56 protein-coding genes, 4 tRNA genes and 1 riboswitch (1 of these 61 cut by a window edge) are annotated in these 56,306 nt (G+C 70.5%); of the genes, 28 read left to right on the top strand and 32 right to left on the bottom strand.

What is annotated here, in order from left to right:
- The 3 genes from ASG73_RS16005 to ASG73_RS15995 form a co-directional block, all read right to left on the bottom strand.
- Positions 1-1,809 carry the 5' portion of a CDP-glycerol glycerophosphotransferase family protein gene (locus ASG73_RS16005; protein WP_055997500.1) on the bottom strand. Its footprint begins 1,593 nt before the window's first position, so the window shows 1,809 of its 3,402 coding nt (coding positions 1-1,809); its start codon is at positions 1,807-1,809; its stop codon lies off the left edge, out of view.
- Positions 1,810-1,814: 5 nt separating this feature from the next.
- The gene (locus ASG73_RS16000; RefSeq protein WP_055997496.1) at positions 1,815-3,404 is read right to left on the bottom strand and encodes a stealth conserved region 3 domain-containing protein; all 1,590 of its coding nucleotides are present in this window, start codon (positions 3,402-3,404) and stop codon (positions 1,815-1,817) included.
- Positions 3,405-3,556: 152 nt separating this feature from the next.
- Positions 3,557-4,468, bottom strand: a complete 912-nt coding sequence (locus tag ASG73_RS15995; protein ID WP_055997493.1) for a glycosyltransferase family 2 protein — start codon at positions 4,466-4,468, stop codon at positions 3,557-3,559.
- Positions 4,469-4,569: 101 nt separating this feature from the next.
- On the opposite strand from ASG73_RS15995, the gene ASG73_RS15990 reads away from it, so the two are divergent.
- Positions 4,570-5,031, top strand: coding sequence for an adenylyltransferase/cytidyltransferase family protein (locus ASG73_RS15990; protein WP_055997490.1), 462 nt, complete (start codon positions 4,570-4,572; stop codon positions 5,029-5,031).
- Between the two features lie 111 nt (positions 5,032-5,142).
- Here ASG73_RS15990 and ASG73_RS15985 read toward each other — a convergent pair.
- From ASG73_RS15985 to ASG73_RS15950, 8 genes are all read right to left on the bottom strand, one after another.
- Positions 5,143-5,216 (bottom strand) — tRNA-Phe (locus ASG73_RS15985).
- Positions 5,217-5,242: 26 nt separating this feature from the next.
- Positions 5,243-5,316: transfer RNA gene (locus ASG73_RS15980), tRNA-Asp, on the bottom strand.
- Between the two features lie 39 nt (positions 5,317-5,355).
- Positions 5,356-5,428 (bottom strand) — tRNA-Glu (locus ASG73_RS15975).
- Between the two features lie 97 nt (positions 5,429-5,525).
- Complete coding sequence (locus ASG73_RS15970; RefSeq protein WP_055997487.1) at positions 5,526-6,329, bottom strand: glycosyltransferase; 804 nt, start codon at positions 6,327-6,329, stop codon at positions 5,526-5,528.
- Positions 6,326-8,236, bottom strand: coding sequence for a polysaccharide pyruvyl transferase family protein (locus tag ASG73_RS15965; protein WP_055997484.1), 1,911 nt, complete (start codon positions 8,234-8,236; stop codon positions 6,326-6,328). The genes ASG73_RS15970 and ASG73_RS15965 overlap by 4 nt, the downstream gene beginning before the upstream one ends.
- Positions 8,226-10,091, bottom strand: a complete 1,866-nt coding sequence (locus ASG73_RS15960; RefSeq protein WP_055997481.1) for a polysaccharide pyruvyl transferase family protein — start codon at positions 10,089-10,091, stop codon at positions 8,226-8,228. Before ASG73_RS15960 ends, ASG73_RS15965 begins: the two co-directional genes overlap by 11 nt.
- A gap of 212 nt (positions 10,092-10,303) precedes the next feature.
- Positions 10,304-11,350, bottom strand: coding sequence for a PHP domain-containing protein (locus ASG73_RS15955; protein WP_055997479.1), 1,047 nt, complete (start codon positions 11,348-11,350; stop codon positions 10,304-10,306).
- Between the two features lie 4 nt (positions 11,351-11,354).
- Positions 11,355-12,791: a GuaB1 family IMP dehydrogenase-related protein gene (locus ASG73_RS15950; RefSeq protein WP_055997476.1), complete on the bottom strand. Its 1,437-nt coding sequence runs from the start codon at positions 12,789-12,791 to the stop codon at positions 11,355-11,357.
- Between the two features lie 41 nt (positions 12,792-12,832).
- Between ASG73_RS15950 and ASG73_RS15945 the strand changes: the two genes are divergently transcribed.
- Positions 12,833-14,089 carry a DUF445 domain-containing protein gene (locus tag ASG73_RS15945; protein WP_055997473.1) on the top strand — a complete coding sequence of 419 codons (1,257 nt, stop codon included), beginning with the start codon at positions 12,833-12,835 and terminating at the stop codon, positions 14,087-14,089.
- Positions 14,090-14,231: 142 nt separating this feature from the next.
- On the opposite strand, the gene ASG73_RS15940 is transcribed toward ASG73_RS15945, so the two are convergent.
- The 8 genes from ASG73_RS15940 to ASG73_RS15905 form a co-directional block, all read right to left on the bottom strand.
- The gene (locus ASG73_RS15940) at positions 14,232-15,344 is read right to left on the bottom strand and encodes an acyltransferase family protein (protein ID WP_055997470.1); all 1,113 of its coding nucleotides are present in this window, start codon (positions 15,342-15,344) and stop codon (positions 14,232-14,234) included.
- A gap of 57 nt (positions 15,345-15,401) precedes the next feature.
- Positions 15,402-16,658 carry an NAD(P)/FAD-dependent oxidoreductase gene (locus tag ASG73_RS15935; protein WP_055997467.1) on the bottom strand — a complete coding sequence of 419 codons (1,257 nt, stop codon included), beginning with the start codon at positions 16,656-16,658 and terminating at the stop codon, positions 15,402-15,404.
- 66 nt (positions 16,659-16,724) lie between these two features.
- Entirely contained in the window at positions 16,725-17,474 is a 750-nt protein-coding gene (locus ASG73_RS15930) for an urease accessory protein UreD (protein WP_055997464.1), read from the bottom strand.
- The gene (gene ureG / locus ASG73_RS15925) at positions 17,471-18,196 is read right to left on the bottom strand and encodes an urease accessory protein UreG (RefSeq protein ID WP_055997461.1); all 726 of its coding nucleotides are present in this window, start codon (positions 18,194-18,196) and stop codon (positions 17,471-17,473) included. The genes ASG73_RS15930 and ureG overlap by 4 nt, the downstream gene beginning before the upstream one ends.
- A complete protein-coding gene (locus ASG73_RS15920) occupies positions 18,189-18,863 on the bottom strand; it encodes an urease accessory protein UreF (RefSeq protein ID WP_200946888.1) in 675 nt (224 codons plus the stop codon). Before ASG73_RS15920 ends, ureG begins: the two co-directional genes overlap by 8 nt.
- A 7-nt stretch (positions 18,864-18,870) precedes the next feature.
- Entirely contained in the window at positions 18,871-20,571 is a 1,701-nt protein-coding gene (locus ASG73_RS15915) for an urease subunit alpha (protein WP_327077501.1), read from the bottom strand.
- A 5-nt stretch (positions 20,572-20,576) separates the two neighbouring features.
- Positions 20,577-21,032 (bottom strand): urease subunit beta, encoded by a 456-nt coding sequence (gene ureB, locus ASG73_RS15910; RefSeq protein ID WP_055997452.1) that lies wholly within the window; start codon positions 21,030-21,032, stop codon positions 20,577-20,579.
- Positions 21,029-21,331 (bottom strand): urease subunit gamma, encoded by a 303-nt coding sequence (locus ASG73_RS15905; protein WP_055997449.1) that lies wholly within the window; start codon positions 21,329-21,331, stop codon positions 21,029-21,031. The genes ureB and ASG73_RS15905 overlap by 4 nt, the downstream gene beginning before the upstream one ends.
- Before the next feature lie 114 nt (positions 21,332-21,445).
- On the opposite strand from ASG73_RS15905, the gene ASG73_RS15900 reads away from it, so the two are divergent.
- The 3 genes from ASG73_RS15900 (at position 21,446) to ASG73_RS15890 (ending at position 23,660) form a co-directional block, all read left to right on the top strand.
- Positions 21,446-21,517: transfer RNA gene (locus tag ASG73_RS15900), tRNA-Lys, on the top strand.
- Between the two features lie 91 nt (positions 21,518-21,608).
- Positions 21,609-22,328: an NADPH-dependent F420 reductase gene (locus tag ASG73_RS15895; RefSeq protein WP_268766370.1), complete on the top strand. Its 720-nt coding sequence runs from the start codon at positions 21,609-21,611 to the stop codon at positions 22,326-22,328.
- 126 nt (positions 22,329-22,454) lie between these two features.
- Positions 22,455-23,660, top strand: a complete 1,206-nt coding sequence (locus tag ASG73_RS15890) for a MarP family serine protease (RefSeq protein WP_055997443.1) — start codon at positions 22,455-22,457, stop codon at positions 23,658-23,660.
- On the opposite strand, the gene ASG73_RS15885 is transcribed toward ASG73_RS15890, so the two are convergent.
- Positions 23,657-25,342: a S8 family peptidase gene (locus tag ASG73_RS15885; RefSeq protein WP_082567312.1), complete on the bottom strand. Its 1,686-nt coding sequence runs from the start codon at positions 25,340-25,342 to the stop codon at positions 23,657-23,659. The two genes, ASG73_RS15890 and ASG73_RS15885, sit on opposite strands and share 4 nt — an antisense overlap.
- 76 nt (positions 25,343-25,418) lie before the next feature.
- Positions 25,419-25,599, top strand: a riboswitch (cobalamin riboswitch).
- Between the two features lie 40 nt (positions 25,600-25,639).
- Here ASG73_RS15885 and ASG73_RS15880 point away from each other — a divergent pair.
- From ASG73_RS15880 to ASG73_RS15850, 7 genes are all read left to right on the top strand, one after another.
- Entirely contained in the window at positions 25,640-26,698 is a 1,059-nt protein-coding gene (locus ASG73_RS15880; protein WP_235499482.1) for a FecCD family ABC transporter permease, read from the top strand.
- Positions 26,695-27,495 carry an ABC transporter ATP-binding protein gene (locus tag ASG73_RS15875; RefSeq protein ID WP_055997440.1) on the top strand — a complete coding sequence of 267 codons (801 nt, stop codon included), beginning with the start codon at positions 26,695-26,697 and terminating at the stop codon, positions 27,493-27,495. Before ASG73_RS15880 ends, ASG73_RS15875 begins: the two co-directional genes overlap by 4 nt.
- Positions 27,492-28,535, top strand: a complete 1,044-nt coding sequence (locus ASG73_RS15870; protein WP_055997437.1) for an ABC transporter substrate-binding protein — start codon at positions 27,492-27,494, stop codon at positions 28,533-28,535. Before ASG73_RS15875 ends, ASG73_RS15870 begins: the two co-directional genes overlap by 4 nt.
- Before the next feature lie 65 nt (positions 28,536-28,600).
- Positions 28,601-29,323 (top strand): enoyl-CoA hydratase/isomerase family protein, encoded by a 723-nt coding sequence (locus ASG73_RS15865; protein WP_055997434.1) that lies wholly within the window; start codon positions 28,601-28,603, stop codon positions 29,321-29,323.
- Positions 29,324-29,326: 3 nt separating this feature from the next.
- A complete protein-coding gene (locus tag ASG73_RS15860) occupies positions 29,327-29,929 on the top strand; it encodes a hypothetical protein (RefSeq protein WP_055997431.1) in 603 nt (200 codons plus the stop codon).
- Positions 29,930-30,185: 256 nt separating this feature from the next.
- Complete coding sequence (locus tag ASG73_RS15855) at positions 30,186-30,812, top strand: DUF47 domain-containing protein (protein ID WP_200946885.1); 627 nt, start codon at positions 30,186-30,188, stop codon at positions 30,810-30,812.
- Between the two features lie 5 nt (positions 30,813-30,817).
- On the top strand, positions 30,818-31,819 hold the full coding sequence (locus ASG73_RS15850) for an inorganic phosphate transporter (protein WP_055997425.1): 1,002 nt from the start codon (positions 30,818-30,820) through the stop codon (positions 31,817-31,819).
- 93 nt (positions 31,820-31,912) lie between these two features.
- Here the strand turns inward: ASG73_RS15850 and pstB are convergent, their stop codons facing one another.
- The 8 genes from pstB to ASG73_RS15810 form a co-directional block, all read right to left on the bottom strand.
- Positions 31,913-32,692: a phosphate ABC transporter ATP-binding protein PstB gene (gene pstB / locus ASG73_RS15845; protein WP_055997422.1), complete on the bottom strand. Its 780-nt coding sequence runs from the start codon at positions 32,690-32,692 to the stop codon at positions 31,913-31,915.
- Positions 32,693-32,716: 24 nt separating this feature from the next.
- Positions 32,717-33,778: a phosphate ABC transporter permease PstA gene (pstA, locus tag ASG73_RS15840; RefSeq protein WP_055997419.1), complete on the bottom strand. Its 1,062-nt coding sequence runs from the start codon at positions 33,776-33,778 to the stop codon at positions 32,717-32,719.
- Positions 33,778-34,716, bottom strand: coding sequence for a phosphate ABC transporter permease subunit PstC (gene pstC / locus ASG73_RS15835; RefSeq protein ID WP_082567310.1), 939 nt, complete (start codon positions 34,714-34,716; stop codon positions 33,778-33,780). The genes pstA and pstC overlap by 1 nt, the downstream gene beginning before the upstream one ends.
- Before the next feature lie 133 nt (positions 34,717-34,849).
- Positions 34,850-35,968 carry a phosphate ABC transporter substrate-binding protein PstS gene (gene pstS / locus ASG73_RS15830; RefSeq protein ID WP_055997413.1) on the bottom strand — a complete coding sequence of 373 codons (1,119 nt, stop codon included), beginning with the start codon at positions 35,966-35,968 and terminating at the stop codon, positions 34,850-34,852.
- Between the two features lie 195 nt (positions 35,969-36,163).
- A complete protein-coding gene (locus ASG73_RS15825) occupies positions 36,164-37,126 on the bottom strand; it encodes an NUDIX hydrolase (protein WP_055997410.1) in 963 nt (320 codons plus the stop codon).
- Entirely contained in the window at positions 37,123-39,393 is a 2,271-nt protein-coding gene (locus tag ASG73_RS15820) for an RNA degradosome polyphosphate kinase (protein ID WP_055997687.1), read from the bottom strand. Before ASG73_RS15820 ends, ASG73_RS15825 begins: the two co-directional genes overlap by 4 nt.
- A gap of 5 nt (positions 39,394-39,398) precedes the next feature.
- A complete protein-coding gene (gene mshD, locus ASG73_RS15815) occupies positions 39,399-40,301 on the bottom strand; it encodes a mycothiol synthase (RefSeq protein WP_055997407.1) in 903 nt (300 codons plus the stop codon).
- A complete protein-coding gene (locus ASG73_RS15810; RefSeq protein WP_055997404.1) occupies positions 40,301-41,020 on the bottom strand; it encodes a winged helix-turn-helix transcriptional regulator in 720 nt (239 codons plus the stop codon). Before ASG73_RS15810 ends, mshD begins: the two co-directional genes overlap by 1 nt.
- Before the next feature lie 42 nt (positions 41,021-41,062).
- Between ASG73_RS15810 and ASG73_RS15805 the strand changes: the two genes are divergently transcribed.
- Together ASG73_RS15805 and ASG73_RS15800 are read left to right on the top strand one after the other, a co-directional pair.
- A complete protein-coding gene (locus tag ASG73_RS15805) occupies positions 41,063-41,902 on the top strand; it encodes a hypothetical protein (RefSeq protein WP_055997401.1) in 840 nt (279 codons plus the stop codon).
- Between the two features lie 50 nt (positions 41,903-41,952).
- The gene (locus tag ASG73_RS15800) at positions 41,953-42,447 is read left to right on the top strand and encodes an FABP family protein (RefSeq protein WP_055997398.1); all 495 of its coding nucleotides are present in this window, start codon (positions 41,953-41,955) and stop codon (positions 42,445-42,447) included.
- Positions 42,448-42,472: 25 nt separating this feature from the next.
- Here the strand turns inward: ASG73_RS15800 and ASG73_RS15795 are convergent, their stop codons facing one another.
- Positions 42,473-43,480, bottom strand: a complete 1,008-nt coding sequence (locus ASG73_RS15795) for an LCP family protein (protein ID WP_055997395.1) — start codon at positions 43,478-43,480, stop codon at positions 42,473-42,475.
- 56 nt (positions 43,481-43,536) lie between these two features.
- Here ASG73_RS15795 and ygfZ point away from each other — a divergent pair, with 56 nt between their 5' ends.
- From ygfZ to ASG73_RS15760, 7 genes are all read left to right on the top strand, one after another.
- On the top strand, positions 43,537-44,556 hold the full coding sequence (ygfZ, locus tag ASG73_RS15790; protein ID WP_055997392.1) for a CAF17-like 4Fe-4S cluster assembly/insertion protein YgfZ: 1,020 nt from the start codon (positions 43,537-43,539) through the stop codon (positions 44,554-44,556).
- Between the two features lie 188 nt (positions 44,557-44,744).
- Positions 44,745-45,302 carry a helix-turn-helix domain-containing protein gene (locus ASG73_RS15785; RefSeq protein WP_055997389.1) on the top strand — a complete coding sequence of 186 codons (558 nt, stop codon included), beginning with the start codon at positions 44,745-44,747 and terminating at the stop codon, positions 45,300-45,302.
- On the top strand, positions 45,299-45,925 hold the full coding sequence (locus ASG73_RS15780) for a hypothetical protein (RefSeq protein ID WP_055997385.1): 627 nt from the start codon (positions 45,299-45,301) through the stop codon (positions 45,923-45,925). Before ASG73_RS15785 ends, ASG73_RS15780 begins: the two co-directional genes overlap by 4 nt.
- A 67-nt stretch (positions 45,926-45,992) precedes the next feature.
- Positions 45,993-46,982 carry an asparaginase gene (locus ASG73_RS15775; RefSeq protein ID WP_055997382.1) on the top strand — a complete coding sequence of 330 codons (990 nt, stop codon included), beginning with the start codon at positions 45,993-45,995 and terminating at the stop codon, positions 46,980-46,982.
- Complete coding sequence (gene dtd, locus ASG73_RS15770; RefSeq protein ID WP_055997379.1) at positions 46,979-47,407, top strand: D-aminoacyl-tRNA deacylase; 429 nt, start codon at positions 46,979-46,981, stop codon at positions 47,405-47,407. The genes ASG73_RS15775 and dtd overlap by 4 nt, the downstream gene beginning before the upstream one ends.
- Before the next feature lie 9 nt (positions 47,408-47,416).
- Complete coding sequence (locus ASG73_RS15765) at positions 47,417-47,710, top strand: DUF2516 family protein (RefSeq protein WP_055997376.1); 294 nt, start codon at positions 47,417-47,419, stop codon at positions 47,708-47,710.
- 48 nt (positions 47,711-47,758) lie between these two features.
- Positions 47,759-48,124: a phosphomannose isomerase type II C-terminal cupin domain gene (locus ASG73_RS15760; protein WP_055997373.1), complete on the top strand. Its 366-nt coding sequence runs from the start codon at positions 47,759-47,761 to the stop codon at positions 48,122-48,124.
- Between the two features lie 9 nt (positions 48,125-48,133).
- On the opposite strand, the gene ASG73_RS15755 is transcribed toward ASG73_RS15760, so the two are convergent.
- Entirely contained in the window at positions 48,134-48,955 is an 822-nt protein-coding gene (locus tag ASG73_RS15755) for a hypothetical protein (protein ID WP_055997370.1), read from the bottom strand.
- A gap of 40 nt (positions 48,956-48,995) precedes the next feature.
- Here ASG73_RS15755 and ASG73_RS15750 point away from each other — a divergent pair, with 40 nt between their 5' ends.
- Genes ASG73_RS15750 through ASG73_RS15735 form a run of 4 tightly spaced genes read left to right on the top strand, consistent with a single transcriptional unit; the run spans position 48,996 to position 52,333 of the window.
- Positions 48,996-49,769, top strand: coding sequence for a hypothetical protein (locus tag ASG73_RS15750; RefSeq protein ID WP_156466336.1), 774 nt, complete (start codon positions 48,996-48,998; stop codon positions 49,767-49,769).
- Positions 49,766-51,058, top strand: a complete 1,293-nt coding sequence (gene mshA, locus ASG73_RS15745; RefSeq protein WP_235499481.1) for a D-inositol-3-phosphate glycosyltransferase — start codon at positions 49,766-49,768, stop codon at positions 51,056-51,058. The genes ASG73_RS15750 and mshA overlap by 4 nt, the downstream gene beginning before the upstream one ends.
- Entirely contained in the window at positions 51,055-51,579 is a 525-nt protein-coding gene (locus ASG73_RS15740) for a YbjN domain-containing protein (RefSeq protein WP_055997366.1), read from the top strand. Before mshA ends, ASG73_RS15740 begins: the two co-directional genes overlap by 4 nt.
- Positions 51,580-51,601: 22 nt before the next feature.
- Positions 51,602-52,333 carry a phosphoglyceromutase gene (locus tag ASG73_RS15735; RefSeq protein ID WP_055997365.1) on the top strand — a complete coding sequence of 244 codons (732 nt, stop codon included), beginning with the start codon at positions 51,602-51,604 and terminating at the stop codon, positions 52,331-52,333.
- A 7-nt stretch (positions 52,334-52,340) separates the two neighbouring features.
- Here the strand turns inward: ASG73_RS15735 and phoU are convergent, their stop codons facing one another.
- Positions 52,341-53,015 (bottom strand): phosphate signaling complex protein PhoU, encoded by a 675-nt coding sequence (phoU, locus tag ASG73_RS15730; protein ID WP_055997362.1) that lies wholly within the window; start codon positions 53,013-53,015, stop codon positions 52,341-52,343.
- 155 nt (positions 53,016-53,170) lie between these two features.
- Here phoU and ASG73_RS15725 point away from each other — a divergent pair, with 155 nt between their 5' ends.
- Both ASG73_RS15725 and ASG73_RS15720 read left to right on the top strand, forming a co-directional pair.
- The gene (locus ASG73_RS15725; RefSeq protein WP_082567309.1) at positions 53,171-54,358 is read left to right on the top strand and encodes a sensor histidine kinase; all 1,188 of its coding nucleotides are present in this window, start codon (positions 53,171-53,173) and stop codon (positions 54,356-54,358) included.
- A complete protein-coding gene (locus ASG73_RS15720) occupies positions 54,355-55,035 on the top strand; it encodes a response regulator transcription factor (protein WP_055997356.1) in 681 nt (226 codons plus the stop codon). Before ASG73_RS15725 ends, ASG73_RS15720 begins: the two co-directional genes overlap by 4 nt.
- 79 nt (positions 55,036-55,114) lie before the next feature.
- Here ASG73_RS15720 and ASG73_RS15715 read toward each other — a convergent pair whose 3' ends face one another.
- On the bottom strand, positions 55,115-55,630 hold the full coding sequence (locus tag ASG73_RS15715) for a hypothetical protein (RefSeq protein WP_055997353.1): 516 nt from the start codon (positions 55,628-55,630) through the stop codon (positions 55,115-55,117).
- 155 nt (positions 55,631-55,785) lie between these two features.
- Here ASG73_RS15715 and ASG73_RS15710 point away from each other — a divergent pair, with 155 nt between their 5' ends.
- On the top strand, positions 55,786-56,268 hold the full coding sequence (locus ASG73_RS15710; protein ID WP_055997350.1) for a CarD family transcriptional regulator: 483 nt from the start codon (positions 55,786-55,788) through the stop codon (positions 56,266-56,268).
- Positions 56,269-56,306: the final 38 nt, after the last annotated feature.

Raw genomic sequence — 56,306 nt, 5'->3', positions numbered from 1 at the left:
GCCCGGCGCCCGGAAGTGGTTGCTGAACTGCTGCATGTTGGGGTGCAGGCAGAAGACGACACGGGCGTCGTGCTGGGCGAGCAGGGCCGTCAGCCTCGGGTCCGTGAGGAGCCCGTGCCACTCCTGGAAGTACTGCGTCTCGGTGAAGGTCGCCGGGTCATGCATCCAGTCCCGCCACGTCGGGAGCACGAGGATCTGCCCCTTGACCGGCGCGGGCGACCCGTCGAAGAGGGCGTCGAAGCGCGCCAGACCGGTGACCGCGACCTCGTCCGGCCGGTAGCCGAAGTCCTGGACGATGTACTCCTTCTCGCGCTCGGAGGAGACGAGGAAGAGGTCGGTCTCGAAGGAGGTGACCCGCTTGCCGTAGTTGAGGGCCATCCACTTGGTCCCCATGACGCCGTGCTGGAGGAAGACCTTGGGAGCCTTCATCTTGCGGGCGAAGCGCGGGGTGCGCGCCGGGTAGAGGAAGTTGGGGTGGTGGGTGCCCACGAGCCGGTCAGCCTGCAGGCACATCTCGATGTGCTCGAGGGACTTGAAGTCCAGGACGTGGTCGAGCCCCTCGAGGTTGGCCCGCTCCGGGGAGTCCTCCTCGATGACGTAGTACGCGTCGATCTCGGGGTGGTGGGCGCGCAGATGACGGAAGAGGTGCAGTCCGTTGTCCTGAGCCTTGTACGGGCGTTCGCCCACCAGCCAGACGGGCTTGGCGCCGGGACGTAGACGGCGCAGCGACCCGGTCCCCGGGCGCATGAGTGCGCGTAGCCGCTGGTGGGCGTCTGCCGGGAAGAGCTCCAGGTGCAGGGAGGGGAACTTTGCCTTGAACGTGTAGTACGGCGTGACGGCCAAGGTGGTGTCGCCCGATGTCGCCCAGCCGTCGTTGGTGCCCTTGCGCACGAGGTAGGGGGTGCGCCCCACCCGACCGCGGACGACCTCACCCTCCTGGGTGGTCGCCTCGATCCACAGGTCCGCGATCGTGTCCTTGCCCAGGCCCTCCTCGAGGTCGCGGAGGAAGTCGTGCTCGGAGGAGAACTCGTAGAAGTGGGCGCCGAACCCTCGAAAGGACCGTGTGGTGTCGGCGGTGATCCGTGCGGCGCTGCTGGACCGGTAGGTCCCGTCGCGACCGACGAGCTGGAGCTCGGCGCCGGTCAGGACGGTGTGCCGGGATCCGAGCGCTCCGGCGATCACGAGCCGCCCGTCGTCGATCCGCAGGTGGGAGACCTCGACGCGCAGGTTGGGGCGGATCTCCTGGTCCATGACCAGAGCGAGGTGGCCGTTGCGGTTGACGTAGGGGAGGACGGGCGCTCCGGCCGAGTTCGTGACCGAGGTGAAGGAGGGCTCCGTGGTCTGCTGGAAGCGTCCGAGCGGAACCCGGTAGCGCAGGACCTCGTCCTCCTGGACGACCTCGGCCGCGTACCGCGGGGGCCGCTCGCGGTCCTCGGTCACCGAGGTCCAGACGGAGGTCTTCGCGCCGCCCTGCATCTCTTCCTCGGTGGCGTCGTCGAGATCGAGCGGGATCTCTGGGGCGACGATGTCGAGGTCGAAGGCCGTGCGGTGCCGGATGGCCGCCTCGCCCCGGACGGTGGTGTCCTCGGACTGCCACGAGCCGACCCGGACCCATTCGTCTGCCAGGAGCACGAACACGTCGTCCAGGTGCAGCGAGGGGCCGGTGAGGGCCTCGATGGTCATCAGGCCACCCGACTGCTGCATGTCCAGGTGGATGCGCGAGTACGGCCCGACGGTCGGTGGGCGCGAGCGTCGCCGTTGGCGGCGCGCTCGGACGGCCTTCTGGGCGATGAGGGCGGGGACTGGCATGTGACTCAACGTTCGTAGGGGGAGGTGAAGGGCAACAGGGTCGTGACGATCCGATCGACACGTCGGTGCGCGAGGTCCGGGTGGTCGGTGTGCGTCTCGTTCAGGCAGTAGCAGTCGAGGTCGGAGCGCACCAGCATCCGGTCGATGCGCCGCTCGCTGTCCGGGTCGCCGATGTCGATGAACTCGTACCGGGTGTCGGCCGCGACCGCCCGTCCGGTGGCGGCGGCCCAGAAGGCCTGCAGCTGAGCGGCCAGGGAGACATCACTCGGTCGTCGAAAGCGTGCGGCGCTCGTGCGGCGCACGACCTCTGGACAGGCCTCGTCGATCTCCGCGAGCACGTCCCTGCGCTGCGGGTGCGGCGTGTGCCTCGGCCGCGTCATCGGCCGACGGCCGAACCTGTCCTCGATGATCCGAGCGCCGTTCTTGAAGGCAGCGACCACGGGGAGGTCCGCGGTATCAGGCTCGCCGTCCTCGACGGGGATCATGGACGGAAAATACCTCAGCAGCCCACCGGCGGTGAAAAAGTGCTCCGGGCGAAGGGGGCGGGCCAGGAAGACGTCGTCGTTGAGGTAGAGGTAGTGCTCGGCAAGACCCGGGATCCGGTGGAGGTTGGCCTCGATCGCGTGCGAGTTGAAGGTGGGCAGGTGCGACGCGTCAGGGAAGATCTCGTCGTGGCGCACCAGACGGATCTGGGGGTGATCGGTGTCCAGCCACGACGGGACCTGGCCGTTGGTGACGATGTGGATCGTGCGCACCCAGCTGGCGAAGGCGGCGACGGACCGCAGGGAGTGGCGCAGCTCCTCGCGGCTGGTGAATCGTGCCGACGAGACGGCGCTCCTGTGCGTCGACGACGCGTCGCTGCCGCGGCGCGCGGCGTCGAAGTCTGCCTGCCACGCCGGGTCGTCCGCGTCCACCCAGGTGTAGACGACGTCGATGGGGAAGGTCACCTGCTCGAGCGCTGCAGGGGCCCGGCGAACGGGGGCGCCGGTGAGCGCCTCGGGGGTCAGGAACCGGGTGTGCGGGTTGGTCCGAGGAGCGACCAGGGTGCCGGCGGGCAGGATCGGTCCGTCCGGGGACGGCCGAGGCGTGGCGGTCTGCTCCCAGATCTCGAGGTCCACACCGAGGTCGATCGTGGGCAGCAGCCTGCCGGCGAGGGAGACCTGGGCGGCGAAGACGCGGACCACGTCGCCGGGGCCCAGGGTGAGGGGGGAGGTGATCGAGCTCGCGGGGCCGCACCCGGAGGCACGGACCCGGGCGACGTGCAGGTGGGGATCGCCCCCCAGTGCGGCCAGGACCGGACCGACCCGGTCGACGTCGACGGACGACACGACGATGCGGTGGGGTTCCGCGTCGATGCTGTGCAGCGTCTGGTGGGCCACTGCCGCGTCGGTCAGCGCTGAGCTGACGACCTCCTGAGACCGGTCCCGCAGTGCCCAGGCGTCGAAGCGGTCGACGACCTCGGCGGTCATGACCGACCGTCCCCGCCGAACACGGCGGGAGTCCCCGACGGACGCGTCGACCACGGAGACCGGGCGGGTGCCGTCCCGGACCGACCGCGCGAGGAGTCGGGCCCGGCCGCTCACACCCTCGAGCACGAACCAGACTCCGCAGCGAGGAGGGTGCCGGTGGTCATCGAGGGGTTCCTTTGACGTGGTTTGTGGGACGGATGACGGTCATGGTCACCGTAGTTCACGGACGTCGTCCCGGGGCTGCGCCGACACGCTCGCACCGCAGCCGAGGGGCGTGCTCACAGGATCGGGGGATGACCCATCCGGGTGAGCCGCAGGATGGTGCGCCACCTCATGGGCCGCCTCCCCCTGGGGTCCTTGACCAGGCCCTCGCGGAAGCCCGCGAACCAGTGTCGGAGGTCCTGCGGCTGGCGCCACGAGCGCAGGACCGTCACCCCGGTCCACGCAGCGACGTAGAGCACGGCCAGGGGAAGGGGGAGATTGCGGCGGGCCACCCAGACACGGTTGCGGGCGTTGAGCCTCCAGAAGAGGGCGTGCCGGGTCGCCTCGGTGGCCGGGTGGTGGATGAGGAACTCCGGCTCGTAGACCAGCTCCCAGCCTCTGTCGCGCAGACGCCAGGCCAGCTCGATCCCTTCGTGGCCGAAGAAGAAGATGCTGGGGAAGCCGCCGACCTCCTCGAAGGCTGCCCGCCGCAGGAGGACGACGCCCTCGCACACGGCGAACGCGGGGCCGCCGACGGTCGGGTCGCCCACGTGCGCGCGCGGCACCCAGCGCCGCAGGGTGACGCCGTCGGTGTCGGCCACCCGGGCGTGCACCAGGCCCATGCGCGGGTCTGCCCGGAAGTGCTCCAAGGCCCGCGAGAGGGCGTCTGAGTCGGGCACCCACGCGTCGTTGTCGAGGAAGAGGATGAACTCCGCGCTCCCGTGCGTCACCCCGATGTTGCGCCCTTCGACGGGCCCGAGGTTGTCGAAGAGGTGGACGGTGTGCACGTCCTCGGCGAAGCCCTCGGGGTCCCAGCCGTTACCGACGAGGATGAGCTTGACGGACACGTCGGTCTGGACCCGGACGGACTCCAGGGCACGCAGCGTTTCCTCGTACCGGTCGCCCTGGGAGAGCACGACGACGTCGATGCGGGGGGTGGGCGGGACAGGGGTCACCGTGGCGTCGGCAGCGCGCGGCGACGAACTCATCGGGGGTGCTCCTCACAGGTGGACGTGCAACGAGCCTACGTCGAGGGCCCATAGACTGAGGCCCCTCAGTCCCGAGCGCCGCTGCGAGAGGTCACCACTTCATGGGCAAGACTGTCATCACCTACGGCACGTTCGATCTCTTCCACATCGGACACCTGAACATCATCAAACGGCTCAGCGCGCTGGGTGACCGCCTCATCGTGGCGGTGTCCACCGACGAGTTCAACGCCATCAAGGGCAAGCGGCCCATCGTGCCCTTCGAGCAGCGCCTGGAGATCGTCCAGAACATCAGGGACGTCGATCTGGCCATCCCCGAGGACCGGTGGAGCCAGAAGGCCGAGGACATCGCCACCTACGACGTGGACATCCTCGGCATGGGTGCGGACTGGACGGGCAAGTTCGACGACATCTCCGACGACATCGAGGTCGTGTACCTGCCCCGCACCGACGGCATCTCCACGACGGAGATGAAGCGGGTGCTCAGTGCCTTCGACGCCCGGCACGTCGAGGAGCTGAAGCGGGCCATCGACAACATCGGTCAGATCGTCAAGGAACTCAGCTGAGGGACCCGCTCGCGCGGTGGTGACGGCCACCCGCGGGCGTGGGGAGGGGCTGTGCGCGCGCCAGGTGCACATGCCAAAAGCCGTAGGTCGGTGAGGACCTACGGCTTGGTGTGGCCAGGGGCGGGGTCGAACCGCCGACCTTCCGATTTTCAGTCGGACGCTCGTACCAACTGAGCTACCTGGCCGAGCCGGTCCGAACTGGACCAGCGAGCGACCCTGACGGGACTCGAACCCGCGACCTCCGCCGTGACAGGGCGGCGCGCTAACCAACTGCGCTACAGGGCCTTGTGTCGTACAAGGCTTCGTACTTTCGTGCTTCGTGCGTATCCCCAACGGGATTCGAACCCGTGCTACCGCCGTGAAAGGGCGGGGTCCTAGGCCGCTAGACGATGGGGACCCGTCTCCGAGAACCCCTCGCTACGCAGCAGGCAGCACCCGAATCCGTCGAGGACTCGGAAAGCATACGAAAGATCTGGCCGAACGCCAAAACGTCCTCACGGGCGCGTGGGATCGAGGGCGAACCGAGCGGCTGCACGCCATCCACCCAGCTTGTCCGCGCGCCTGATGGCGAAGGCAAGCCGGACGATCGGGGCCCGTCGGCCGAAGGCGCGGTTGAGCACCGCCGCGCGGACCCGGGCGTCACCTGCCCCCCAGCGGTGACCCGAGCTGTCGGCCGGGTGGACGCCGTAGACGTAGTCGATGGCGTCCGCTCGCCGCCCTGCCCGGAAGAGGTCGAAGATGAAGAGGTACTCGTCACCGAGGTAGAGGTCGACGCCTGCGCCGAAGCGCTCGTCGAAGCGCACGCCTGCAGCCTTGACCTGCTCGACGTCGACGAGCATCTCGTAGGTCGCTGCGCGGGCCGCGGAGAAGCTGGTGAGTCTCTCTCGGCCGCCCATGGGCCGCCGCTTGCGCACCACCCCGTCGGGGGTCGTGCCCAGGCCCAGAGCCAGGGCGGAGCCCGACCGGGAGAGGTAGTCGATCCCGGCCGCAACACCCTCGAGATCGACCTGCACGTCGTCGTCGCAGAAGAGGAGGTAGCGGCGGGTCGTGGCCTCGATGACCGCGTTGCGGCTGCGGGCCACTCCTCGACCGGGGACGTCGATCAGGCGGTCCCACTCGTGGTGGGGGGTGACCCGGTCGAGCCCACCCTGGACGGCCACGATCACCTCGACCTCGTCCGCGCCGTCGGGGACTCGGATCGCGCCGGTGCGCTCGGCCAGGCTCGACCAGCCGATGGTCAGCTGGGACAGCGCGCTGCTCGTGGAGCTGCTCATGGGGCTGGTCGTCGTCAGGCTCATCCGTCGTCCTCGTCGTCCTCGTCGTGGTTCAGGGAGAGGTCCTCGACCACCGTGTCGATGGCCTCGGTGAGTGCGTCGGCAACCTCGTCGAGCTTGTCGTCGTCGACCCGGACCTGCGTGGTCAGGGCCCGCAGGTCGATCCCTGTGAGATCGAGCGGCAGGTGTGGGATGTCGAGGGCGACCTCGACGCCGGCGCCGAGGGCGTAGTCCTCGACCTTCAGGGGCCCGTCGGCGCGTGCGGAGTCCAGGCCCTCGAGACCGACGAAGCCCACGGGGACGCCGTAGCTGTGGCAGGCCACGAGCACCGGCAGAGAGCTCGTGAGCACGGCGTCGTGGTCGACGAGCGAGGCGAGGAAGGCGCGGACCTCGTCCGGGTGGCTGAAGAGCAGGGGCAGGTCGTCGACGTCCTCGGGAGTGGTGACCTGCGCGCTCGCGTGGAGCACGTGCCGGACGAGGGCGACGCGGCCGTTGCCCTCGCCGCGCTCGAGCGGGACGAGACGGCGCAGGAGCAGGCCGGGGTCGCCCCAGCGGTCGACGGCCGGACCGCCCCGTCGCGTGAGGAGGTCTGCGGAGATGGGGCCGCGGAGCGAGACATAGGTCGCGTCGGGCGCCATCGGGTGGGCGGTGGAGCTGATGCCCGTGCCGACGACGACGGACGAAGGGGTGATGAAGCGCCCGAGGGAGCCGAGGCCGACGAGGTGGGGCTCGGTGGGAGACGACGTCGGGGAGACATAGCTGATGCTGCGCCGCGCGTGCGTGCCCACCACGAGCGGGCTCATCCACTCGCCGGCATTGCCGGGCAGGGGCTTGGGCCACCAGGCGAGGGGGAGCGGCTCGTTCCCCGGGTGGGCGGTGACGTGCGCGGCGAAGGACACCGCGGCACCCTGCGCCGCGGTGACGGCCTCGCTGCGCCGCGCGTCGGGGCTGACCCGCTCCATGATCGTCGCGATCATCTCGCGGTCGCCCCGCTGCCCGGCCGCCAGCAACCAGACGGGGGCCTTCGAGGCCGGGATCGCCTGCTGCAGCTGCTCGGTCGAGGGCCGCACGCGGGCGGCCTTGGCGAGCGTGGTGTTGGCGCGGGCGGAGGCCCGGGCGAAGCGCATCATCGAGGAGGAGAGGTTGCCGACCTGGCCGAAGGCGATGCGGCCCGCGAGCAGGAAGACGACGGCGTCGCCGACCGCCACCTCGCCCTGCACGGTGCGCTGGAGCACGCACACGAGGGTGACGACCAGGCCGAGGCTGCCGATGATGCCGCCGAGCTCGGAGGTGCGGATCCGGGTGCCGATGCGCTCGCCGACCGAGATGGTCCCCGGCTGGTTGCCCATGGCCACGTAGTCGCGCTGGAGTCCCAGGTGCCGGGAGAAGAGCCAGATGATGATCGCCAGGACGGTGGCGGACGCGATGGCGTTGACCAGGCCGGTCACCGGGTCCAGGACCGCGATGAGGGCCGCGAGGGCGATGATCTGCACGATGCCGACCATCTGGTTGGACAGCTCGAGCGCCATCGCCCAGTCCCAGCTCTCCTGGGCGCGGTTGCGGTCGGCCAGCGAGGTCTCGAAGCGGCGGCGGAAGACCGAGATCCGGGCGATCTTGACGACGTGGTGGACGACGCGGGCCAGCGCGAAGAGGACGAAGAAGAGCGCGCCACTGCGCACCACCGCGCCCGGGTCACGCTGGAGGGTCTGCGGACCGGTCGTGATGAGGTGGGTGAACATCCGGATGACGAGCATCTCCATCACGGGCACGCTCGCCATGACGAGGGCGAGGCCGGCGGCCTCCCCCTTCGCTCCCGGGGTGGGGAAGAGGCGCTGGAAGACCTCTCGCAGGTGCCGCCACGTGCTCTCTCGAGCGGGGGCCGTCGTCAGGGACGTCGGTCCGGCCGTGGCGACCACCTGGTCACTCGGCACGGCGAAGGTACTCCTCCACGCCGCCACGCATGGCCTGCTCCACCTCGTCGAGCTTGTCGTCGCTCAGGCGGACCTGCGAGACGAGGTCCTCGAGCGAGATCTTGGTCAGGTCGAAGCGGATGAGCTGCGGGTCGTAGTCCTTGTCGAGCCCGGCGCCGCGGCTGTAGTCGGCGTACTTGATGCCGGTGCCGGGGACGGCGTTCTGGAGGCCCTCGAAGTTGATCAGCCCACAGGGGATGCCATAGCTGTGGCAGGCGATCATCACGTGCATCGCGCTGGTGAGGACGTAGTCGGAGCCGACGAGCTGCTCGAGGAAGGCCTGGATCCTCGCGGGGTGGGACATCCGCACGTCGATCTCGTCGACGTGGTCCGGCAGCACGAGCGGGACGTTGGCGTGGGTGAAGTGGCGCACCAGCGTCGCCCGGCCGGTCGTCTCCCCGCGCTCGAGCGGGACGGCCCGGCGCAGCAGCACGCCCGGGTCGCCGAAGGACTCGACGTCGGGTCCACCGGAGTCGCGCAGCGCCTGGGCCGTGATCGGACCGCGCACCGAGTGGTACGACGCGCTGCCCTCGAGCAGGTGCTCGGTCGTGCTGATGCCCGTCCCCACGACGATCGAGGAGGGCTTGATGAAGCGACCCACGGATCCGATGGTGAAGAGGTGAGGGTCGTTGGTCTTGGCGGTCGTCGGGATGTAGCGCACCGGGTTGGGCGTCTCGTGCGCCAGCACGAGCGGGCTGAGCCAGTCGCCGAAGTTGCCGGGGAAGGGCTTGACCCACCAGGCGAGCGCCACCGGCGTGCCGGGGCGCTCGGGGGTGGCGTAGTGCGCGAAGGAGTTGGCGACCTCCTTGGCGGCGATCTCCGGCTTGCCGGGGACGATTCGGTCCTCGATCTTGCCGTAGAAGTTCTCGACGGCCGCCGCGTCGCCCTTCTGGCCGGACGAGATCATCCAGTTGACGAGCTTGGCCTGGGTGCTCGGGCGGGTGCTCCCGGGGCCTGCGGTGTGCGCGGTGAGGCGGTGGGTCACGCCAGTGCGGTCGGCGATGCGGCGCAGCCGGTGCGCGGCCTGCACCGGCAGGGCGCGCTCGACGCGCTTGGCGGCCTGGAGGGCCACGTGCTTGGCGGCGGTCCGTCCGGACATGGCGCCGATGAGCGCGCCACCGACGGCGCCGACGGCCTTGCCACCGATCGCGGAGTGCTGCTCGACCTTGTCCTTGAACTCGGCGACATTGCCGCTCGCGCCGAAGGAGAAGAAGGGGGTGATGCCGCTGTCGGCCTGAGCCTTGGAGAGCATCGCGGGCGACGGGATGATCTGGAAGGTCATGTTGGCGCCGTTGGCGCGCCACGACTCCTCGAAGAAGTAGTCGTCGGTCGCCTTGATGTCCATCTCGCGCTCGAAGGTCGCTGCGTCGGCCATGAACTTGCGGGCCGCGGGCGTGGTGTTGATCCCGAAGAAGCAGGGCTCCCAGAAGCGGGTCTTCGACAGGTAGCCGATCGACGAGGGGGTCCCGAAGCCGCGCTGGAAGCCGATGAGGTCGGCGGTCGTCGAGGCGATGAACTCGGGGAAGGCCAGGAGCGAGCAGTCGACGTCGATCCAGTAGACGCGCTTGTCCGGGTTGGCCAGGCACACGCCGTTGAGGAAGCCGATCTTGCGCCGGGTCAGGTCGGCCCAGTCGTCGTCGGGTCCCTTGTGGATCTCCTCGAGCTCCAGCTGAACACCCAGCCCCTCGACATTGCCGCGCAGCGTGTCGGCGTGCGCCCGGTAGTAGTCGTCGTCCGTGTAGAAGGAGCAGACGACGATGTCGTCGCGCACGCTCGCAGTGTCTGCGGCCATCAGGCGCTCAGTGTCTGTGGTCATCGGGAACTCGGGGCCTCTTTCGTGCACAGTGCTCGGTCAGGGTGTGCTCGTGCGGGGGGCAGGCGACCATCGCTCCCACACCGTGAATTGTGCCCAGTGCAGCGGTGGACCGGTGGTTGCCCCGCCGAAGGTTCCCGCATCAAAGTGACTTCGGCATGTCGCCCAGGTGGCCAACCGGTGGGACGAGGGCAGTCCGGGCGGAGCCCCGAGGCTCAGCCTGCGGCCCACGAGCGGACGCGCTCGACATCCCAGGTCGTGACGATGCGGTCCAGGGGGACTCCGAGGCGGTCGGCACGCTCGGCGCCGTACGCCTTCATCTCGAGCTGACCGGGGGCGTGCGCGTCGGAGTCGACGGCGAAGAGGCACCCGATCTCCAGGGCCAGCGCCACGAGCTCGTCCGGCGGGTCGCAACGCTCTGGGCGGGAGTTGATCTCGACGGCGACGTCGTGCTCGGCGCAGGCCTCGAAGACCGCTCGGGCGTCGAAGTCACTCTGTGGCCGGGTGCCGCGCCCGCCGGTCACCAGGCGTCCGGTGCAGTGGCCCAGCACGTTGACGCGAGGGTTCCTGACTGCAGCGACCATCCGTCGCGTCATCGGGTCCTTGGCCATCTTCAGCTTCGAGTGCACCGACGCGGTGACGAGGTCGAGTCGACCGAGCATCTCGGGGGTCTGGTCGAGCTCGCCGTCGTCGAGGATGTCGACCTCGATGCCGGCGAGGAGCGTGAAGGCGTCGCCGAGCGAGTCGTCGATCCGCGCGATCAGGTCCAGCTGACGCGAGAGCCGCTCCACCGACAGCCCGTTGGCGATCCGCAGACGTGGGGAGTGGTCGGTGAGGACCATCCACTCCTGGCCGAGCTCGACGGCGGTGAGCACCATCTCGTCGATCGGACTGCCCCCGTCGGACCAGTCGGAGTGCAGGTGGCAGTCACCGATGATCGCCGCGGTGTAGGCCTCACCGCCCTCGACGAGCGGCCCGCCGTGCTCGTCCTGCTGGGTGGCGAGGTAGTCGGGAAGCTCGCCGCGCACGGCCTGCTCGATGACGCCGGCGGTGGACTTGCCGATGCCCGGGAGGTCGGTGATCGTGCCGGCCTCGACCCGCTGCGCGACCTCCCCTTCGTCCAGGTCGCGCAGGACCTGGGCCGCACCGCGGAAGGCCTCCACGCGGCGGCTGTGCTGCCGGGAGCGCTCGAGGAGGAAGCCGACTCGGCGCAGGGCCTCGATCGGGTCGACGGGTGCCTGCAGTGGCTCGAGGGATCTCACGGCGTCACCAGGAGGTGTGCAGCGGTCGGCCCTCGGCGAACCCGGCCGTCGACTGCAGGCCGACGAGCGCGCGCTCGTGGAACTCCTCGAGCGACGTGGCGCCGGCGTAGGTGCACGAGCTGCGCACGCCGCCGATGATCTCGTCGATGACGTCCTCGACGCCGGGTCCGGCCGGGTCGACGTACATCCGCGAGTTGGAGATGCCCTCCTCGAAGAGCGCCTTGCGCGCCCGGTCGAAGGGGGAGTCCGCCGCCGTGCGGCTCTGCACCGCGCGTGCGGAGGCCATCCCGAAGGACTCCTTGTACCGCCGACCGTCGGAGTCGGTGACGAGGTCGCCGGGGGACTCCAGGGTCCCGGCGAACCACGAGCCGATCATCACGTTGCTGGCGCCGGCCGCGAGCGCGAGGGCGACATCGCGGGGGTGGCGGACGCCGCCGTCTGCCCACACGTGCCTGCCGAGCTCACGGGCGGCCGCAGCGCACTCGAGGACCGCGGACAGCTGCGGGCGTCCGACGGCGGTCATCATCCGCGTGGTGCACATCGCGCCGGGTCCGACGCCGACCTTGACGATGTCGGCCCCCGCCTCGATGAGCTCGCGGGTGCCTGCGGCCGAGACGACGTTGCCGGCGGCGATCGGTACCTGCGGGTCGAGCGCCCGCACGGCCGCGAGGGCGTCGAGCATCTTGGTCTGGTGGCCGTGTGCCGTGTCCACGACGAGCACGTCGGCGCCGGCCTCGAGCAGCGCCGCTGCCTTGCCGCCCACATCGCCGTTGATGCCGACCGCTGCGGCGATGCGCAGCCGTCCCTGTGCATCCACGGCGGGGGTGTACATGCTGGCGCGCACCGCCCCCTTCCTCGTCTGGATGCCGACGAGGCGGCCGTCGGCATCGACCACCGGAGCCACCCGACGGCGGGCTCGGTGCAGCTCCTCGTAGGCGGTCCGCGGGTCCGCGTCGGCGGAGATCGTCATCGGTTCGGGGGACATGACGTCCCGGACCTGGGTGAAGCGGTCGACGCGCTCGAGGTCGCTCTCGGTGACCACCCCGATCGGGCGACCGTCCTCGACGACGACCCCGGCGCCGTGGGCCCGCTTGTTGATCAGGGCGAGGGCCTCACCGGCCGTGGTGCTCGGCTCCAGGGTGATCGGGGTGTCGTGGACGAGGTCGCGTCCCTTGACGAAGGCGATCACCTCGGCGACCACCTCGACCGGGATGTCCTGCGGGATGACGGTCAGGCCTCCGCGGCGGGCGGTCGTCTCCGCCATCCGGCGCCCGGCGATCGCCGTCATGTTGGCGACGACGAGCGGGATCGTGGTGCCCGTCCCGTCGTTGGTCGCGAGGTCGACCCCGTGCCGGCTGGCGACATCACTGCGCCGCGGCACCATGAAGACGTCGTCGTAGGTGAGGTCGAACTGGGGCATGAGGCCGTTGAGGAAGTCCACGGTCGCGAGTCTAGGTGTGCAGATGGGGGAAGATCTGGGGCGTGAGCTTCCTGCAAGAGACCCCCGCCGACGAACGCCGCCGCGCCGGTCTGCGACGCATGCGCACCCTGGCGACGGGCCTGCTCGTCCTCGCTGCGGTCGTGTACGTCGTGACCCTCCGTCTGGACCACTCGGGGGCATGGGGCTTCGTCAACACTGCCGCCGAGGCCGCGATGGTCGGCGCGCTCGCGGACTGGTTCGCCGTGACGGCGATCTTCCGCCACCCGCTCGGCATCCCGGTGCCGCACACGGCGCTGGTCAAGAAGCGCAAGGACGAGCTGGGGCGCAGCCTGCAGGAGTTCGTCGCGGACAACTTCCTCACGGAGGAGATCGCCCGTGACCGCCTCGCCACGGCGCACATCGCCGAGCGGCTCGGTGCCTGGCTGTCGATCTCGGCAAACCGTCAGCGCGTCCTCACCGAGGCGACTCGCGGTGGGACGCGGGCGTTGGAGCGCGTCGAGGACGAGGACGTCCACGACTTCCTCAGCCAGCTGCTGCTCCCGCGCCTGGCGAAGGAACCGATCAGCCCGATTGCCGGCTCGCTCCTCGAGGGCGTGGTCGAAGGGGGGAGCCACAAGGGGATGGTCGACCTCGGGATCGACGAGATCAGCCGGTGGCTCGCGGACAACCCCGACCTCTTCAAGCAGGTCGTGGGGGACAAGGCGCCGTGGTGGACCCCCGAGTGGGTGGATGGCAAGGTCATCGACTGGACCTACCGGCAGGCCCTCACCTGGCTCGACGAGATGCGCAGCGATGCGCACCACCCGGCTCGCACCGCCCTCGACGACCTGCTGACCCGGCTGGCCCGCGACCTGCAGCACGACCCCGAGGTCATGGCCAGCGCCGAGGCACTCAAGGAGCGGCTGCTGGCGCACCCGCAGGTGCCGACGAGCGCGGTCGCCGTGTGGCAGTCCCTGCGGACCTCGCTCATGGGGGCGATGGCCGACCACGAGTCCTACTTCTGGCGCCGCGGCGACGAGCTGCTCACCCACCTCGGCGAGCACCTCGAGCACGACGAGGTCTGGCAGGAGCGGCTGGAGACCCACCTGGGCGAGATCGTCGCCTTCTTCGTCAACACCTACGGCGACGAGCTCGCAGAGGTCATCTCGGTCACCGTCGAGCGCTGGGACGCCGACGAGGCGAGCGAGCGGATCGAGCTCTTCGTCGGGCGCGACCTGCAGTTCATCCGGATCAACGGCACCGTGGTCGGCGCGCTCGCCGGCCTGGTGATCCACTCGCTGAGCGTGCTGATCTCCTGAGGTAGAGGCAGGGGTAGAGGGCGCACGGACCTGAGGCAGGGCCAGGGCGCACGGACCTGAGGCAGGTCACGTCATGCACCATTTTTGCGATCAAGGTGCATGACGTGACCTGCCTCAGGCGTTGGGGGCGACGGCCCAGCTGTCAGCGGTGCGCTGCGAAGGCCGCGCGGTGGTCTACGTGCTCACGCACGTGCACGGGCAGGTCGGCCGGGTGCAGGTCCCCTGCAGGACGTGCGGGCAGCGAAGGGAGCGACAGGCGCAGTGCCGGCCGCTCCACGAGCCGCCACGACGCGATGGCCAGGGGCAGGGTGCAGGCGAAGGAGACGGCTGCGAAGACGGGGACCGGGACGAGCGCCCCGAGGCCGGCCATGCCGAGCAGCTGCTGCACCGGCCAGCCATAGACGTAGAGGCCGTAGGAGTGGTCCTCCTTGGCCGCGATCGACGTCTTCCACGTGCCGCCGATGTGCAGCAGCGCGTAGGTGAGCGGGATCGGCGAGAGCAGGTTGAGCGCGGCCTCGTCAGTGATGCCGAGGGCCGCGACGAGGACGACCGCTGAGATCGCCAGGGGCGTCGTGGTGTGCAGGCGGTCGCGCAGCGCGTATGCGAGCACTCCGACGGCGAAGAAGGAGAAGAGGCGCAGGGCGCTGGTGAGCATGTGCGCCGCACCGGAGAGGTCGCCGACCCACCAGCTGAGGACGGGCAGGGCGAGCGTCGCGATCGCGGCCGAGGTCACGAGGTTGCGGCGCACCCAGCCGATGCCGAGCGCGGCGCCGCACAGCAGGTAGGCCGCGAACTCGTACATGAGCGTCCACAGCGAGCCGTTCCACATCCCCGGGTTGGGCGCGCCGGCGAGGGTGGCGCCGATGGTCGGGTTGGTCATCCACAGCGTGGCGTTGTCGAGGACATAGGACAACGACTGCGCGGGGTTCCACCCATGGCCGCCGACGAGCCCACCGAGCGGCGCGAAGACGAAGCCGATGACGAGCAGGCAGCCCCAGAAGCCGGGGAAGATCCGCCGGGCTCGACGGGTGATGTAGGTCCGGAAGTCGTTGCGCACCCGGCTGCCCGCGATGAGGAAGCCGGAGAGGGCGAAGAACCCGTCGACCCCCACTGCACCGAAGCGCTCCATGGCGCTGGCCCCGTAGCCGCCGAGCGGCCAGGAGTGGGCCAGGATGACGGCCGCCGCGAGACCGAGTCGTACGGCGCCCAATGAGTTGTCGCGGCCGGACAGCAGGGTTGCGACAGGGGAAGACATCCCCTCGAAGGTAACGGATCGGTAACGGGCCGTCACGTCGAGGGGACGTGTCGCCCGTCACCGCAGCGGGTCGAAGGGGGTCAGCTCGGGGGCGGGTCGGCCCGTCACGATCGACTGGGCGAGGAGGCGGCCGGTGGCCGGCCCGAGGGTCATGCCCCACATCCCGTGACCGCCGGCGACGTGCACGCGGCGAGAGCTCGTGGCCCCGATGAGGGGCAGCCCGTCGGAGGTGCACGGGCGCGAGCCGACCCACTCGTCCTGCCGGTCGTCGAGGTCGACCCCGGTGAGGAAGGGGCGGGCGGCATCGACGATCGCGTCGATGCGGCGCGGGTCGAGCGCTGCCTCGGGCTTGCGGAACTCCATCATCCCGGCCACCCGCAGCCGGTCGCCGAGCGGCGTGCACGCCACGCGCTGCGCGGGGAGGTATACGGGTCCCTTGGGCTGGTGGTCGATCGGCACGCTGAAGCTGTACCCACGCCCGGCCTGGACGTGCATGCGCACACCGAAGGGCCGCACGAGGTCGTCCAGCCAGGTGCCCGTGGCGACGACGACGCTGTCGAAGGACTGGGTGCCGGCCTGGTGGAGGGCCAGGCGCACCCCCTTCGCCTCGTCGATGATGCCGGTGACCCGGGCAGCCTCGTGGATCTTGCCGCCGCGGGCCAGCACGGAGTCGGCGAGGGCGGCGACGAACTCGCCGGGGTTCACGTAGCGCTGCCCGAGCAGCCGGATCCCGGCGCCGATGCGGTCGGAGAAGGTCGGCTCCGCGGCGCGCACCTCGTCGCCGGAGAGGACCTCGAAGCCCACGTCCTGACCGGAGTCGGCGATGTGCTCGAGCTCGGTCAGCAGGAACTCGGACTCGGCCCGCGTCTCGTAGCCCGCGACGAACGAACGGGCCTCGTGGGCAGGGGAGCTCACGCCGCCTGCGGCCAGGTCGTCGAAGGCGGGAAGGGCGTGGCCGTTGATCGGCACGAGCGAGCGCATCGAGCGGCTCCAGCGGCGCATCGTGCTGTTGCGCGTGAAGGCTGCCAGGAACTTCAGCAGCCGCGGGTCGCCGGTCACGGGGACGTAGACGGGTGACGCGGGGGAGATGACGGCCTTGATCCCGTAGGAGAGGACCGCGGGGTCCGGCAGCGGGGTGGAGATGCCAGGCGTGATCCACCCGGCGTTGCCCCACGAGGAGCCGGCGGCGACCCCCTCTCGGTCGAAGACCTCGACCTCGACCCCCTGCTCCTGCAGGAACCACGCGGTCGACAGTCCGACCATGCCGGCGCCGATGACGGCGACCTTCTGGGGGGCGGGGGTTGGGGTGCTCATGGCGTCCTCTCGGGCAACGGGCCGCAGGGTCTCCGCGGCAACCAGTCCACTGTGCCCCACATCACGTCACGCGGGCAAAGAGGGCGTGCCCAGGGTGACCAGATCCCGCCACCGCACCCAGGTCGGGCGCACGAGTGCCTCGGTCAGGTGGGCCTGCTCGCTCAGCTCGCGGCGGAGGGCTCCCGGCCCGTGCAGGTGGGTCTCGTGCGGGTCCGCGAGCTCGTCCGGCCGCAGGCCGAGCAGCGCCACGGTGTCGAGGACGCGTGCGCTGCCGAGCACCGCGGGAGAGCTGCTGAGTCGCACGTCGTCGAGCGTGAGCGACTCCACGAAGAGGGGGCGCCCCTCGAGGTCGGCGCGCAGGGTGGAGCGCAGGTCGCCGCCCTGCTCGCCGCTGCGACCGAGCACGAGGGTCTCGCGGACCAGGCCGACGGCGCCCCGCTCCAGGTAGAGGGTGGTGCTGCGGTGCACCTGGGCACCCTGCGCGATGACGAAGGGGGCGGCCCCCCAGACGAACCTCGCCTCCTCCTCGACCCGCACCCGTGCCGACCAGCGGGCCAGGCCGCCGCGCCCGTTGTAGGCCACCGTCCCCGAGGGCTCGACGAGCTCGAGGTGGGCGCCGGCGCCCACCCGCACGTCGAGGTGCAGGTCGTCACCGGCGAGCAGGGAGGCGCAGTTGGCGACGAGGGCCACCCGGGGAAGCTCGCGGTCGCCGCCGAGCAGGCGGGGGCGGAGGTACTGGCTGGCGACCAGCTCCGTGATCCGGGTACGGCCCCCGACCCGCTCGACGACGACCCGCGCCGGCGCGGGGCCGGTCACGGGTGGGGGTGCCCGTGGGGCTCGGCGTGGGAGTGCGGTTCGGTCGCGTCCGCGTGGAAGTGCGGCGCCATCGGCCCGGGGTCCTGCGGCGTGTGCTCACCGGCTCGGTGGCTCTCGATGAGGGCGACCACCCACTCGCGCAGGCGGGCGACCGCCTCGGGCGAGGACTGGCTGAGCGCCAGCACGGGCAGACCACCTCGGGCCGCGCTGCCATCGGTGACCATCTGCTCGACGTCCACGCCGACGTGGGGTGCCAGGTCGGTCTTGTTGATGATGAGCAGGTCGGCTCGCTCGACGCCCGGGCCCCCCTTGCGGGCCACGTCGCCGCCGCCGGCGACGTCGAGGACGAAGAGCTGGGCATCGACGAGTGCGGGGCTGAAGGTGGCGGTGAGGTTGTCGCCGCCGCTCTCGATGACGACGAGGTCGAGCGGGTCGAAGGCCTGCTCGAGATCCTCCACGGCCAGCAGGTTGGCGGTCACGTCGTCGCGGATCGCGGTGTGCGGGCAGGCGCCGGTCTCGACCGCCGTGATCCGCTCGACGGGCAGCACGCCGGCGGAGCGCAGCAACCGTGCGTCCTCGTCGGTGTAGATGTCATTGGTGACGACCGCCATCTCGTACTGCGCGGACAGCTCGCGGCACAGGGTCGCGATGAGGGTGCTCTTGCCGGTCCCGACGGGGCCGGCCACCCCGAGACGGAGCGGACGCTGGGATGTGTCAGGCAACGAAGATCCTCCTGGTTCTCGTGTGGTGGTCGAGCGCGTGCTGCTCGACCAGTGGTGCGGTGTGTGCGGGCAGGTGCGTCGGGTCGTCGTCGACGAGGAGCGCGGCAGCGACCCCGGCCTCGAGGGCCGGCGCGCTCGCGAGCAGCCACGCGGTGGCGTCCGTGGGGTCGACGGGGAGCAGCTTGAGCGCCGCCGCCGTGATGGTCTGCACGTCGTCGTAGAGGCTGGCCCGGGCGACCTGCTCCTCGCGCATGCCGAGCGCGGCCGCGACGACCCCGAGGGCGATGGGCCGCAGCGGTGGTCCGTCGAGGCCGGCCATGCCCCGGACGGCCGGGTGGTCCCCCCAGAGCCGGACCGCCAGCCGGTGCAGGCCGCGTCCGAGGAGCTGCGACGCGCGTCGGGAGGGTGCCGTGGGCATGCGGGCGAGCAGCTCGTCCTGGACCCGCAGCGAGGCCGAGGGGTCGCTGCGCACGAGTCGCAGTGTCAGGGCTGCGGCGGAGGCCTCGACCAGCGCGACGGTGCGCAGCCGGCTGTCGATGTACGCCGGGACCCGGTCCGCGCGCAGACCGGCCACGAGCGCGGGTTCGAGCCCGGCGGAGTGCGCGTGGGCGCCCGTCGGGAGCCGGGCGTCCGCGAGGAGCAGAGCGCCGAGATCGGCGGTGTCCACCGGCACCTCAGAACATCAGGTAGCGCTGGGCGAGCGGCACGACGTCGACGGGCTGCGGGCGCACCGTCTCGCCGTCCACGGTGATGGCGAAGGTCTCCGGGTCGACCTCGATGCGCGGCAGCGCGGTGTTGTTGGGCATGTCCGCCTTGCCGATCGCACGGGTCGGCCGGACAGCGGTGAGGCGCCGGGTCAGCCCGAGCCGATCGCCGAGCCCGTCCTCGATCGCGAGCGGGGAGACGAAGGAGGTGGCCAGGTGCGGTGCCGAGCCGGGCGCCGCCGCGAAGGTCGGGCGCATGAAGACGGGCTGCGGCGTGGGGATGGCGCCGTTGGGATCACCGAGGGCGGCGCTGACGATGGCGCCTCCCTTGATGACCGAGGCCGGGCGGATGCCGAAGAAGGCCGGGTCCCACAGGACGAGGTCGGCCATCTTGCCGGGCTCGACGGAGCCGACCTCGTGGTCGATGCCGTGGGCGACCGCCGGGCAGATCGTGTACTTGGCGACGTACCGGCGGGCCCGCTCGTTGTCGGCGGGCAGCGAGGTCCCCAGGGATCCGCGCCGGTGCTTCATCACGTGGGCCACCTGCCAGGTGCGGGAGATCAGCTCGCCGATGCGGCCCATCGCCTGCGCGTCGGAGGACGTGATCGAGATGGCACCCATGTCCTGGAGGATGTCCTCGGCGGCCATCGTCGTCTCCCGGATCCGCGACTCCGCGAAGGCGAGGTCCTCGGGGATGCGGGGGTTCAGGTGGTGGGCGACCATGAGCATGTCGAGGTGCTCCGCGACGGTGTTGACCGTGTGCGGCAGCGTCGGGTTGGTCGAGGCGGGCAGCACATTGGCCTCACCAGCCGTGATGATGATGTCCGGAGCGTGACCACCGCCCGCTCCCTCGGAGTGGAAGACGTGGATCCCGCGCCCGGCGATCGCATCGAGCGTGTGCTGGACGTAGCCGGTCTCGTTGAGGCTGTCGGCGTGGAGGGCGACCTGCAGCCCGAAGGCGTCCGAGGCGCGCAGTGCCGCATCGATCGCGGCCGGGGTCGCGCCCCAGTCCTCGTGCACCTTGTAGCCGCCTGCACCGGCGAGCGCGTCCTCCTCGAGCGACTTCATGCTGACCGTGTTGCCCTTGCTCAGGAAGATGACGTTGAGCGGGATGTGGTCGAAGGCGCGGTGCATCATCGTCAGCGACCACGCACCGGGGGTGACGGTGGTGGCCTTGGAGCCCTCGGTCGGACCGGTGCCGCCACCGACGACGGTGGTCGTGCCGGTGGCCAGCGCCTCGAGCATCTCGGTCTCGTGCAGGTAGTGCACGTGGGTGTCGACCGCGCCCGCGGTGAGGATCTTGCCCTCGCCGGCGATCGCGTCGGTCCCGGGGCCGACGATGAGATCGGGGTGCACCCCGTCCATGACGTCAGGGTTGCCGGACTTGCCGATCGCGACGATGCGGCCGTCGCGGATGCCGACGTCGCCGCGGACGATGCCCCAGTGATCGAGGACGACGACATTGGTGATCACCAGGTCGAGGGCGCCCTCGGAGCGACTCGTCAGGGCCTGACCCATCGACTCGCGGATGGTCTTGCCACCCCCGAAGCCCATCTCGTCACCGCCGACCGTGCGGTCCTCCTCGACCTGGATCCACAGGTCGGTGTCGCCGAGGCGCACCTGGTCGCCCTTCGACGGGCCGTACATGCTCACGTACTCGCGGCGGTCCATGCGGCTCACGGCTGCTCGTCCTCCTTGGCCTCGACCTCGTCGGCCGTCTCGTCGCTCAGCCTGACCCGGGTCGCGCGGGCGACATGGGGGGTCTCCGTCTCCGTGCCGGGAGTGCCGAAGGGCACCACGGGCCGCGGCTCACGCTCGTGCCGCGGCAGGTCCTTGTGCTCCATCAGCTGCAGGCCGGGGACCTCGCGGCGACCGCCGAGCGCGACCAGTCCGACGGTCTTGCTGACCCCGGGCTCGAAGCGCACCGACGTGCCCGAGGGGATGTCCAGGCGATAGCCCTGGGCGGCCTCGCGGTCGAACCCGAGGGCCGGGTTGGCAGCGGGCAGGTGCAGGTGCGAGCCGACCTGGATCGGCCGGTCGCCGTCGTTGCACATCACCAGCGTGCGGGAGTCGAGCCCGCTGTTGAGCTCGATGGGCTGGTCTGATGCGGCGCGGATCTCGCCGGGGATCATTGGATCGGCTCCGTGATCGTGACGAGCTTGCGCCCGTCGGGGAAGGTGGCCTCGACCTGGACGTCCGGGATCATCTCGGGCACGCCCTCCATCACCTCGTCGCGGGTGAGGACGTGCCGTCCGTCGTTCATCAGGTCACTGACCAGGGCTCCCTCGCGAGCCCGCTCGAGCACCCAGCAGGAGAGCAGGGCCAAGGACTCCGGATGGTTGAGGAGCACCCCCCGCTCACGTCGGTCGCGGGCCACCATGCCGGCGACGCTCAACAGGAGCTTCTCCGTGTCGGACGGGGTGAAGTTCATCCGCAGCCTCGCTTCGTCATAGCCACCGCGGGGACCGAGGCGCTCTCCCGACCATAAGGGGCGGCCGTCCGGTCCGTCCATGGGCGCGGCTCCGTTACGCTTTCGACGCCACGCGGGCCTCTAGCTCAATGGTAGAGCTGCGGACTTTTAATCCGTAGGTTGTGGGTTCGAGTCCCACGGGGCCCACCGATCCGCGCGAACCCGGCAACGCCACCATCACCCGTGCCAACCCGGAACCGGGTCCACGAGGACCCGAGTCCGGTCCTCGTGGAATGGGCTGGCCGGTTCTTCGCTTGACGCAGTCATGACAACGATCGGACTCATCGGCAGTGGCAACATCGGCAGCACCGTGGCGCGGTTGGCGGTGGCGGCCGGATACGACGTCGTCGTCAGCAACAGCCGAGGGCCGGAGACGCTGACGGCCCTCGTCGAGTCGCTCGGTCCCCGTGCGCGAGCGGCAACCGCTGCCGAGGCCGCGGAGGCGGCGGACGTCGCCGTCGTGACGGTGCCGCTCAGCAGCTATCGACAGGTTCCCGTCGAGCCGCTGCAGGGCAAGGTCGTGATCGACACCAACAACTACTACCCGGACCGGGACGGGCGCATCGAGGAGCTCGATGCAGAGTCCACGACGACGAGCGAGCTGCTGCAGGAGCACCTGGCCGGCTCCCGTGTCGTCAAGGGCTTCAACAACATCTACGTCGACCACCTCGCTGCACTCCCGCGACCCGCGAGCGACCCGGATCGATCCACCCTGGCGATCGCGGGTGACGACGCGGCCGCCAAGCAGACGGTCGGCCAGTTCTTCGACGCCATCGGGTACGACGCGCTCGACGTCGGGCCGCTGGCCGAGGGATGGCGCTACCAGCGCGACACCACTGCCTACGTCATGCCGTACGTGCAGCCGGGTGAGTCCCATCCCGACTGGTCTGCCCGTCCCGCCACGGCCGAGGTGCTGCGGACCGCCCTCGACGCGGCCAAGCGGTACCGCGACATGTGATCGACCGTCGACCAGGGTGCCGGGTCGAGTCCCTCCTCGCCCACCGCCAGCCCGCTCCCAGCAGGGTGTGATGGGTTGGGTGCGCGCCGCTCCCTTCGCGGCAGCCCCGCCCCGAGGAGCGCAGCCATGACCCACTCGACGATCCTGGACCTCGTCCTGCTGCTCGTGCTCGCCGCCTACGTGATCGGCATGTACCGCTCCGGCCTCGTCGCCGGCCTGCTGTCCATCGTCGGCATGGTCGCTGGCGGGCTGCTCGCCCTGTGGGGACTTCCCTGGGTCTTCGCCCAGTGGTCGGCGACCGCTGGTGGCCCGGTGGCGCAGGTCGTCCTCCTCGTCGTCGGGACGGTCGTCGCGGCCGGCATCGGGCAGAGCATCGGCGCCCTGATCGGCGCCCGCTGGCGCACCCGGGTCACCCATGGCCCCACCCGGCTCGTCGACTCGCTGCTCGGTGGGGTTGCGGCGCTGGTCGTCGGATCGGCCGTCGTCTGGTTGATGGCGGCAGCCGTGGTCGCCGCCCACCCCTCGCCCTCGCCGACGTGGCTCAGCGGCTCACGCGTCCTGCAGCAGATCGACCGGGCCATGCCCGCCGGCACCGACCGGGCGCTGTCGAGCGCCTACCAGCGGCTGGCCACCGACGGGCTGCCGCGGGTCTTCTCCGGCGTCGGTCGCGAACCCATCCGTGCGGTCGAGCCACCCGAGCCCGGAGTCGTCGAGGGCCGGGGCGTCGAGGCGGCCGCGGCGTCGGTCGTCGAGGTCACCGCGCTGGCCCCGGCCTGCGGTCGCGGCTCGTCGGGCAGCGGGTGGGTCGTCGCGCCGCAGAGGGTCGTCACCAATGCCCACGTCGTCGCCGGGACGAGCAGCCCCACGGTCCGGGTCGGTGGCACCGGTGCAGCCCTCGCAGCGACAGTCGTCGCCTTCGACCCGGACCGGGACGTCGCCGTCCTGGCCGTCCCGGAGCTGCAGGCAGCGCCCCTCCCTTCGGGGCCGGACCTGACGCGAGGTGACTCCGTCGCCGTCGCGGGCTTCCCGCTCAGCGGTCCCTACGACGTCGAGGCCGGCCGCGTGCGCGAGCGCATCCAGGCCCGGGGGACGGCGATCGACGGCACCCCCGGCGTGACGCGCGACCTCTACGCCGTGAGCGCCCGGGTCGAGCACGGCAACTCCGGCGGCCCGCTCCTGTCGGCCAGCGGCCAGGTCGTCGGCACGGTCTTCGCCAAGTCCGTCAGCGACGACGGCACGGGCTATGTCCTCACCCTCGACGAGACGCGCCCCGTCGTCGAGGAGGGCGTGCGCGCCACGTCGGCGGTCGGCACCGGCTCCTGCGCGGCCTAGCGCACCGCTGCAGCCGCGTCGACGATGCCCTCGCCGAAGATCCCGTTGAGCTGCGTCGTCCCCTCGCAGGTGACGGCGCCCTCGTCGGCCGGGCAGGGCTCGTCGGTCGCGCTCTTCCCCAGCTTCGCCGCGACGTCGTCGGGCCGCATGCGCTCGCCGTGGGCACTGATGACCAGGGCGGCGACCCCGGCGACGTGTGGTGAGGCCATCGACGTCCCCTGCAGCCAGGTGTAGAGCCCGCAGCGCTCGTCGGGGTCCGGGTCGGTGTCGCCGATGCCGTCGGGGCAGCTGCGCACGACCCGCTGGTTGCCGGACTCGGTGACCCGTCCGTCGTCGTCGATGGCACCCTCGGTGCGGGCGAGGTCACGCGGCATCGCGGAGAGGATGCCTCCGCGGCCGTCCGGCTCCTGACCGCCGGGTGCCGCGATGTCGATCCGGCGGTCGCTCGGGTCGGAGGTCCAGTTGGAGAAGGTCGAGCGGGCACCGTCCTCGTCGACCGAGGCGACGCCGATGACGTGCTCACCGTCGAGCGGGAGGCGCTCGCAGCTCGTGGGGTCCACCGTGCGGTCGTGTGCCACTCCGCCGTAGTCGGGGCTCGTCTCGTCAGTGCCTGCGGCGCCGACGTCGGCGCCTTCGTTGCCGGCCGAGCTGACGATCGTCACACCGGCCTTGTCCGTGAGGTCGTAGGCGCGGTGCATGAGCTCGATCGCGACATCCTGGAAGGCTGCCTCCTCGGGCGAGTCCTCTTGCGCCCCACCGCGGCAGGCGACGAGCCACGGGTCGACGAAGTAGCTCATGTTGACCACGTCGAGGCGTTGGTCGGCGGCATAGGTCAGGGCGTTGACCGTGGGGCCGATGAAGAACAGCCCAGCATCCTGGCCGGCCCGTAGGTCCACGAGGGTCACGCCCGGCGCGACGCCGGTGACGCCCAGCCCGTTGGCCGCGGCGGCGATCGTGCCGGCGACGTGGGTGCCGTGCCCGCCGTCGTCCACGCCGACGGGGTCGACGCAGCTGTCGACCTCGCAGGGCCCGTCGATGTCGGGCATGTCGGTGGCGAAGGACCGCGACAGGCCCGTGTCGAGCACGGGCGCGAGGTCGGGGTGGGTGGCGTCGATGCCGGTGTCGATGACGCCGACCCGCACCTCACGACGGCCGGTGGTCACCTCGTGCGCACCGGCGACGTCGATGGCGGCGGTGCCCCAGAGCCAACCGTCGAAGGGGTCTCCGCCGTCAGGGGCCGAGGGCGGCGCCGGGATGTCCTTCGCCGGGGTGAGGTCGCCCGCGGTGGGCAGCTGGGGCTCGTCCGGGGTCCAACCCGCGCTGCGGTCGGTGACGGCCGCGGAGACCCCGTCGATCCCCAACGCCTGCTCCTGCACGTCGTCGTCGGGGCTGCGCAGGGTGACCATGCCGATGGCCGGGTTGATCGAGGTGAGGGCCAGCCCGTCGCTCTTGAGGGCGGTCGCGATGCCCTGCGTGTCCGCGGGGTCCTTCGCGACGACGACCCAGTCGCGGCCCTCCTTCGGCGGGGTGAAGGTCTGCACGGCGGTCTCCGCCGGGGTGCTCGACGGCGCGGGCGTGGTGCTGGCGGTGGTGCTCGTGGGGGAGTCGCCCCCGAGGACGGAGCAGCCGCCCACGGTCATCGTCAGCGCGAGGAGCGCGCCCCAGGCCGTGCGTGCGTGCATGTCCGTCCCCTTCGTCCGAGCAGTCGTCGCAGTCTACGGATCGGGCGAAGGGGGGAGGGCGGGTCGCGAGGATGGTGCCGTAGAGTCCAGAGCGAGTCAGACGCACACCAGTGCAAGGGAATCCGGTGAGAGTCCGGAGCTGTCGCGCAGCGGTATGGGTGACTGGCGGGGTAGGAACCACTGGACCGAGAGGTCCGGGAAGGAACCCCGTCGGATCGATCCCGAGTCCGAAAACCTGCTGGCTCGTCTCATCCGACCGGGCCTCGCGATCAGGCCCCCGATGCACTGGAGACCTTCGTGTCCCACGACCGTCCCGGGGGACGGCGCCTGCCGACCGCACCCCTCGTCCTCACCCTGCTCGTCGCCACGGCCGCCAGCGCCGTCGTCTCGCTCGCCCTCGGCTCGGAGCCGCTCGCGGTCTCCGGCGTGATCGACGTGCTGCAGGCCCGCCTGACCGGGGGGCGTGGCGGCGACCCCTCCTACGACACGATCGTCTGGGAGCTGCGAGCCCCCCGGGTGCTGATGGCGCTCGTCGTCGGCGCCGGGCTGTCCCTCGCGGGCGCCTGCATGCAGACCCTCGTGCGCAACCCGCTCGCTGACCCCTATCTCCTCGGTGTCTCCTCGGGCGCTGGGGTCGGCGCGACGCTCGTCATCGTCCTCGGGGCGCTCAGCGGCTTCGGGATCTGGGCGCTGTCCCTGGGCGCGCTCGGGGGAGCGTTGCTCGCAACCGCGCTCGTCTTCGGGATCTCGCTGGCGCAGGGCGGGATCACCCCCCTTCGTCTCGTGCTGACCGGGGTCGTGATGTCGGCGGCCTTCTCGTCCGTGTCGAGCTTCCTCGTCTTCTTCAGCGCCGACCCCCGGGCCACCCAGTCGGTGCTCTTCTGGCTGCTCGGCAGCCTCTCGGGGGCCGTCTGGGCCCAGGTCCTGCCCTCGGTGATCGCCGTGTCGCTCGCCGTCGCGGTCCTGATGGCACTCCACTCGTGGCTCGACGCGCTGGCGGCGGGCCCCGAGGTCGCCGCCTCGCTCGGCGTGCCGGTCGCGGGGCTGCGGATCACCCTCTTCGTCCTCGTGTCCGTCCTCGTCGGCGTGCTCGTGGCGGTGTCGGGCGGCATCGGCTTCGTCGGACTCGTCGTTCCCCACCTGGCCCGCATCGTCGTCGGCGCCCGGCACCGCTGCGTCCTGCCGGTCGCGGCCGTCGGCGGGGCGCTCTTCATGCTCTGGGTCGACGTCGCGGCCCGTGTCGTCGTGCGCCCTCAGGAGATCCCGCTGAGCGTCGTCACCGGACTCATCGGCGCCCCGATCTTCTTGGCCCTGCTCGGTCGGCGCCACTACACCTACTCAGGAGGAGAGGGATGAGCCACCTGTCCAGCCGCGGCCTCGCCGCCGCCGTCGGCGGCCACACGATCGTCACGGGTGTCGACCTCGACGTCCCCCGCGGCTCGATGCTCGCCCTCGTGGGGCGCAACGGCAGCGGCAAGTCGACCCTCATCCGCGCCCTCGTCGGGCTGCGTCCGCCAGCCGCCGGGACCGTGGAGATCGACGGGAGGGACCTCGCGACCCTCACCTCCCGCCAGCGCGCCACCCGGGTCGCGTACGTGGCGCAGGAGGAGGGTCCACCCGAGGACCTGCTCGTCGGCGAGATGGTCGCCATGGGCCGTATCCCGCACCGGCCACCCTGGGCCGTCGACGCGAAGGGGGAGGCCCCTCTCGTCATGCACGCCCTCGAGCTCGTGGGGCTGGCCGACAAGGTCGACCGGCCCTGCCAGCACCTCTCGGGCGGCGAGCGACGCCGCGTGCTCCTCGCCCGCGGCATCGCCCAGGGCGCCGACCTGCTCGTCCTCGACGAGCCGACCAACCACCTGGACGTCCATCACCAGATCCAGCTGCTGGAGACGGTGCGCGCGCTCGGGTGCACCGTCATCGCGGCCGTCCACGACCTGCAGCTGGCAGCTGCGCACTTCGACGCCGTGGCGGTCCTCCACGACGGGGCCGTGCACGCCGTCGGGGAGCCTGCCGACGTGCTGACACCGGCGATCGTGCACGACGTCTTCGACGTCGCCGCGACCCAGCTCACCGACCCGGCGACCGGCCGCGTCCACCTCGTCCTCGGGCCGGGTGCGCCCGTCCCCGCCCCACGGAAGGTCCCGGCATGACCCCCCTTCGTCCCGCTCGCGCAGCCGCACTCGTCCTCGTCGCTGGTCTGCTCGCCGCCTGCAGCGGCGGCGCCGACGCCCGACCCACGGCCGTGTCGAGCGAGGTGTCCGTCACCAACTGCGGGGTGGACACCCCCTTCCCCGCCCCCGCGCAGCGGATGTACGTCGGCGGCGACGGCAACCTCCTGGCGATGGTGCTCGCACTCGGGGCCGAGGACCAGGTCGCGGGTGTCGTCGGGCTCGACGACGCCCGCGGGCCGCTGTCGCGGGTCTACGGCGCGGCCTCGCTCGAGGGCCTCACGCAGGCGACCCCCGACTACCCGACGATGGAAAATGTCATCGCCCGACGACCCGACGTGGTGCTCGCCGGGTGGAGCTACGGGTACTCCGAGGACACCAAGCTCACCCCCGAGCTGCTCGCCGACCGCGACATCGCCGGCTACGTCCTGTCCGAGAGCTGCCGGCAGCCCGACGGCCGGCGCGGCACCATGCCGCCGTGGGACGCGCTGCGGGAGGACATCGACAACCTCGGTGTGATCACCGGGCGCGAGGACGCCGCCGAGCGGGTCAACGCCGACATCACCGCCCGCCGGACCGCTCTCGAGGACGCCCCGCAGGCCACGCGACCGCCGACGGTCTTCCTCTTCGACTCCGGCACCAAGCAGATCTTCACCTCGGGCTCCGAGGGCGCACCCCAGGCGATCATCGAGGCCGCCGGTGGCACCAACGCCACGGCGGGGGTCAAGGACACGTGGACCGAGGTCTCGTGGGAGCAGCTGGTCTCCTCGCAGCCGGACTTCTTCGCCTTCGTCGACTACGACGGGCAGAGCTTCGCCGACAAGGTCAAGGTCCTGGAGTCCAGCCCGGCGACCAAGGACCTGCCGGCCGTGAAGGAGAAGCGCTACCTCAACCTGCCGATCCCGGCGTGGACGAGCAGCCCGCTCAACATCGACGCCGCCGAGCAGCTGCGGGCCGCGCTGGAGGAGCACGGGCTCGTCCCCGCGAGCGGCATCCGCCCCGAGCACGACCTCCAGCCGTGACCACGGGCGACGGGGCCCCGCAGCGGGCATGGGCTCCGGGCCGCGCGATGGCTAAGGTTGTGGACGTGGGAGTTACGTATGAAGCATCCGACCGCCTCGCCCGAATCGTCCTGGACCGGCCCGAGGCCGGCAACGCGCTCGACCTCGAGATGGCTCGCGCCCTGCGCGAGCAGATCGAGCGAGCCCTCGGCGACCCCTATGTCGACATCCTCACGCTGACGGCCAACGGCGACGACTTCTGCCTCGGCTCGGACACGACCGATGCCGAGGCGGCCGATGACCCGACGACAGCGGTCTTCGAGCTGGCGGCCGCGCTCGAGGAGCTCTTCTCGCTGCTCAACTCCTCGAGCAAGCTGGTTCTCGTCGGCGTGCACGGCCGGGCCATGGGCTCAGGCCTGGGGCTCGTGCTGGCGGGCGACCTGGCCTTCTGCGCCGAGGACTCGACCTTCTGCGTGGCACCCAAGGGCGGCACGGGCGCGCCAGACCCGGGTCTGGCCTGGTTGCTGCCGCGGGCGATCGGCCAGCAGCGCGCACTGTCCTTCGGTCTGGGCGGCCGCACGCTGGACGCATCGACCGCAGACGACTGGGGGATCGCAGAGCTCGCTCCCGACGGCGATGTCGCCGCAGCACTCAAGGACGCTGCCGACAATCTCGGTGGCAAGCACCTGTGGGCCAACTCCGAGATGCGGCGCCTGCTGCACGCCTCGTGGGAGACCTCGCGCACCGAGCTGTCCCAGTCCGAGGCAGTCACCCTCGTGCGCGCCCTCCTCACCCGCAACAAGGGCTGAGCCGTGGCGGAGCCGGGCAAGCCCCGCCGGCCGCTCCACTTCGGGCCTGATGCGATGGAGGCCCACGGGGGCACCCTGCCCGACCCCGCGGAGGCCGCTGAGGCGGCGCACGCTGCCGCGCAGACGGTCATCGACGCCGGCCGGGGGGACTCCTCGCCGGTGACCACCGCCCGGCTCGTCCGACTCGTCGAGGACCTCGGCATCGACACCCTCGCCGAGCTCTGGGCGGGCCGTCCCGCGCGCAGCCTTCCGGGTGCGCTGTGGCGGGTCTACGTGCTGCGGGCATGGATCCAGCGCAACCCCGAGGTGGCCGCTCGTGAGTACGCGTCGGGGCTGGTCGTCGCGCAGGTCAGCCACGTGATCGCCGGTGTCGTCGACCCTCCCGGTGCCGACGAGGTCAGGGACCTGTCCGACCGGATCCTCGGTGGCGTCTTCGACGGCGACCTCGCCGTGGCCCTCGAGCGGGCAGCGGCCTTCTGCCGAGTGGTGGCCACCGGACGTGCCCACCTCGAGGACGGCGACGTGGCCGCAGCGGCGGCGATGGTGACGACGGCGGAGGACCTGGAGGGCAGCGCCCGTCTGTGGCGGCGGGGCGCGCTCGACTGAGACATCCGCCCGACACGCGCGGTGCTCCTCGGGAATGAAGGTGACCTTGCTCGCCGTTAGGCTGATCAGGTGCACCGGGTCGCGGTAGCCCCGGGTCCCAAAATACGCCGCCACGAGCGGCCGTGCGCCGTGAGGCGCTCCCGACCCGGTGCACTCCCCATGCCCTTGGATGAACGCCCGATGACGCAAAGGTGTCGAGTCGGTCCTACGCTGTGTCCTGACCCTGCTCCAACCCCTGAACCGGAGTATGACGCCCGTGGGCATCTTCAAACCGTCCTCTCGTGACGACGCGTTCTTCCAGCTTTTCGCCGACAGCGCTCGTCAGAGCGTCTTGGCGGCCGACCTGCTCACCCAGATGTTGGCGGCAGATGCCGCCGAGCGTGAGGTGCTCCTGCCTCGCCTGAAGGACATCGAGCACGAAGCGGACGAGGCGACACACGCCATCATCCGCAAGGTGAACTCCAGCTTCGTGACGCCCTTCGACCATGGCGACATCGTCGAGCTGGCTGCCTCCCTCGACGACTGCACCGACTCGATCGAGTCGGTCGGCCAGATGGTCGTGCTCTACCGGATGAACGGGCTGATGCCCGACATCACTGCTCAGATGGAGGTCATCGTGCGGATGGCCCAGCTGACGGCCGACGCCATGCCGCGCCTGGCCACGATGAAGGAGCTGCCGGAGTACTGGGTGGAGATCAACCGCCTGGAGAACGAGGGCGATGTCATCTACCGCACGCTGCTGCGTGACCTCTTCTCGGGGGCGGTGACCGATCCGATCGAGGTCATCAAGCACAAGGACATCATCGAGCGTCTCGAGCAGGCTGCCGATTGCTTCGAGTCGGTCGCGCACCGGGTCGAGAGCATCGTCATCAAGGAGTCCTGACGCTCGTGGAGTGGCTTCCCGTTGCGCTCGTCACCGTCTTGGCGATGGGCTTCAACTACACCAACGGCTTCCATGACGCGGCCAACGCGATCGCGACCTCGGTCTCGACGCGAGCGCTGACGCCCCGTGCCGCGCTCGCCATGGCCGCTGTGGCCAACCTCTTCGGTGCCTTCTTCGGCGCCAAGGTTGCCGAGACCGTGGGCAAGGGCATCATCGACGCCCCGGATGGCAACCTGGGCCTCGTGCTCTGCGGTGCGGCGCTGCTCGGCGCGATCATCTGGAACCTGCTGACCTGGTGGTTCGGTCTCCCGTCGTCCTCCTCGCATGCCCTGATCGGTGGGCTCGGTGGTGCCGCGCTGGCTGCTGGCGCTGCGGTGAAGTGGATGGGCATCTTCGAGAAGGTCATCATCCCGATGCTCATCTCGCCCGTGGTCGGCATCATCGTCGGCTTCCTGGTGATGAAGCTGATCCTGCGCCTCTTCCGCGATGCCAACCCCGGTCGGACCAAGCGCGGCTTCCGGGTGGCGCAGACGGTCTCCGCGGCGGCCATGGCCTTCGGTCACGGCATGCAGGACGCCGCCAAGACCGCCGGTGTCGTCGTGCTCGCCCTCACGGTCTCGGGTCACCAGCCGGGGGGCGACCACAGCATCCCGTTGTGGGTCCTCGTCATGTCCGCCGTCGTGATCTCCATGGGTACCTACGCTGGTGGCTGGCGGATCATGCGCACGCTGGGTCGCGGCATCATCCACCTCGACCCGCCGCAGGGCTTTGCTGCCGAGGTCACCGCGGCGTCGATCCTCTACGTCGCCACGATGCTCCGGGCCCCGATCTCGACGACGCACGCGATCACCTCCGCGATCATGGGAGTGGGCTCCACGAAGTCGCTCAAGGCCGTCCGGTGGGGCGTCGCCAAGAACATCGTGGGTGCCTGGATCTTCACCTTCCCCGGTGCGGGGGCCTGCGCGGCCGTCATGATGTGGATCGGGTTGCTGGTCTTCCCCGTCTGACGCACCTTCGGCACGACGAACGGCCGACGGATCCCCCCTGCGGGTCCGTCGGCCGTCGTCGTCCTGCTGGCCCCCGACGAAGGGGGCGGTCCGTCACCCGAAGCGGCCCGAGATGTAGTCCTCGGTGGCCTTCTCCGACGGGGTGTTGAAGATCGTCTGCGTGTCGTTGAACTCCACGAGCTGACCCGGCTTGCCGGTGCCCTCGATGTTGAAGAAGCCGGTGCGGTCGGAGCACCGCGCCGCCTGCTGCATGTTGTGGGTGACGATGACGATCGTGTAGTTCTCCTTCAGCTCCGCGATGAGGTCCTCGACCGCGAGCGTGGAGATCGGGTCCAGCGCCGAGCACGGCTCGTCCATGAGGACGACCTCGGGCTTCACGGCGATCGTCCGTGCGATGCACAGCCGCTGCTGCTGCCCACCGGACAGGCTCGAGCCCGGCTTGTCGAGGCGGTCCTTGACCTCGTTCCAGAGGTTGGCGCCGCGCAGGCTGGTCTCGACCAGCTCGTCGGCGTCGGTCCGCCCGATCCGCTTGTTGTTGAGCTTGACCCCCGCCAGCACGTTTTCCTTGATGGACATCGTCGGGAAGGGGTTGGGCTTCTGGAAGACCATGCCCACCTTGCGGCGGACCATCACCGGGTCGATCCCCTTGCCGTAGAGGTTCTCCCCGTCGATGATGACCTCACCCTCGACGCGGGCGCCCGGGATGACCTCGTGCATGCGGTTGAGCGAGCGCAGGAAGGTGGACTTGCCGCAGCCGGAGGGGCCGATGAGGGCGGTGACCGACCTCGGCTCGATGGTGACGGAGACATCCTTCACGGCGAGGAAGTCGCTGTAGTAGATGTCGAGGTTCTTGACGTCGATGCGCTTGGACACGTGGTGGTTCCTTGTCAGGTCGCGTCAGCGACCGGTCTTGGGGGCGAAGAACTTGCTGATCAGGCGGGCGACGATGTTGAGGATCATGACCAGCGCCATCAGGACCAGGGCTGCGGTCCATGCGGCAGCGAGGCTGTCCTCCTTGTTGGTGCCCGGGTTGGCGTAGGAGCTGTAGGCGAAGAGCGGCAGCGCCGACATCGACCCCTCGAAGGGGTTGAAGTTGACGGCGCGCGAGGCTCCCATGGTGATCAGGAGCGGGGCGGTCTCACCCATCACGCGGGCGATCGCCAGGGTGATCCCCGTGGCGAGGCCGGCGATTGCGGTGGGCAGGACGACCTTGGCGATGGTCAGCCACTTGGACACACCCAGGGCGTAGCTGGCCTCGCGCAGCTCGTTGGGCACCAGCCGCAGCATCTCCTCGCTCGAGCGGACCACGGTCGGGATCATCAGCACCGACAGGGCGACGGCTCCGACGATGCCTGCCTGGTAGGCGACGTCGCCGAGCATCATCGTGAAGAAGCCGATGGCGAAGAGGCCGGCGACGATCGAGGGGATGCCGGTCATGACGTCGACGAAGAAGGTCAGGCCGCGGGCCAGGACGCCCTTGTTGCCGTACTCGACGAGGTAGATCGCGGCAAAGAGACCGATGGGGACCGAGATCAGGGTCGCGATACCGGTCGTGAGGATCGTGCCGATGATCGCGTGATAGGCACCACCGATGTCACCGGAGCCGACGCCGCGCATCGAGAAGGTGAAGAACTCGACGTCGAGGCGGTCCAGGCCCTTGGACACGATGGTCCAGATCACCGAGATGAGGGGCACCATCGCCAGCAGGAAGGCTGTGGTGACCACCCCCGTCACCAGGCGGTCCGTGGCGTGGCGGGCCCCTTCGACGGCCCGCGCGGCCACGTAGAGGACGGTGCAGTAGATCAGGGAGCCGACGATGACGACGCTCAGCGGGTTGAGCGCGCCGAGAGCGGCGAGCAGGGCGATCGCGGCGATGGCCGAGCCGGCGAGGATGGCCCAGCGGACCGGCTTCTCGAGGCGACCGACCGCCTGGACGTCGTCGTGGGTGGTGGCGGTCATCAGTTGGCTCCAGAGAACTCGGACCGGCGGGAGATGATCCAGCGGGCGAACATGTTGACGAGGAAGGTGACGACGAACAGCGCCAGGCCGGAGACGAAGAGCGTGCTGCGCTCGACGCCGAAGGACTCGGGGAAGTTCAAGGCGATGTCACCTGCGATGGTGCCCGGCGTGTTCGCCGAGAGCAGCTCCCAGGAGTACCCGCCGCCGCTGGCCGACAGGATGATGGCCACGGCCATCGTCTCGCCGAGCGCGCGGCCGAGGCCGAGCATCGCCCCCGAGACGACACCGGACTTGCCGAAGGGGATGACCGTCTGGCGGATCATCTCCCACCGGGTGGCGCCGAGGGCCAAGGAGGCCTCCTCGTGCAGCCGCGGCGTCTGGAGGAAGACCTCACGGTTCACCGCGGTCATGATCGGCAGGATCATGATGGCCAGGACGATGCCGATCATGAGCATCGTGCGACCTGTGGTGGTCACCGTCCCCGAGAACAACGGGATGAAGCCGAGGTACTCGTTGAGGAACTCGAAGGAGGGGACCGCGCTGCCGGCGATCTGCATGCCCCAGAGGCCGAAGATGATCGACGGGACGGCAGCGAGCAGGTCGACGACGTAGCCGAGGCCCGATGCCAGACGGCGGGGGGCGTAGTGGCTGATGAAGAGGGCGATCCCGATGGAGAGCGGCACCGCGATGAGCAGGGCGATGATCGAGGACAGCAGGGTCCCGAAGATCAGCGGACCGATGTAGGCGATCAGGCCGGCGCCACCGCGGACCTCGCTCCCGTCGGCCACGAGGGCATCCTTGGCTCCCCAGAAGAGGAAGAAGGTCACGCCGATGAGGACGAGGAGGATGACGATGCCGGCGGAGTGGGACAACGCGCTGAAGATCGCGTCCCCGAACCGGCGCCCGGACCTCAGGCTGGATGTCTTGGTCGGGTCCACTGCTGTCGTAGTGCTCACGGTGTCCTGCTGCTTCCGTCGGGGGATGGGAAGGGTGCGGGGCGACGCGCCGATCGGCCCTGCGGCTGCGATGCAGCCACAGGGCCGAACGGGTCGAGCCCTGAGGTCAAGCTGCTCAGTCGGTCTTGATCAGACCCAGAGCGTCGCTCGCGCTCTTGGTGGCGGCCTCGCTCAGCGGGGCGGAGCCGGCAGCCTCCGTGGAGGCCTTCTGGCCCTCGGCGGAGACGGCGTACTCGAGGTAGGACTTGACCGTGTTGGCCGTCTCCGGGTCCTTGTACTCGGAGCAGGCGACCGCGTAGGAGACCAGGACGACCGGGTAGACGCCCTCGCCCGCGTTGCCACGGTCGAGCTTGACGGCGTAGTTGCTCTTGCTGGTCTCGTCGACCCGCTTGGCGCTCTCGAGGATCTTGGCGGCAGCCTGGGGGCTGTACTCGATGAACTCCTTGCCAGCCTTGATCTTGGCGGCCTTGAGGTCACCGATCTGCGAGGCGTCGGCGTAGCCGATGTTGCCCTCGCCGGCGCCGATCGTGTCGACGACACCGGAGGTGCCCTTGGCAGCCTCGCCACCCTTGATGGGCCACACGTCGTCGGGCTCGTGCGTCCACTTCTTCGGGGCGGCCTCGGCCAGGTACGAGGAGAAGTTCTTCGAGGTGCCGGACTCGTCCGAGCGGTTGACCGGCGTGATCTTGGTGCTGGGCAGCTTGACGCCCTTGTTGTCCTTGGCGATCGCCGGGTCGTTCCAGGTCTTGATCTTCCCGGAGAAGATGTCCGCGATGACCTCGGCGCTGAGGTTGAGGTCGTCGACGCCCTTGAGGTTGTAGGCGACCGCGATCGGGGAGACGTAGATGGGGAACTGGATGGTGTCGCCGGTGCAGCCCTTCTTCTTGGCTGCGGCGATCTCCTCGTCGTCCATCGCCGAGTCGGTGCCGGCGAAGCTCACGGCGCCGTTGATGAACTTCTCACGGCCGGTGCCGGAGCCGTCGGGCGCGTACTCGACGGTGGCGTCGGGAGCCACCTCGGTGAACTTGGCAATCCACTCGTTCTGGGCCTTCTCCATGGAGCTGGCGCCGGCACCCTTGATGGTGCCGGAGACGGCGGCGCTGTCGGAGCTGCTGCCGGAGGTGGAGGAGTCGGAGCCACCCTCGTTGCCCGCGGCACAGGCGGTCATCGCGAAGGTGAGGGCGAGGGCAGCGGTGCCGGTGAGGACCTTGCGGCTGCGGGTGGAACGAGTCACGTCTGTCAGACCTCTCTGAGGGGGTGGACACGGACGCGCGACGAGGGCAGTCCGCCGCGACCGCCGTGGTCGTACGTTGACGAACGTAGGGACGCTCGGTGACCGGATGGCCCGGAATCGGTGAACAGCCGGTGAATCACACCTGCACAGTCGTGGTTCGGGTCGCGCGCGCGTCACACCCGAGGTAGGGGATCGCTACCCGCGGTCGTGGGGGTGGTGCCGCTCCGCGGCGACGATCCGGGCGGCCTCACCGGTGCCCACCACGTGGGCGATGAGGACCTCCCCCTTCGCCAGCCCGTCGGTGACGACCTCCTCGATGACCGAGCGGGCAACCAGTCCCGGTGCCAGGGCGGGGTCGACCCGTCCGAGGAGCCGAGCGACCAGGTCGGGCAGCACCGGCCCGTGGCTGCACAGGCACGCGGGGACGCCTCGGACGAGGAGTCGATCCAGGTGGTGCCCGGCGCGGCTGGGGTCCTCGGCGTAACCCTCCTCGGACAGCCCGGGCCTGAGCCGGAGCGTGCCGCCGCTGGCCGTGGCGTAGGGGGCGAGGGTGTCGCTGGCCCGGGTGGAGGGGCTGCTCACCAGGCGTTGGATCCCGTACCCGTCGAGCAGGGGGACGAGCTCGGCGGCCTGCACGCGGCCCTGATCGCTCAGCGGACGCAGCCAGTCGTCGTCCACCCACGAGGAGCGCGGGTGGGCCTTGGCGTGGCGCAGGATCGCCAGGGACCAGGTCGTGAGGGTGCCGCTGGCATCGGCGGCCCGGAGCGCCTCCAGCTGGGTGCGGTCGTGCAGGTAGGACAGCCGGTCCGCGGCGGCATCGGCCTCGACCCAGTCGACGGCGTCGACCTCGTGGACCAGGCCCCCGTCACCACCGGTGACCTCCGCGGCCCAGTAGCGCACCTCCTTGACCGCAGCACCGGAGGCGGAGCCCACGGTGTAGGTCGTCGTCGGGAGTGGGTGGCCCAGCCGCACGCGCAGCCCGGTCTCCTCGAGCGTCTCCCGCACGGCGGTGGTGGGGAAGGTCTCGCCAGGCTCGAGCTTGCCCTTGGCCCACGACCAGTCGTCGTAGCGGGGCCGGTGGATGACAGCGACCTGCAGGCGCCCACGTCGCCGCCGCCACGGCAGCGTCCCTGCGGCCAGGACGCTCGCCGTGCTCAACGCCGCGCCTTGCGACGACGCTTGGCGTGCATCGCGATGAGCGCGGCCTGGATGTCGGGCAGCGGGGTCCCGTCCGGGCCCTGGTGGACGCGGGTCCACCGGCCGTCACCGTCGAGGGACCAGTGGCCGTAGTCACCCGACATCCCACGGGAGACGAGATCGAAGAGCTGCTCGACATGGCGCGGCTCGACGATGCGGACCAGCGCCTCGACCCGCCGGTCGAGGTTGCGGTGCATGAGGTCGGCCGAGCCGAACCACGCCTCGCGGTCCTCGCCGGTCCCGAAGAGGAAGATCCGGGAGTGCTCGAGGAAGCGCCCGAGCACGCAGTGCACCCTGATGTTGTCGCTGAGGCCCTTGACGCCGGGGCGCAGGGCGCAGATGCCACGTACCCAGATGTCGACCCGGACCCCGGCGATGCTGGCGCGGTACAGGGCGTCGATCGTGGCCTCGTCGACGAGGGAGTTGACCTTGAAGGCGATGCGCCCGTCACCGTGCTGGACCTGTCGGTGGATCTGCTTGTCGATCCGGTCGATGAGCCCGTCACGGATGCTGCGCGGCGCGACGAGGAGTCGCTTGAACCTGCTGCGCGGCGCCAGGCCGGAGAGCTGGTTGAAGAGTCGGGTGAGGTCCTGACCGACCTCCGGGTCGGCCGTCAGCAGCCCCACGTCCTCGTAGAGCCGTGCGGTCTTGGGGTTGTAGTTGCCGGTCCCGACGTGGCAGTAGCGCGCGAGGCCGTCGGGCTCCTGCCGCACGACGAGCGCGAGCTTGCAGTGGGTCTTCAGCCCGACGATCCCGTAGACGACGTGGACGCCGGCGTGCTCGAGCTTGCGGGCCCACTCGATGTTGTTCTGCTCGTCGAAGCGCGCCTTGATCTCGACGACCGCGAGCACCTGCTTGCCGGCCTCGGCCGCGTCGATGAGTGCGTCGACGATCGGGCTGTCGCCGCTCGTGCGGTAGAGCGTCTGCTTGATCGCGAGGACCTGTGGGTCGGCGGCGGCCTGCTCGAGGAAGGCCTGCACCGAGGTGGAGAAGGAGTCGTACGGGTGCTGCAGGAGCACGTCCTGGCGGGCGATCCGCTCGATGAGGTTGGCCGCCTTGGACGACTCGGCCGGGGCGAGGTCGGGGTTGGTGCGGGCGACGAAGGGAGGGAAGTGCAGGTCGGTCCGATCGATGTCGGCGATCTCGTTGAGACCCCGCAGGTCGAGCGGTGCGGGCAGCCGGTAGACCTCGTCCTCGGTCACACCCAGCTCTCGGGTGAGCAGCTCCATGACGTGGTCGTCGAGGTCCTCCTCGACCTCCAGGCGGACCGGCGGGCCGAAGCGGCGCCGGGTCAGCTCCTTCTCCAGGGCCGCCAGCAGGTTCTCGGCATCGTCCTCCTCGACCTCGAGGTCCTCGTTGCGGGTGACCCGGAAGGAGTAGTGCTCGTGCACCTCCATGCCGGGGAAGAGCTGGTCGAGGTGCGCGGCGATGACGTCCTCGAGCGGCACGAACTGGGCCTCGAAGAGGTCCTCGGTGACCGACGCGGAGACCCGACGCACCTTGAGGAAGCGCGGGAGAGAGGGCGGCATCTTGATCCGCGCGAAGTGCTCCTTGCCCGTCTTGGGGTTGATGAGGATGACCGCGAGGTTGAGGGACAGCCCTGAGATGTAGGGGAAGGGGTGGGCCGGGTCGACGGCCAAGGGGGTGAGCACCGGGTAGATCTCGTTGCTGAAGAGCTCGCCGAGGCGCTCCTGCTCTGGTGTCTCCACCTCGCTCCAGCGCACGATGCTGATGCCCTCGTCGACGAGCGCGGGCCGCACGCTGCCGTCGAAGATGCGGGTCTGCATGGCGGACAGGTCATGAGCGACCCGGGAGATCTGCTCGAGGACCTCGCGTGGTTCCAGACCGGAGGGGCTGCGCACGGCGATACCGGTCGCGATGCGCCGCTTGAGGCCGGCGGCGCGGACCATGAAGAACTCGTCGAGGTTGCTCGTGAAGATCGCGAGGAAGCGGGCGCGCTCGAGCAGCGGCACGGACTCGTCGGCGGCCAGCTGCAGGACGCGTTCGTTGAACTGCAGCCAGCTGATCTCCCGGTCGAGGAAGCGGTCGCTCGACAGCTCGGACGTGTCCGCCTCGTCGGGGTGGGCGGTACGCACGAAGCGGCCGTTGGCCGCACGGGAGCGCAGCTCGCTGGCCGCGGCGGGCGACGAGGAGGACATCGAGACGTCACCGGTGACCGTCCCGGGGTGCGGGGCGGGGAGGGCATGTGCGGCGTCGATGTCCACCATGTCGATCATCCTTGCACTTGCGCGTGAACCTCCGATGAACGTGCAGGGGAGTACATGACATGGACGGCCTTGCGCTCGAAGCCGGCTCTCCCGTAGGTCGCCAGCGCGGGAGCGTTGTCGGCCTCGACGTAGAGCTCGACCTCGGTGACCCCGCGTCGGGCGAGGTGGGCCAGGCCGAGTCGGGTCAGGGGGCCCGCCAGTCCTCGGCCGTGCAGGTCGGGGTGCACGCCCACGACGTAGACCTCGCCGACGGGGCCGCCGGGCGGGTCGATCTTGGTCCAGTGGAACCCGGCGAGACGGCTCGGGTCGCCGTCCTCGAGCAGGATCACCCCTTCGGGGTCGAACCAGGGTTGGTCCATCCGCTCGGCCAGGCCGGCCGGGTCGAGCGATCCCTGCTCAGGGTGGTCGACGAAGGCGGCTGCGTTGACGGCCAGCAGGGGCTCCTCGTCGCTGCCGGTGCGGAAGGTGCGGTGCACGAACCCGTCGGGGAGCGGCGGGTCCTGCTCGTCGCCGGTCTGCACGGGGCGAGAGAGGACGAGCAGCTCCCGGACGACCTGCAGACCCAGGCGCTCACCGAGAGCGCGTGAGGCCGGGAGGTCGCCGTGTGCCCACGGACGGGCGTCGGGTCGGCGCTCCAGAGCGGTGCCCAGCAAGGCGGCGCCCACCCCCTTCGTGCGGTGGTTGGGCGTCACGAAGGCCTCGAGGGAGCCGTCCGCGACGGTTGACGCGTACCCGATCACCGATGCACCGTCGAGGGCGACGAGGTGGTCACCCTCGCGCGGCAGGGCCAGGACGAAGGCTTCGCTGAGCGGCTCGACGCCGTCCGCGGTCGTGGCCGCGGACGCAGCGGCTCGCACCTGCTCGACGTGGTCGGCGGACAGGCGGGCGAAGGGGGCGATCGTCGCCATCAGGAGGCCGCCGTCGGGTTGTCGCCGGCCGTCATGTCGCCGCCCGTGTCGTCGCGGACCACCACGAAGCGGTACCCGACATTGCGGATGGTGCCGATGAGCTGTTCGTGCTCGCTGCCGAGCTTGGCGCGCAGGCGCCGGACGTGGACGTCCACGGTGCGGGTCCCTCCGTAGTAGTCGTATCCCCAGACCTCCTGCAGGAGCTGGGCGCGGGTGAAGACGCGTCCGGGGTCCTGGGCGAGGTGCTTGAGGAGCTCGAATTCCTTGTAGGTCAGGTTGAGCAGCCGGGGGCCGAGCCGGGCGGAGTAGCTGCTCTCGTCGATCGTCAGATCGCCGGCGACGATGCGTTCGTCGTCCCCCGAGGGTGCCACGGCCCGGGTCATGGACAGGCGCAGGCGTGCCTCGACCTCGGCGGGGCCTGCCCGGTCGAGGAGGATGTCGTCGACGGCCCACTCGGCGTTGACCGCGGTGAGTCCCCCCTCGGTGAGGATGGCGATGACGGGCACGGCGATCTCGGCCGTCCGCAGGACCCGGCAGAGCGAGCGGGCCTGGGCCAGCTCGACCCGGGCGTCGACGAGGACGACGTCGACGTCGGTGGTGTCCATGACGGCCGATGCGGCGGCCGGCAGCGTGCGCACCTGATGCCCCAGCAACCCGAGAGCCGGAAGCACCGCGGCACTGGGCGCCAGGTCATCCGTCAGGAGCAGGAGTCTGGCCATCAGTCGCAAGAATATGCGGCAGTCGCCGGATACCCTCGCCACGTGACCTCCGACGTACCTGCTCTGCACGAGTCCCGGGCCTCGCGGCGCGCCCTGCGCGCCGGCGGGACCGAGGTCGACCCCGCGGCGCCCGCGGCGCGCCCTCGGCCGGTCGTGGTCGCGGCGACCGTCGTCGTCGCCCTGCTCCTGGCCGCGGCCGCCGGCTCCGGTGAGCGGGTGCTCGAGATCGTCGCCGTCGTCATCGCCGGGCTCGTCGTGGCAGCAGGCTGGCCGCGACTCGTCGGCACCCGCAGCCCCGTCGGGATGACGCTCGTCCTCATGGTGACGGCGCTGGCACTCGGGGCGGCGCTGCTGCTCCAGGGTGAGGAGCCCTATCTCGAGCGCGTCCCGGCCGCCCTGGCGCTCGGTGTCATCGGCATGTGCCTGCACCCGTTGGTCCGTGCGCCGGCACGCGTGCACCTCGCGCAGGACATGGCCGCCACATCGCTCGGGCTGCTCGTCATCGCTGGCGGTGGACTCTTCGTCAGCACGGACTTCCTCGGTGGGGGTGGCCCGGTGGTCGTCATCAGCATCGCGCTGGCGGTCGCGGCCGTGGTCGACCTCGTCCTCGAGCGCCCCCGGGCCGTCCGTTGGATCATCCCCGCAGCCATGCTCGTCGGTGGTCTCGCGGGCGTTCTGGTCCACGCCCTCCTCGGGGACGAGATCGCGGCCTGGCCGGCCCTGCTGGGTGTCGTCGGAGCGGGTGCCGCAGTCTCCCTGCGTCGGGCGATGTCCCAGCAGGCGGCCGTCGACAGCGTGCTCGGGGCCGTGGCGGCCGGTGCGGCATCGGTCCTGGTCGTGGCGCCGCTGGTGCATCTCGTGGCACGTCTCCCGCTCGCCTAGCAGCGAGAGCGGGGCCCCCGACGCGGACCGCATCCCCCTACGATGGGCGGGTGTTCACCCTCGATCCCACGATCCACCCCGACATCGCACCCCTGGCCTGGCTCGTCGGCCGCTGGGAGGGCGCTGGAGTCCTCGGCTACCCGACCATCGAGTCGGCCAACTTCGGTCAGGAGATCGTCGTGAGCCACGACGAGCGGCCCTTCCTGCGATGGGAGAGCCAGTCGTGGATCCTCGATGACGAGGGCAACAAGGTGCGCCCCTCCGGTACGGAGCTCGGCTTCTGGCGGCCCGGTGGCGAAGGGGGAGCGGAGCTGCTGCTCACCCACCCCACCGGCATCGTCGAGATGTACTACGGCAGCGTCGAGCCGGGCCGCATCGAGGTGCAGACCGACGGGGTCATCCGCAGCCCGCACGCCAAGGAGTACACGGCCGCGAAGCGGATGTACGGCCTCGTCAAGTCCAACCTCATGTGGGTCATGGACATGGCGGCCATGGGACAGCCGCTCACCAGCCACCTGTCGGCGGAGCTGAAGCGCGTCGACTGACACCTGGCGTCGAGCAAGCCCTCGCTCAGGGGTTGTACGACGCCATGTCGTCCGTGCGCAGGGCGTCGCTGAGCTCGGCCATCCCCTGGGTGTCGAGGATGTCGATGGATCCGCCGTCGGGCGCCGTCCCGAAGCCGCTGAAGGGCGCGGTGACGAAGTGGATGTCGCCCCCGCGCACATTGCGCAGCTTGATCGCCTCGCGGCGGATCGTGCTGGAGCTGAGGGTGTTGTCGACCGTCGTGTGCCTGGTGCCCGCGTCGATGACGCCGTTGAGCTTGCCGGGGTTGAGCAGGACGCTCGGTTGGAGGGTCTCGGACATCATCGCCTTGAGCCAGGTCTGCTGGCGCTGGCCACGTGAGATGTCCCCCTCGGAGAGCGTCTTGCGCTCGCGGACGTACTCCAGGGCCTGGTCGCCGTTCAGGTGGACCGGGCCCGCCGGGTACTTGGGGCTGGCCTGCTGGTTGTTGATGTCGACGCCGCCGAGGGCGTCGGTGAGGTTCTTGAAGCCCTCGAAGTCGGTCTTGGCGACGTGGTTGATCTTGACCCCGACGAGGTCCTGGATGGTCTGCACGAGCAGCGGCGACTGGCCGTAGGCGTACGCGGCGTTGATCTTGTCCTCGCCGTGGCCGGGGACCGGGACGTACAGGTCGCGGGGGAAGTGGATGATCCAGATGTCCTTGTGGTTCTCGGCCACGTGGACCAGCTGGATGACGTCCGAGCGGCTCCCGGTGTCACCGGGACGCGCGTCGGAGCCGATGAGCAGGTAGTTGGTGCCCTTGTCGGTGACCAGCTTTTCGCCCTTGGTGGTCGTCTTCTGGTCGGCCGAGCTGCCCAGGAGGTTGTCGCGGGTGAGGTTGCGGTCGACCTTGCTGCTGAGGAACCAGCCGTAACCGCCGACCCCGATGACGACCAGGAGCAAGAAGGCCAGGAGGGTCACGACCAGACGGCGTCCGAAGCCCATACGGCGTCGACCTGAGCGGCTGCGGGAGGAGGCGTCGACGGTGTCGTCGGTGTCCTCGAAGTCTTCGAGCATGGGCACATGCTATGCGGCCAGCATGGGGCGAACCTGAAGGTCGTAGATTGGGGGTCATGACTGCTTCTTCCTTGCTGCAGGCCCCCGGCGCCGTCCCCGGCGACGGGATCGACGCAGGCGTCGCCGCCCACTACGGGGACCCGATGCGCGAGCAGCGACTGCTCACCGAGGGCCTGGGGGTCGTGGACCTCTCCCACCGGGGGGTCATCACGGTTACGGGGCAGGACCGTCTCTCGTGGCTGCACTCCCTCACGACCCAGCAGCTGACCGGGCTGGCACCTCGTACCTCCGCCGAGTCGCTCGTCCTCACGCCCAAGGGGCACGTCGAGCACGCGCTGCACCTCGTCGACGACGGCGCCACCACGTGGATCACGGTGGAGCCGGGCACGGCTCCCGTGCTGGCGGCCTGGCTGGACTCGATGCGCTTCATGCTGCGGGTCGAGGTTGCCGACGTCTCCGACCGCTACGCCGTCCTCGGGGAGAGCGTCGACCGCGAAGGGGTGGAGGGCGAGCCGCCGACATGGGTCGACCCGTGGCCCCGCGTCGTCGGCGACACCGTGCTCTACGGTCCCGAGCCGCAGGAGCACCCGGCACACGGGCGCAGGTGGCGTGAGGTCATCGTCCCGGTCGACGAGGTCAGCGCTGCGGTCGGCGACCGCGAGCTGGTCGGCACCTGGGCCGCAGAGGCGCTGCGGATCGCTGCCTGGCGCCCGCGGTTGGGTGCCGAGACCGATCACCGCACGATCGCGCACGAGGTCGACTGGCTGCGCACCGCGGTGCACATGCACAAGGGCTGCTACCGCGGGCAGGAGACCGTCGCACGCGTGCACAACCTCGGCCGCCCGCCGCGCCGACTGGCCTTCCTCCACCTCGACGGGTCGGGGCACACCCTCCCCGAGGTCGGGGCCGAGATCTCCCTCGGTGACAAGGTCGTCGGACGGGTCACGTCCGTCGGTCGGCACCACGAGGACGGGCCCATCGCGCTCGCGGTCCTCAAGCGCAACACCGACGACGCGGCCGACCTGCTCGTCGCGCCCGACGTGGCCGCGGCGCAGACCGCGATCGTCCCCCGCTGAACCCGCCCCTCCCCCTTCCCCCCCTCCACCCGCCCGCACACACACACACACACCTGAATCCGCATTGCCCTATGGCAATGCAGACCTGAACCCGCATTGCCCTATGGCAATGCGCGTGCGTTGAGATCCCGGCCACATCTGCTGCCTCTGGCTTGCAAAGTGCTAACTGTGGCAAGCACACTGGGGGCATGTCGAAGAACCCGCTGGACGCCCTCCCGGGCAACCTGGGCAACAACCTCGGTGACTACCTGCGCGAGCAGCGACTCACCAAGAAGCTGTCCCTGCGACAGCTGTCCGCCATCGCCGGGATCTCCAACCCCTACCTGAGCCAGATCGAGCGGGGGATCAAGCGGCCGAGCGCCGAGATCCTCCAGCAGATCGGCAAGGGCCTGTCGATCTCGGCCGAGACGCTCTATGTCCAGGCCGGGCTGCTCGACCCCAAGGACGCGGCCGCCGAGGCCGAGGCCACGACCAGGGCGGCCATCGCGGCCGACCCCGCGCTCACCTCGCGCCAGCGCCAGACGATGCTCGAGATCTACGAGTCCTTCGTCGGCGGCTCCGCAGGCAAGGCACCCAAGCGCGTCGCCCAGAAGGCGGCCGCCACGAAGACCACCGCGAAGAAGAAGTCCGCGGCCAGCACGAAGGGCTCGTCAGTGTCGTCGGGCTCGAAGACCACGCCGGCCCCTCGTGCCGGGCGCAAGACCCCGACCTCGTCCTCGACGAGTACCTCAAGGAGAACCTCATGAGCGTCACCACCACCGTCAAGAAGGTCGTCACCGACCAGACCTACGCCACCATCGGCGCCACCGACCTCACCGTCGAGACCTTCCGTGGTTACACCACCCAGATCGCCGCCCTGCGCGCCGAGCTGGAGCCCAAGAAGGTCCAGGCCCGCGTCAAGGCTGCCCCGGCCGACGCCCAGGCGTACTACGTCGACCTCGCCAAGCGCGGAGAGTCCCTCGTCACCCGCATCAAGAACCAGAAGGCCACCAAGGACCTCGTCGGTCAGGCCGAGGCCACCGTCGCCCTGGGCAAGGGTGTCGTCACCACCGTCCGCAAGGCCGTCGCCGACGTCGAGGCGTCCGCCAAGCGCACCCTGACCATCGGTCGCAAGGAGGCCGTCAAGGCCGCCGAGGCCGTCGCCGACTCCGTCGACGTCGACGTCAAGGTCGACACCGCGAAGGCGAAGAAGGCCGTCTCCGGCTCCGCCAAGCGCACCACCGCGGCTGCCAAGAGCACCTCCACCACGACCAAGAAGGCCGCGACCCGCACCCGCACCGCGACCAAGTCGACCGCCACCGCCGCGAAGACCACCGCTGCCAAGACCGTCAAGGCTGCCGACACGGCCGCCGAGAAGGTCGGCGACTGAAGGAATCACGCGGCTGCGCCTGATGCGCAGCAGCTGATGCTCTGGTGACCCCGGTAGCCTCGGGCGGATGACCGCCCAGGCGCCCGACACCACCAGTCTCGACGAAGCCCCCGTGCTGGTCCACGTGACCCGCGGGGGCTTCGTCGAGTCCGCCCACCGCGCGACCCTCGTCGCCACCGACCCGGCTGGGGGGACCCCCCTTCGCCATGGCCGGGTGGACGACCCCGTCCTGCCGCGCTCCTCGCTCAAGCCGATCCAGGCCCTCGCGATGGTGCGGCACGGCCTCGATCTGCCGCCGCGCCTGCTCGCCCTCGTGTGCTCGAGCCACTCCGCGGAGGACTTCCACCGCGAGGCCGTCGCCGAGATCCTCGCGAGCGTCGGTCTCGACCTCGACGCGTTGCAGAACACCCCCGCCCTGCCGATCGGTGAGCTCGAGCACGCCCGCTGGCTGGCTGCCGGGACTCCGCCCGCCCCCGTCGCGCAGGACTGCTCCGGCAAGCACGCCGGCATGCTCGCGACCTGCCGGGTCAACGACTGGCCGATCGAGAGCTACCTCGACGTCGACCACCCCCTCCAGCGGGCGATCCGGGCGACGACCGCCGAGGTCGTCGGCGAGGTCACCCACGCGACCGTGGACGGCTGCGGCGCACCGCTCTTCGCCGTCCCGCTGTCCGGGCTCGCGGCCTCCTTCGGTGCCTTGGCCGCGGCCGAGCCGACCACCGACGAAGGGAGGATCGCCGACGCCATGCGCACGGCCCCCCAGATGGTCGGCGGCACGGGCCGGGATGTCACGCACTTCATGCAGGCCGTGCCCGGCCTGATCGCCAAGGACGGCGCCGAGTCGGTCTACGCCGCCGGGCTGGCCGATGGTCGGGGCATCGCTGTCAAGGTCGCCGACGGCGCGCCGACCCCGCGGGCCCGCCGTGGGCTCATCGCCCACGCGCTCCTCGCGCTGGGAGTCGACACGCCCGGCCTGCAGGACCTCGCCGACCAGCCGGTCCTCGGCCACGGCCGCCCCGTCGGCGGCGTCGAGGTGCTCGACCTCACCGCCCCGTGAGGACGGTCCTGCAGCGGGTGACCTCCGCCCGCGTCGTCGTCGACGACGCAGTGGTCGGTGAGATCGGCCCCGGTCTCGTCGCACTCGTCGGGGTGACCCACGACGACGGGGCGCTCGAGGTCGACACGACCGTGCGCAAGATCGCCGAGCTGCGGATCATGCACGACGAGACCTCCGTGACCGACTGCGGCGCAGCGGTGCTCGTCATCAGCCAGTTCACCCTCCACGCCGACGTGCGCAAGGGCAGGCGCCCGTCGTGGAATGCCGCCGCGCCCGGGCCGGTCGCCGAGCCGCTCGTCGACGCGGTGGCCGACGGCCTGCGGCAGCGGGGGATCGAGGTCGCCACGGGCCGCTTCGGCGCCGACATGGCGATCGACATCCACGCCGACGGTCCGGTGACCATCGTCGTCGACGTGCCCGCTTAGGCTGACCGCGTGCAGATCCTCAGCAATGTCCAGGGCCTCATCGTCCTCGTGCTCGGCCTCCTCGCCCTCGGCGCGGAGGTCTTCGCCCTCGTCCACGCCGTTCGTCAGCGGCAGGACGCCTTCACCGCGACGGGCAAGCAGTCCAAGAAGTTCTGGGTCGCGGCGCTGGTAGTCGCGACGCTCATGGGTGTCGCCGCGCTCGGTGGCATCGGCTTCCTCGCGATCATCGGCATCGTCATCGCCGGGGTCTACCTCGCCGACGTACGGCCGGCGATCGACGAGGTCCTCGGCCGTCGGCGCTGAGTCGGGCACAATGACGAGGCACTGCACCGCCACCCGAGGGGACAACTCGTGACCAGCCTGCCGGACCCCCGTGAGGGCATGTTCGTGTCGAACCGTCCGTGGGGCGGCTTCGAGCAGTTCACCCTCAACGAGCCGACGACGGTCAAGGTCATCACGGTCGACCCCGGCCACCGGCTGTCACTGCAGACCCACGAGCGCCGCGCAGAGTTCTGGCAGATCCTCGACGGGCCGATCGACGTGACCGTCGGCGACGAGACGTGGAGCGCCCAGCCCGGCGAGCGGGTGTGGGTCGCCCAGGGTGCCGTGCACCGCATGGGCAACTCCTCCGACCGGCCCGGCCGCGTCCTCGAGATCGGCTACGGCACCTTCGACGAGGACGACATCGTCCGGCTCGAGGACGACTACCACCGCTGAGTGCTCCCGTTACCAGCGCCCCGACAGGGGTCCGCTGCGGGGCGCGACCGCACTCCACGGCACCGTGAGCTCACCCAGGCGCCACCGGTCGGCCCTGCCGATGACGGCGACCTGCTGGGCGACCTCGCCGAAGGCGGCGATCGCCTGCTGCCGGGCACCGTAGGGCGCGAAGGGGGTGGTCCGTCGCCACGCGTCGTCCAGGAGCCGGAGCAGGTCGTGCACCGGCTCGCCCGGGACATTGCGGTGGATGAGCGCCTTGGGCAGGCGCTCGGCCACCACGGAGGGCAGGCGTGCGGCGTCGAGGTCCCGCAGCCGCCACGACAGGGTCAGGGTCTGCGGGCCGTGCGCGTCCAGCGTGAGCCAGCTGCCGAGCCGGCCCAGCTCGTCGCAGGTGCCCTCGACGAGGATGCCCCGCTCCTCGAGGCGCCCGGTCATCCGCAGCCACGGGTCCTCGACCTCGGCCTCGTCGTACTGGCGCAGGACGTTGAAGGCGCGGATCACCCGCGCACGTCGTCCCTGCGGCAGGGGGACCTCGAAGCCACCGAGTGCGAAGTCGACGCCGGGCCGGGCCCAGGCCTGGGCGGTGGCCACCCTCTCCGGGTCGATCTCCAGGCCGGTGACGTGGACGTCGGCGCGCACGGCGCGCACCCGGTCGGCCCACTCGAGCGTGGTCACCCCGGAGGCGCCGTGGCCGAGATCGACGAGGTGCGGCGGGTCCCCCTTCGTCAGGCGGTCACGCTGGGTCGCCACGAGCCACCGGTCACACCGGCGCAGGCGGTTGGGGTTGGTCGTCCCTCGAGTGATGTTGCCGAGGGGGCGCGGGCTGGGCACCCCGGCAGCGTAGATCCTCTCGCGAACTAGGCTGGTGGGTGTGTGGCGCACAGACCGACGGGTGAGCTGGAGCATGGTGTCCCTGCTCCTCTCGATGACCGGTGCCCTGCTGCTGGCCGCCGTGATCTGGGTCCCACCGGCACTGGGGCAGGACTCCGGCGTCCGGCAGGTCCAGCCCGGCCTGCTCGTCGTCGCCCCCGAGGCGCGGGGGGTGGTCACCCTGGGGTCCGGTCGTGCCGTCCAGCTGGACGAGACCGGCCTGCGCGTGACCAACGGCTCCACACTGCTCTTCCGCACGGTCCGTGGCGGATCCCCGATGTCTGCGCTGCTCGGCACCGTCGAGGGCCGCGACGGCGACCGCGTCGAGCAGATCTCGACCGTCATGAGCAACCTCGACATCGACCGGCTGTCGATCAAGCCGGGTGAGGTCACCTGGTCGGGCCGCCTCACCAACGCCGAGCAAAGCCTGCCCGCCACGATCGTCGTGCGGCTCGAGGGGGCTCGCCTGGTCGTGACCGCCGAGGCGAAGGGAGCCGACGCCGTCGTGGTGCACTCGGCCCAGGAGCTGGGCACCCGTGGCCGCGCGCCCGGGCTGCCGGAGCGGTTGCTCCGCAAGCGGGCCTGGTGGGTCGGCGATGGTCCGGCTCCCGTGACCGATGCCTACTCGACCGAGCTGGGTGTGGTGGTGGGGGTGGGGCCGCGGGGCAGCCACCGTGGGATCGACCTGCGCCGCATGGGGCACACCGACCTGCACGCCTGGTCCTCGAGTCAGACATTGACGATGACGAGCTATCGCAGGACGGTGGAGGAGTGATCGAGCAGCGCATCCGACGGGTGGCGATGATCAGCGTGCACACCTCACCGCTGGCGCAGCCGGGCACCGGCGACGCCGGCGGGCTGAATGTCTACGTCGTCGAGTCGGCCCGCGAGATGGCCCGCCGGGGCATCGAGGTGGAGATCTTCACCCGTCGCACCGCGGCGGACCTGCCCGATGTCGTCGAGCTCTTCCCCGGCGTCCGGGTCCGCCACATCGACGCCGGCCCCTACGAGGGGCTGGTCAAGGAGGACCTGCCGGGGCAGCTGTGCGCCTTCGCCGCCGGCGTCATGCGCGAGATCGCGCGTGTCCCGGCGGGGCACTACGACGTGGCCCACTCCCACTACTGGCTCTCCGGGCAGGTGGGCTGGTTGGTCGCCGAGCGGTGGCAGGTGCCGCTCGTGCACACCATGCACACGATGGCCCGGGTCAAGAACCGTCAGCTGGCGCAGGACGATGTCCCCGAGCCCCCCGGGCGGGAGATCGGTGAGGCCCAGGTCGTCGACATCGCCGACCGGCTCATCGCCAACACCGACCAAGAGGCCTTCGAGCTCGTCGAGTACTACGACGCCGACCCGGGCAAGGTCGTCGTCGTCCCCCCGGGCGTGGACCTCGAGCTCTTCGTCCCGGGCGACCGGTCTGCGGCACGGGCGAGCGTGGGCCTGCCCGAGGACGCCGTGGTGCTGCTCTTCGTCGGGCGGATCCAGCCGCTCAAGGCCCCTGACGTCCTCGTCCGTGCCGCAGCGCGGTTGCTCGAGCGTCGACCCGAGCTGCGTGAGCGGCTCGTGGTCGCCGTCGTCGGTGGCGCCTCCGGCCGTGGTCTGGCTGCTCCGGACCGGCTCGAGCAGCTGGGGGAGGAGCTGGGGGTGGCCGACGTGCTGCACCTGGCCGCCCCGGTCAGCCGCGCCGAGCTGGCCGACTGGTACCGCGCCGCCGACGTCGTCACCGTCCCGTCGTACACCGAGTCCTTCGGCCTCGTGGCCGTGGAGGCCGAGGCATCCGGCGCCGTCGTGCTGGCTGCCAAGGTGGGTGGCCTGCCCACCGCAGTCGGCGACGCTGGAGTACTCGTCGAGGGGCACGACCCCGACGTCTGGGCCGAGGAGCTCCTCGCTGTGCTCGAGGACCCCGCACGCGCGGACGACCTGCGGACGCGGGCCCGTCGGCACGCCGAGGACTTCGGCTGGTCCGCGACCGTGGATCGCCTGCTCGACGTCTACACCGGCGCGGTCGCCGACCGAGCTGCCCTGACCGACCCCACGACCCACCAACCCATGGAGGTGGCCCGATGAGCGATCAGACCGAGCGGGAGCGTGCTCTGGAGGTGGTGACCCGGGTGGTCACCGAGGCCGAGCTCGAGCACGAGCTCGGGGCGCGCGACGGCGAGCTCGTCGTCACCCTGCCGGGCGAGAAGAAGCTCAAGACGGTCGTCTCGCTCGTCGTGGGGGACAAGGCCCTGTCGGTGTCGGCCTTCGTCATCCGCAATGCCGACGAGAACCACGAGCAGTTCTACCGCCATCTGCTGCAGCGCAACCTGCGCATGCCGCTGCTGGCCTACTCGGTGGACTCCTCGGGCGACGTCTACGTCGGGGGGCGGATCCCCCTTCGTGCCGTCACCGACGAGGCCGTCGACCAGGTGCTGGGGGTCGTGCTCGAGGCGGCCGACGCGCCCTTCAACGAGCTGCTGCTGCTGGGCTTTCGCTCCTCGATGCACAAGGAGTGGGACTGGCGGGTCTCGCGCGGGGAGTCGCTGCGCAACCTCGAGGCCTTCCGCTCGGTCCTCGCGAGGCCGGACGACCCGCCCGCCGAGTGAGAGCCGTCGTTATCCTGTGCCCATGTCGACTCTGATCCTGCTCCGTCACGGCCGCTCCGACTGGAACGAGAAGAATCTTTTCACCGGATGGGTCGACGTCGACCTCATCGACAAGGGACGTGCCGAGGCGGTGCGCGGCGGTGAGCTGATCAAGGAGTCCGGGCTCCTGCCCGACGTCGTGCACACCTCCTTGCTGCGTCGCGCGATCACCACCGCCAACATCGCCCTCGACGCGGCTGACCGCCACTGGATCCCGGTGCGCCGCGACTGGCGACTCAACGAGCGTCACTACGGCGCCCTGCAGGGCCTGGACAAGGCCACGACACGGGACACGTACGGCGAGGAGCAGTTCATGCTCTGGCGTCGCAGCTTCGACACCCCGCCGCCGACCATCGAGCCGGACAACGAGTACGCCCAGACCGACGACCCGCGCTACGCCGGCATCGAGGTCCCGCGCACCGAGTGCCTCAAGGACGTCATCGAGCGGCTCATGCCCTACTGGGAGGGGCCCATCCGGGAGGACCTCGCGGCCGGCCGTACGGTCCTGGTGACCGCGCACGGCAACTCCCTGCGCGCGCTCGTCAAGCACCTCGACGGGATCAACGACGAGGACATCACGGGTCTCAACATCCCGACCGGCATGCCGCTCGTCTACGACCTCGGCGAGGACTTCATGCCGACCCGCCCGGCCGCCTACCTCGACCCGGAGGCCGCTGCCGCTGAGGCGTCCGCGGTGGCCAACCAGGGCAGGTAGGCGGGGTTCAGCGGCGTTCGGTGTCCTCGTGCGGCTCCATGGAGCCGGCCTCGCCGGTGACGAGGAAGACGACGCGGCGGGCGACGGTGACCGCGTGGTCGCCGAATCGCTCGAAGTAGCGGCTGAGCAGCGCGATGTCGACGGCGCTCGTCGTCCCGTGCTTCCAGGAGCCCTCGGCGAGCTTGGTGAACATCTCCCGGTGGAGCTCGTCCAGCTCGTCGTCGATCTGCTCGATGTCACGGGCCGCGACGAGGTCCTGGCTGCTGATGACCGCGGCGACGTGGCTGATGATCCGCTCGGCGATCGCGCCCATCCGCTGGAAGGTCTCGTGCAGCTCCTCGGGGACCGCGTGCTCGGGATAGCGCATGCGCGCGACCTGGGCGATGTGCCGGGCCAGGTCGCCCATGCGCTCGAGGTCGCCGGACATGCGCATCGAGGCGACGACGGTGCGCAGGTCGCTGGCCACTGGAGCCTGACGGGCCAGGAGGTCGATCGAGCGGGCGTCGATGTCGTTGCGGCGCAGGTCGATCGCCTGGTCCTGCTCGATGACACGGTCGGCCAGCTGGACGTCGGCCTCGAGGAGCGCTGCAGTGGCCTGGCGGATGGCCGCGCTGACCAGCTCGGCGATCGACACGAGGTCGGTTGCGACCTGCTCGAGCTCGTCGTGGAAAATCTGACGCATGGCGCCCCCTTCGGTAGTGGTCGGGCTCGGGTCCCGGCACAGTGAACGCGGCCCTTGTGAACACTTTGCAGCGCACAGGTGAACATCGCGGGCGCCCGACCGTGGAAGAGCATCCCGGTCCCAGCATGCCTCGTGGGAGAAGTACTCTCGGTGACGTGCAGCCAACGACCGCGGCAATTCTCGGTGGCGCCGCCGGTCTGCTCATCGGCTTCCTCGTGTGGGCGGCGATCGCCATGAGCGACCGGGAGCGTGCCATCCCACCCGAGCCCGAACCCGAGATCCCTCGTGGTGTCGGCGACGTCCTGGCCGTGCTGAGCTCCTCCGGGGTGGTGCTCGACCAAGACGGCGGTGTCGTGACGACATCTCCCGCGGCCATCACGTACGGCCTCGTGCGCAACGCCCGCCTCGCGCACCCCGAGCTGTTGCGGATGGTCACGCAGGTCGCTCGCGACGGGGTCATCCGAGAGACGCACCTCGAGCTGTCCCGTCCCGGGCTCGGCTCCGTCGTCTACGTCGCCGCGCGCGTCGCCCCGCTCGGTGCCAAGCACCTGCTCCTGCTCGTCGACGACCAGACCCAGGGGCATCGGGTCGAGGAGACCCGCCGCGACTTCGTCGCCAATGTCAGCCACGAGCTCAAGACGCCGGTCGGGGGGATCTCGCTGCTCGCCGAGGCGGTCATGGACGCCAAGGACGACCCAGAGGCCGTGGACCGCTTCGCCCGGCGGATGCAGGGCGAAGCCGTCCGCCTGTCGAGCCTGATCAAGGAGATCGTCGAGCTCTCTCGGCTCCAGGGCACCCCCGTGCTCCAGGACCCGCAGATCGTCGAGGTCGAGGACGTCGTGGCGCTGGCCCTGGAGCACCTGCGCATCGGGGCCGAGGCGAAGAACATCACGCTGACCGACAAGGTCGCCGAGGACCTCTACGTGCGCGGTGACGAGGACATGCTCATCACCGCGGTGCGCAACCTCGTCGGCAACGCCATCTCCTACTCCGACCCCGACACCGCGGTGGGGGTCGGCGCCCGCCTGCACGAGGGCACCGTCGAGATCGCCGTGACCGACCAAGGCCCCGGCATCCCGGAGCACGAGCAGACACGCATCTTCGAGCGCTTCTACCGCTTGGACATGGCCCGCTCCCGAGCGACCGGGGGGACCGGTCTCGGCCTGTCGATCGTCAAGCACATCTGCGCCAACCACGGGGGCGACATCCAGGTGTGGAGCGATGGCGCCCACGGATCCACCTTCACCATCCGCCTGCCCGCCGCCGTCGACTCGCTCGAGTCCGACGGCCAGACGACCCCCATCCCCAGCATCCCCGTCACCCCCAAGGAGTCCCGCTCATGACCCGCATCCTCGTGGTCGAGGACGAGGTGTCCTTCTCCGACCCGCTGTCCTACCTGCTCAACAAGGAGGGGTACGACGTCGCCGTCGCCGAGACCGGCCCCGACGCCATCGCCGCCTTCGACGCGGACGGCGCGGACCTCGTCCTGCTCGACCTCATGCTCCCCGGGCTGTCGGGGATCGACGTCTGCCGGGCCATCCGGCAGCGGTCCAATGTCCCGGTCATCATGCTCACGGCCAAGGACGGCGAGATCGACAAGGTCGTGGGGCTGGAGATCGGCGCCGACGACTACGTCACCAAGCCCTACAGCTCACGTGAGCTCCTGGCGCGCATCAAGGCGGTGCTGCGCCGCAACAGCGAGCCCGAGGAGCTGCTCCCCGCGACCATCGAGGGCGGGCCGGTGCGCATGGACATCGACCGGCACGTCGTCTCCGTCGGAGGGTCGCAGGTCCCGCTGCCACTCAAGGAGTTCGAGCTGCTCGAGATGCTCCTGCGCAATGTGGGCCGCGTGCTCACCCGGGTGCAGCTCATCGACCGCGTGTGGGGCAGTGACTACGTGGGGGACACCAAGACGCTGGACGTGCACGTCAAGCGGCTGCGGGCCAAGATCGAGCCCGATCCGGCCAAGCCGGTGCACATCGTCACCGTGCGGGGGTTGGGCTACAAGTTCGAGAGCTGAGCGCTCTCACCCCGGCGGACGCGAGAGGCCGGCACCCGTCACGGGTGCCGGCCTCTCGTCGTGAGTACGGGAAGGGGGCTCAGTGGCCCTCGGCCGGGCTCTCCGAGGCACTGGGCGTCGGGGCGGGGGTCCAGCCCTTGGGGGCGTAGTCCTCGTAGTAGCCGGTCGGGATGAGGACCGGAGCCAGGACCGGGGTGGACTCGGTGCCGTCGCTGATCTCGATCTCGATCATGTCGCCGGGAGGTGCGGGGATCTTGGTGAGGGTCATCAGACCGTCATCACTGAGGCCGACGGTGGCATGGGCGGGGATCTTGGTCTCGGCCTTGCTGCCGCCCGGGATCGCGACCGTGAGGGTCAGCTCCTTGCCGCTGACGTTCTCGACGGCGCCGATGACGGTGGCGTCGCCCCCCTTCTCCCCGCTGATCAGGGCGAAGTTACGCACCTGCGCGGAGGCGAGGTCGACGGGAACGCCGTCGGCCAAGGAGGCGGTCTCGGCCGTCTGGAACGGCGAGGTGACCGTGCAGCCAGCCGTGCCGGCCGCCAGGGCCGCGGCCAGAGCGATGACAGGGGTGCGGGTGAGGAGGTTGCGCTTCACGGGGCACAGCCTAGCGGGAGCGCGGGACCGGTTCGTCGTGGGTACGGTCGTGTTCTCGACGCGCGCACGCGAAGGGGCATTCTGGCGCGTCGGGCGACTGTGCGACGTACGACACGCCGTGGTAATCTTGAGGTCGCGAAAGGGGAAATCTCCACATGGTTTTCAAGGTCGGCGAGACGGTCGTGTACCCCCACCATGGGGCTGCTCTGATCGAAGAGATCAAGATGCGCAAGATCAAGGGTGAGGAAAAGCAGTACCTCAAGCTCAAGGTGGCTCAGGGTGACCTGACCATCGAGGTGCCCGCCGAGAACTGCGACCTCGTGGGTGTCCGCGATGTCGTGGGCAAGGAGGGCTTGAACCGAGTCTTCGAGGTGCTGCGCATGCCGCACGCCGAGGAGCCGACCAACTGGTCGCGCCGCTACAAGGCCAACCTCGAGAAGTTGGCCTCGGGCGATGTCATCAAGGTGTCAGAGGTCGTCCGCGACCTGTGGCGCCGCGAGAAGGACCGCGGCCTGTCCGCCGGTGAGAAGCGGATGCTGGCCAAGGCACGCCAGATCCTCGTCTCCGAGCTCGCGCTCGCCGAGAAGACGGACGAGGACAAGGCCGAGGTCATCCTCGACGAGGTCCTGGCGTCCTGAGGACAGTGTCCTGAGCACCACAGACAGCATCGACGACG

The sequence above is a fragment of the Janibacter sp. Soil728 genome, assembly GCF_001428305.1.
GTDB lineage: Bacteria > Actinomycetota > Actinomycetes > Actinomycetales > Dermatophilaceae > Janibacter.
The sequence above is the reverse complement of the archived record's forward strand: the minus strand, read 5'-3'. Positions and strand labels throughout refer to the sequence as shown.

Bases quoted from the DNA above. Each gene is read 5' to 3' on its own strand.
- ASG73_RS15995 (WP_055997493.1), bottom strand. From the start codon at position 4,468: ATGAGTTCGTCGCCGCGCGCTGCCGACGCCACGGTGACCCCTGTCCCG.
- ASG73_RS15990 (WP_055997490.1), top strand. From the start codon at position 4,570: ATGGGCAAGACTGTCATCACCTACGGCACGTTCGATCTCTTCCACATC.
- ASG73_RS15970 (WP_055997487.1), bottom strand. From the start codon at position 6,329: ATGAGCCTGACGACGACCAGCCCCATGAGCAGCTCCACGAGCAGCGCG.
- ASG73_RS15960 (WP_055997481.1), bottom strand. From the start codon at position 10,091: ATGACCACAGACACTGAGCGCCTGATGGCCGCAGACACTGCGAGCGTG.
- ASG73_RS15940 (WP_055997470.1), bottom strand. From the start codon at position 15,344: ATGTCTTCCCCTGTCGCAACCCTGCTGTCCGGCCGCGACAACTCATTG.
- ASG73_RS15935 (WP_055997467.1), bottom strand. From the start codon at position 16,658: ATGAGCACCCCAACCCCCGCCCCCCAGAAGGTCGCCGTCATCGGCGCC.
- ASG73_RS15915 (WP_327077501.1), bottom strand. From the start codon at position 20,571: ATGGACCGCCGCGAGTACGTGAGCATGTACGGCCCGTCGAAGGGCGAC.
- ureB (WP_055997452.1), bottom strand. From the start codon at position 21,032: ATGATCCCCGGCGAGATCCGCGCCGCATCAGACCAGCCCATCGAGCTC.
- ASG73_RS15905 (WP_055997449.1), bottom strand. From the start codon at position 21,331: ATGAACTTCACCCCGTCCGACACGGAGAAGCTCCTGTTGAGCGTCGCC.
- ASG73_RS15890 (WP_055997443.1), top strand. From the start codon at position 22,455: ATGACCCACTCGACGATCCTGGACCTCGTCCTGCTGCTCGTGCTCGCC.
- ASG73_RS15885 (WP_082567312.1), bottom strand. From the start codon at position 25,342: ATGCACGCACGCACGGCCTGGGGCGCGCTCCTCGCGCTGACGATGACC.
- ASG73_RS15875 (WP_055997440.1), top strand. From the start codon at position 26,695: ATGAGCCACCTGTCCAGCCGCGGCCTCGCCGCCGCCGTCGGCGGCCAC.
- ASG73_RS15870 (WP_055997437.1), top strand. From the start codon at position 27,492: ATGACCCCCCTTCGTCCCGCTCGCGCAGCCGCACTCGTCCTCGTCGCT.
- pstA (WP_055997419.1), bottom strand. From the start codon at position 33,778: ATGACCGCCACCACCCACGACGACGTCCAGGCGGTCGGTCGCCTCGAG.
- ASG73_RS15820 (WP_055997687.1), bottom strand. From the start codon at position 39,393: ATGGTGGACATCGACGCCGCACATGCCCTCCCCGCCCCGCACCCCGGG.
- mshD (WP_055997407.1), bottom strand. From the start codon at position 40,301: ATGGCGACGATCGCCCCCTTCGCCCGCCTGTCCGCCGACCACGTCGAG.
- ASG73_RS15810 (WP_055997404.1), bottom strand. From the start codon at position 41,020: ATGGCCAGACTCCTGCTCCTGACGGATGACCTGGCGCCCAGTGCCGCG.
- ASG73_RS15795 (WP_055997395.1), bottom strand. From the start codon at position 43,480: ATGCTCGAAGACTTCGAGGACACCGACGACACCGTCGACGCCTCCTCC.
- ygfZ (WP_055997392.1), top strand. From the start codon at position 43,537: ATGACTGCTTCTTCCTTGCTGCAGGCCCCCGGCGCCGTCCCCGGCGAC.
- ASG73_RS15785 (WP_055997389.1), top strand. From the start codon at position 44,745: ATGTCGAAGAACCCGCTGGACGCCCTCCCGGGCAACCTGGGCAACAAC.
- ASG73_RS15780 (WP_055997385.1), top strand. From the start codon at position 45,299: ATGAGCGTCACCACCACCGTCAAGAAGGTCGTCACCGACCAGACCTAC.
- ASG73_RS15775 (WP_055997382.1), top strand. From the start codon at position 45,993: ATGACCGCCCAGGCGCCCGACACCACCAGTCTCGACGAAGCCCCCGTG.
- ASG73_RS15740 (WP_055997366.1), top strand. From the start codon at position 51,055: ATGAGCGATCAGACCGAGCGGGAGCGTGCTCTGGAGGTGGTGACCCGG.
- ASG73_RS15735 (WP_055997365.1), top strand. From the start codon at position 51,602: ATGTCGACTCTGATCCTGCTCCGTCACGGCCGCTCCGACTGGAACGAG.
- phoU (WP_055997362.1), bottom strand. From the start codon at position 53,015: ATGCGTCAGATTTTCCACGACGAGCTCGAGCAGGTCGCAACCGACCTC.
- ASG73_RS15720 (WP_055997356.1), top strand. From the start codon at position 54,355: ATGACCCGCATCCTCGTGGTCGAGGACGAGGTGTCCTTCTCCGACCCG.
- ASG73_RS15710 (WP_055997350.1), top strand. From the start codon at position 55,786: ATGGTTTTCAAGGTCGGCGAGACGGTCGTGTACCCCCACCATGGGGCT.